The following is a 57671-nucleotide window of genomic DNA, read 5'->3' as shown; positions in this document are numbered from 1 at the left end:
GCAGTTGTCGAGGTTGTCGAGGGTCTGGCGTGCCTGTACTGCGAACGGCGCGTCCGCGATGGCCACACCCTGGGGGGTGACCGGGAGCTGACCCGACACGTACACCACCCCGGCGTGGGTGGCGGTGTGCGCATAGTGGCCGCGTGGCGGAACGAGGTCGGTGCTGTTTCGGAGCTGGATGCCGGTGGGCAAGGCGGAACTCCCCGGTGTGGTGGTGGTCATGACGGGTCGGCGGAGGTGCCGTCGAAGATTGCCGACATCCGCTCTGCGGACTTGAGTCCGGAGCCGGTCAGCACCACGACCGTGGTCTGCCCCGGCCGGATGGTCCCGTCGGCGATGAAGTGCTCCAGGGCGGCGGCGGCGACGGCACTCGTCGGCTCGGCGTACAACCCCTGCGCGACCAGGCGGCGCTGCGCTTCGGTGATCTCACGTTCCGGTACGGCGTAACCGGCGCCGCCGGAACGGGTGATGGCGGCGACCGTCTCCGGCAGGCGTACGGGGCGCGCGATCGAGGCACCTTCGGCGATGGTCGGGAGCCGCTCGCCTCTCGACTCCGGGTCGATCCCGTTGAGGGTGTCCACGATGGTGGCCCAGTGTTCCGGCTGTCCCACGAGCAGGCGTGGCCGGTGGCCGATCTGGCCGGCGGCCAGCAGTTCGGTGAAGGCCAGGTCGCAGCCGAGAACGATGCTCCCGGCTCCCGCTACGAGGACCACGTTGTCCGGTGCCCGGAAACCGAGCATCTCCCAGAGCTCGTACGCCAGTGTCTTGGTGCCCTGCAGGAACATCGGGTGCCAGTTGTGGCTGGCGTAGGGGATATCCGCGGACTGGCGGACGGCTTCGGCGGCGACCTCGTCCCGGGTTCCGGGCACCCTCTCGATCTCGGCGCCGAAGGCCCTGGCCTGGAGGACCTTCGCCTCCGATGTGGCAGCGGGGACAATGATCTTCGCCGGGATCCCGGCAGCCGCCGCGTAGGCGGCCACCGCCGAGCCCCCGTTGCCCGAGCTGTCCTCCAGGAGGCGTTCGGCGCCGGTGTCCCGCAGGTGGGAGACCATCACGCTCACGCCGCGGTCCTTGAAGCTCGACGTCGGGTTGAACCATTCGAGCTTGAAGTGCACGGAGTGCCCCGACCACTCGGATTCGATCAAGGGGGTCCATCCTTCGCCGAGACTCACCCGCGCTCCGGGGGTGATCGGCAGGGCTGCCTGATAGCGCCACAGGGACCGTTCCCCGGTGACGATCCGGTCAGCGGTGATGCCGGGAAGCGGGGTGATCATCAGGGGTGACCGGTCGTCGCCGCGCCATCGTGGATCGGTGAGTTCGTAGCGCGTGCCGGAGCGGTCGATGAGCTCAGGTGTCGTGGTGCGGTCCTCGGCTGCTGCCGAGGAGGACGGTGTGGCGGGCAAAGTGAGGGCTCCTTCGGGCGTGGGCCCGCCGGCGCCGGCCAGGAGGACGGTGGCGCCGGGGGGATTGCCGTGTGTCGTCAGGTATTCGTCCGCGTCCGCGCTGTGGGTGACCACGACGCCGATGCCGGCAAGGTCCCGGGGGGTCGCGGCGATCCCTGCACGCCTCTGGCCCATGAACCATGGCGCGGTGGGCGCGTACCTCCAGCGCGTCCGCCAGGCCGCACACCATCCCGACGGTGACCCGCCACGGCGGCGTGGAGTGGTGCTCTAGTCACGCCCGTGGCCGGCCTTGAGGGTCTTGTAGACAGCGGCGCGCGAGACGCCGAGCCGGGTGCTGATCCTGCGGACGGCCCCGCGCGCCTGCAGCAGCCCGCGCTCGTCGATCCGCCGCAGGACCTCGCCGCGTTCGGCCGTGGTCAGGTCGGTCAGCTCCTTGTCGCGGGACCGGGCCTCGTACAGCAGGATCTCGTCGAGCGCCGCGTCGAAGCTCGACGGGAAGTCGGTCGTCGGGACGGTTTCCGGCCCGGACCCGCCCAGCATCGTGTCGAGCTGGTCGCGCAGGGTGTGCAGGGCGGTGGTGTCCACGTTGATGCAGAGGCAGCCGATCACGCGTCCGCCGCTGTCCCGCAGGGGGATCGTCGAGCTCCTGATCATCCGGCCGTCGGGAGTGCGGTTGCGGTAGTTGATGTCCGGCTGTGCCGCGTCGCCGGCGGCGTGCATGCGGCGGCCGATCTCGCTCATCGGGTCCCCGGCGCGTCGCCCCGTGACCGACCCCCCGACCGCCACGACCGAGCTCTCGGGGCTCCGGTAGTCGTGTACCAGCACTTCACAGTGATCGCCGACCGTGGCGGCGATCCCGTCGACGCCGGCGGCGACGGCCGCGAGGATCGCGTCAGCCTCGGTCTCGTTCGGCTCCGATCCCTGCATGGGCTCCCCTTCAGCTCGCACTTGGTTGACATTTGGTCAAGCAAGTATAGACAGAATGAAACCCTGGTTTCTGCTTCCCGGAGTCGTCGAGCGCGCGTCCGGTGATTATGGCCAGAGCCCTACGGCGCCTGCTCCACGCGGGCGTACCACTCGGCCAGGGCGGGCCGGGGCGTTACGTCGACAGACACGACGGGAGCCCGCGACACAGAGCGTACGAACGTACACCTCTCATCAGCCGCTGATGCCCCCACCCACGGCGAGCAAGGGCACCGTTCGGCGCGCCCGGGGCGGTCCGCACCCTGGACGGCTGAGCGGTTTACGCCCGCCGCCCTCCCTGGCCCGGGGCGGATGCTGCCGCGGCCGGGCCCGCCTGCGTCGGTTCCCAGGCCGCCGCGCACAGGGATTCGGCCACGGCGGCCGTGTAACGGGCGGCGGTGAGCCAGTAGGTGGCGAAGCCGTCGGTGTCGGCCGGGAGGAGGCGGCCGAAGAGGTCGCGATCGCGTTGGGCCGCCGCGGTGCACAGGGCGGTGAGGAGTCCGGCGGCCGTGGGGAGGCCCGCGCGGCGGAGGCGGCGGGTCTCTGCGGTGACGTCGCCGAGCATGCCGAGGGCTGCGCGGCCTGCCGGGACCGTCTGTTCGACCCGGCGCTCCAGGAGGTACAGGGGCGAGTGCTCGCCGGACCCTCCGGGCTGCGGCGGGGCGACGTGTACGGAGGCGGCCGGGTCCGGGAGGTCGGCGCGGCGCAGACGGTCGAGGCCGAGGTCGATCGTGCCCTCGCCGGCGGGGTGCGAGCAGGCGAGGAGGGTGAGCCGGGGGTGGAGGGCCGGCACCAGGCGGCCGATGATCCTCAGCCGTGTCCCCGGCGCCGTGGCCAGCAGCATCAGGTTGTCGCGGTGGGCCAGCGCGGGGTCGTCGTCGGCGACGGTGAGCCGGACGGCAACGCCTCCCTCGCACAGCGCGAGCAGACAGGTGCCACCCGGCTCCCGTACGGCGCCGAGGAGTTCGACGTCCAGGAAGAGCAGGTCGCGGCCTCCGCCGTCCGGGTCCGCGTAGCGGGAGGTGGAGCGCAGGGCGCGGGCTGCCTGTTCGGACGGCGGCGTTTCCCACAGGGCGGCGAGCGGCGGCTCCGTCCACGCGGCACCCCGGGCGGTGACGGCCTTGACGCCCTTCCCGGCGCCCAGTCTGCCGTCCGGCGAGACCGTCGCACCCGAGACCGCCAGGCCGGCCCGGCCCAGCTCCCGGTGGGTGAGCGCGCTGTCCCCCAGGCGCACGGCCCGGTCGGCCACGCCCAGGGCGCGCCCGACGCCGCCAGGGGCCACGTCGCCGACCGTGCAGAGGCGGCCGTCGGTTCCGGCGACCCAGGTGCGGACGCCACCGTGCCCCGAGTCGGTGACCACGGGTTCGGTGAACAGGCCGTACAGGCGTAGCGAGCCGTCCGGGCTGTACGGGCGGCGCGCACTGCCTCTGACCGCGGCCAGTTCCGCCCCCGACGCCCTCCCCACCCGGTGTGCTGTGCCCAGGAGTTCGGCCAGGGCGGTGACGAGTTCGGCGGTGCGGTAGGACGGGTCGCCGGCGCGGGCCGCGCGCACCAGCGTGACGACGGACAGCGCGGCGCCCGCGGCGCGCGGCAGGTGCCGGAGCCGGGCGGTGTGCGCGGCGCGGAGGAGGGCCGACTGAGTGACGGCTCCGGCGCCGTCGACGCCGGCCTCCAGCACGGCGGCGCCCGCCCGCCACAGGGCGTCGGCCGCGGCACGCTGGGCCGGACTCGCCACCTCGGGCGAGGAGTCGGGGGCGGGTGAGGAGTCGGGGGCGGGGTCCGTCGCGGAGGCGGGTCCGGGGTCCGCCTGGGTGGGCCGGTCGACGAGTTCCATGTCCGCCGTAGGGGCGGCGCAGGCGGCTGCCGCGCGGTGGACGCAGGCGGGTGCGAGGAGGCAGCCGCAGGTGATGTCGTCCGCCGTCGCCACCACACCGCCCGGGGCGTGCAAACGCAACTCGGTCTCGTCGTCGACCGCGATCGTCACCGTGTCTCCGTCGCGGTGCGTCGGGCGGGCGCCGAGCTTGGTGACCATCGCGTCCAGCCGCTTGCGCAGCCGGGGCGAGAGGTCCTCCACCAGCGTGGCCGTGACCTCGGGCGCGACGGGTGGCAACCGGTCGGCGTTCATGCGGTCTTCTCCCCTATCCAGCGAGCCAGTTCGAGTGGGCTGAGGGCCGCCACGGGCATGCCGGCGGCCACGAGCTGCCCGGCGACGCCCGTCGAGTAGCGGGGCCTGCCGGCGTCGTCGAGGCTCGCGCACCCGAGGACGTGGCAGCCGGTGGTCACCAGGGCCCGCACCTCGGCCAGCAGTCCGCCGAGCGGCGCACCCTCCTCGAAGTCGCTGATGACGACGACGAGGGTGCGGGAGGGCACGGCGATCAGGCTGCGGGCGTGCCGCAGCCCGGCGGCGATGTGCGTGCCTCCGCCCACGCTCACCTCCAGCAGGAGGGAGAGGGGATCGTGCACATGGCCGGTGAGGTCGACGACCTCCGTGGAGAAGGCCAGGAAGTGCGTGCTCAGGGTCGGCACCCCGGCGAGCACGGAGGCGGTCAGCGCGGACCAGATCGTGGACGCCTCCATGGATCCGGAGACATCGGTGACCAGGATCAGCCGCCAGTCGGCCGACCGGCGGCCGCGACTGCGGAACACCGGCTTCTCGGGGATCACCCGGACCGTCCCGTCGGCCGTGCGGCGGGCGGTGGCGAGGTTGGCGCGCAGTGTGCGCGGCAGGTCCAGCCGGCCTCCGGGGCGGCGGGTGGGCCGGGCCAGCATCGTGCCGGTGAGGGCGGGGCGCAGCCGGGTGGCGAGCTGCCGGGTCAGTTCGTCGACCAGGCGGCGCACCAGCGGCCGGAGCGCCGCGAGGCGCGCTTCGGGGAGGCCGCCGGCGTACCGCAGGACCGTCCGGAGCAGTTCTACGGAGGGGGTGGCGGCCGCCGGATCGAGTTCGGCGAGGACGTCCTGCCGACCGGTCACCGCCGCGGCGGCGAGGACCTCCTCGCGGATGCCGGGGCCGAACAGCGCGGCCAGTTCCTCGGACCACTCGCGGACGCCGGGGAACGATGGTTCCCGGCCGCCTCCGTGACCGGAGGTGGGCAGGCCGCTGCGGGATCCCTCGCCGTGTCCCGCGCCGTAGAGCTCGTCCAGAGCGGTCGCCAGGCGGGCGGCGCCGGACGGCAGTCGGTCGGGGCGCCGGCCGAGCACGAGCCGCCACCGGTCGGCGGGCGCGAGGGTGCGCGAGGGGGTGACTTCGGTAGGGGGTGCGGTGGCGGGTGTGACGGTGGGGCGCGTCGCGACGGGGTGTCCGGTCGGCGGTGGGACCCGGTCGTCGTGTGCGGGCTGCGGGACGGGCAGACCGAGGCGGGTCAGGAGTGCGCGGGCCGCGAGGTCGGCGGCCGTCCGGCGGGCGAGCTCGGCCGGATCGTCCGCGTCGAGGGTGCCCACCCGTTCGCCCAGCCGCTCCTCGACGGTGTCCAGCAACCGGTCCCGGGCTGCCGGGCTCAGGGTGTCGAAGCCACCGCGCAGGGCGGGCAGCCGGGCCAGGAACGCGGTGTCGTCCAGCTCGACGACCCTCCGCAGCAACGGGTCCAAGGCACTGACGCCGACAGTCAGGAGCGGGCCCGCCACCGTCAGGACGCCGGTGAGGCGGGCCGTGAGCGCGGCCCGCGAGGTGCTGTCCACGGCTCCGTCCACCCAGGAGGCGACGCGCCTCCCGAAACTCTCGGCCTCTTCGTGGCCCGTGAGCACCCTGACTGCTCCGGCGGCCGCGGCGATCAACGGGGTGCCGTCGGCGGCCAGTCGGGCGAGGGCGTCGGTGAGCCGGATGCCACCGACCCGGTCGGCCCGCTGGGTCAGTTCGAGCAGAGCCCGGGCGTCCTCGGGCTTCTCGGAGCCGGTCAGGCCGTCGACCTGGCGGACCGCGGCCGAGGTCAGCAGTTCGGCCGCGCGCGCGGTGTGAGCGGCACGGGCGATGGTGGTGGCGTCCGGCGCCGGGGAGTCGTCGGGTGCGGCCAGGCCCGGCAGGTGACCGGCGTCGATGCGATCCAGCAGGTCGAGCCCGGCGAGGAGTTCGGGAAGGGTACCGCTCGCGGGGAGTACGGCGGCCAGCTCCGTGAGCCGTTCGTCGGCCAGGGCGGAGAGACCGCACTCGGCGGCCTCCGTGAGGCCTCGGACGACCTGGGCGGCTGTCGGTCCGCCCTCCGCGCCCTCGGCCGCGTGCCGTTGCCGCAGTACGCCCTCGGCCGCCTGGGCCGGGGTGACCCCGCGGGCTCCGGCCGCGGTGAGCATCGCGGCCGTCGCCGGGGTCCACCGCACCTGCCAGCGCGTCGTGAGCCCTTCCGTGCCCGCCGCGCCGGTCACCCCCTGCTCCTGCGCGTAGGGGATGCCGCACACCGTCAGCCTGCGCAGCAGCAGTTCGCGGCGCCGGTCCAGGGTGGAGCGCGCCGGGTCGAGCCGGAGGTCGCGCGGTGTCTTCTCGTGCGCGTCCCCCGGCCCGGGAAGAGAGAGCGCCGTGGTGGCGGCCTCGACGGCGGGGCCCAGTCCGCTGCGCGGAGCGGCGGGCGCGGGCCGTCCGGTGCGGGCTCCGACGAGTACGCGTTCGAGGGCCCTGGCGACGGCGCGGCCCGTGCCGTACGTCTCGCCGCGCCCCAGCACCGTCTGTACGGCTTCCAGGAGTTCACCGCGGCCGGGGGCGGGCAGATCGCGCAGGCGGGCCAGGTCACCGGCCACCCGGACGACCTCCTGGCCGTCCGCCGGGCCGTAGGGGTGGCCCTGTTCGCGCAGGGCGGCACAGACACGGACCGCGGTGCGGATCAGGGCCTCGTGCAGCGCGGCCGGGTCCCCGGCGGCGTCCAGGACGGTGTGCTGCCACTCCGGGTCCCGGATACCGGCCGGGTAGCCGGACCGGGAGTCGAGCAGCGGGTACGTGTACGGGACCAGGGAGACGGTGCACGCCGCGGTTCCGGAAGCGCCGTCCACCTGGCCGTCCACGCCCGGCCCCGGCACGGCGGTGGACGCGTCCGGCACGCCTGGTACGGCGGTGGACGCGTCCGGTGCGAGGCCCCCGGCGGCGGACGGCAGCAGCGCCGGGGCGTGGAAGGCGCCCACCACCACGGCGGGCCGTCGCCCGCTCGCCAAGGCCTCGGCGACATGTCCCCGCATGCACGCCTCGCGCACCAGGTCCGTACCCTGTACCCCGCCCCGCGCCTCGGTCTCGTGGCGCAGCGCCCAGCCGGTGAGCAGGGCCGCACGGCGGAGCGCCTCGGGTGTCGAACCGGGCGCGAGGGCCTCCACCAGTCTGTCCCACAGGTCGTCGCCGTCCCGGCCGGTGAGCCGGGTCCGGAGCGCGGCGGACAGCCCGCGCCCCTCCCCCGGCACGGGTGCGGAGCCGGCGTCCGGCACCGGGGCGGGGGTCTCCGGACCGCCGCCCGCCCACGCCCGGTCGGCCAGCGGCAGATCGCAGGCCACGGCCGGGACCCCGTTCCTCGCCGCCCAGCGCAGAGCGACCAGTTCGGGCGAGAAGTCCGCGAACGGGTAGAAGGCCGGACTCCGCTCGCCTGCCGAGCTGGTCCCTGGTCCGTCGGCGGGCACGGCGGCCAGCGCGACCGGGGCCTCGGTCTCCTCGTGGGCGAGCCAGCCCAGCCAGGGCTGGAACTCGGCGGGCAGTTCGACGAGGAGGACGTCGGGGGCCGACGCGTCCAGCAGCGCCGGGAGGGCGGCCGCCAACGAGGGCGCGTGGTGGCGCACCCCGATCAGGAACGGCAGCCCGGGGCCGGCCGCCGCGAGGGCGGCCACTGCGGCTTCCGGGGTGGCCGGTCCGGCCGCCGGACCGCCACCCTGTGCCGGGCCAGCGGTGGGCACACCGGCGGCGGACGGTGTCTCAGGGGTGGACCGCGTCTCGGCGGTGGATCGCGTTCCGGGGGTGGTCGACTTGGTCATCCGTCAGTTCTCCAGCACCGCGCGCAGGTCCCACAGGGCGCGCCAGGTGGCCGATCCCTGTTCCGCGCGCCTGCGCACCGGCCCGTCCCAGTACCCCAGCAGCCGTGCCGCGTCGGCGGGGTCGTCCTTCCGGACGACGCCGAGCAGATGGCCGGGCAGGAGGGAGAGCACGTCCCGGTCGCCGGGGAAGTAGGCGGCGGCCAGGCCCATGGAGCCCGCGACGGAGACCGCCTCCGCCGTGCTCATCACCGTGGAGGGCCGCTCCACCTCCCAGCCCTCCAGGGAACGGCCCTCGCGCAGGTCCCGGAAGGTGGTGACAAGGGCTTCGAGAACCGCGTCGTCCACCTGGTAGTCGGCGCCCACGCGTTCGACGGCCGCCCGCGACTGACGCCGGACGAGCGCGGTCTCGGCGTCCACGTCTCCGATGGGCCCCACCGTCTCGAAGTTGAAGCGCCGCTTCAGGGCGGCGGACATCTCCGAGACGCCCTTGTCCCGAAGGTTGGCGGTGGCGATGAGGGTGAACCCGGGGGCCGCGTGCACCTGGGCGCCCTCGCTGCCCGCGAGTTCGGGGACCGCGATGCGCCGCTCGGAGAGCAGGGACACGAGGGCGTCCTGGACCTCCGGCAGGCAGCGGGTGACCTCCTCGACGCGGGCGACGGCCCCCCGGGTCATGGCGGCGAGTACCGGGGAGGGCACCAGGGCCTGCTCGGTGGGGCCCTGGGCGAGCAGCAGCGCGTAGTTCCAGCCGTACTTGAGCTGGTCCTCGGTGGTGCCCGCGGTGCCCTGTACGGTGAGCGCGCTGGTCCCGCAGACGGCCGCCGACAGCAGCTCGGAGAGCATGGACTTGGCGGTGCCGGGTTCGCCCACGAGGAGGAGTCCGCGCTCTCCCGCAAGGGTGACCACGCACCGTTCGACCAGGGCGCGCTCGCCGACGAACTTCTGCTCGATCGTCAGGCGGGGCGGCACCCCGGCTCCGGGCAGGGCGCCCTTCGGCAGGCTCAGTGCCTCGCCCGCGCTGCCCATCACGAAGGTGACGACGGCGCGCGGGGTGAGCAGCCAGCCGGGCGGCCGGGGCCCGGAGTCGTGGGCGGCGAGGAAGGCCAGTTCGGTGGCGTACCGGTCCTCGGGTGGTGTGACCTGGCGGTGCTCCCGGACGGGTGCCTTCGCCTGGTCGGGGACGCGGCCCGTGGAGGTGCTGTCCGTGGTCGTGGTGTCGTTCGTCATCGGCGGCGGCCCTTCCGGGGTGCGCGGGTGTCCAGTTCTTCGAAGGCGGGGGCGTCGCCTTCGCGGACCCGTGCCCAGGCCGCTGCGAACAGGGCGGGCACGGGGAGGTGGGGCAGCGTCCGGGTGGACCCGGCCACGGGGTACAGGCGTTCCTTCCAGGTCTCCAGCGGCAGTCCGGGGGCGCCGCGTTCGAGCCAGCCGCAGGGGAGGAACAGGGTGCGGCCTGCGCGGGAGCGCTTCGCCTCCACGACGAGGTCCGTGGCGGCGAGTTCCGCCCGGGCCTTCTTGACCCGTGCGGGCTTCCACTCGGTCCAGCGGACGCAGTTGCGGTCCGTCGGGTCCGGCAGGGCGAGCAGCATCAGGTAGAGGGCGGCGGCGTCCGCGCTCAGACCGAGGGCGTCGACGGCGTCGGCCACCAGGTCCGGCACCGCACGCGTCGGGTCCTGGGCCGGGTGGTGCGGGGAGCCGTCGGGGGCGCCCGCGGAGGCCGGCTCGTCGGTCTCCTCGCCCAGCAGTGCGCGCAGGGCGAGCAGATCGGCGGTGCTGTGACCGCCGACGGTGCCCTCGACAAGGCCGAACGCCGGGTCGTCGGGGCCTGCCAGGCCGGCCGGGCGGATCAGCAGCTTCTCGTTGCTGCCGTGACCGGGGGCGAGGAGCAGCGCCGTGCCGGCCCTGACCAGGCCGTCGGCATCGGCGCCGCCGGACTCGGGGAGCCCGTGGGCGGCGCGGATCACGGGGCCGATCGAGCCGCCCGACTCGGTCCAGTCGAGACCGAGGTCCAGCACCAGGTCCGGATCGGCGAGACGGCCACGCAGGGCCGCGAGCCCGACGGGCAGGTGTGCCCGCAGGGGGTGACCGTACGGCAGTGTGTAGGCGAGGGTGTGCAGGGCGGTCAGGGCCGAGGAGACCGCACCGCGTGCGGCCACCCGGCGCAGGCCCGGGCGACCGGTGCCGTCCTGGACATCGGTGCCGTGGGCGAGCCATTTCCGGGATCCCGCGTTGAGGATCAGCTCGACGGCGCCCGGGGAGGTGCCCGACAGGTCGAGATCCAGTTCCTCGGGGACGCGGACGAGGGAGGCCAGGCGCTTGTGCCAGACCTCGGCGGCTGCCCCGGTGTCGGGGCCCGTGGACCACAGCTCGGCCGGGTCCGCGGGCAGCAGTGCTCCCAGCAGGGCGTGCCGGTCGTCGCGGGGCAGGGCGTCCAGCCCGGCCTGGGCCGCCTCAAAGGCACGTGTCTTCACTCCGAGCAGCGCGAGCGCCTCCGCGCCGGACTCCTCGACGGCTGCCGACAGCAGGGCGACGGACTGGAGGGGTCCGATGCCGGTGGCCGTGTGGAACGCCTCGGCGGCCTCCGGACGCCAGGGTGCCGGGCCCTTCTCCCGTACCAGGGCGGTGAGCCGGGTGAGCCGGTCACGGGCGATGCCCTGCCGGTGGACGTGCTCGTGGTCCAGGGTGAAGCCGGGGACGGGGCCGAAGGCGCCGGTCGGGTCGTGGTCCAGGGCGAGCCAGCATTCCGCGTCGTTCCGGGGGTTCCGGCCGCGGTTGGCGAGGATCACTACGGTGCGGGCGCCCCTGCGCAGCACCTGGCCGAGGCGGTGCACGGCCTCGGGTCGTCCCGGCCCGGTCGTACCTCCGGGGATCGGCTCGACGAGTTCCACCTGCCGGACCGTGCCCGCCGGGTCGGCCAGCGGGCCTGCGGCGAGGGTTTCCAGGAACACGAGCAGACCGGTGCGGTGCTCGGGCGAGGTGGCCGACGAGGCGGCCCGGTAGGCCAGTTCGGGCAGGTGGTCGAGGAGCGGGGCCCAGGTCAGGGAGTCACCGGGCACGGTGTACTCGTCCCGCTGCCAGCCGTCCACGGAGGTGAACGGGGCCTTGGACCATATGGGTGGGCCGAACGCCGGCTCGCCGCCGAGGACATGGTTGACGGCGAGGAGTTGCCGGATCACGGTCCACCGTCTCCCGCTGCCACACCAGCCGCGCATCCGGACTGAGTTCAGGGCGGAGGCGGTCTGCAGGGTCCTGTCGTCGCCGTGCTCGGGCTCGTGTTCGAAGAACATGCCCTGGGTGCGCGCGGTGTTCCGGGGGGTGGCCGGCTGCACGGGCTGGGGCGGTTCCAGGTACCGGGCAGCCGCCACGGCCCGGTCCACCGCGTTCCGCACGAGCGCGGTGACGCCCGCGAGGAGCCGTGCGTCGGACACCTCGGGCAGCACCCGCGCGACGGCCTCCTGGCTCAGCTCCCACGACGAGGGCCCGGTGTACTCCTTGACGGCCCGGAACGCCTCCAGGTGCCGGGCGACCGCGGCGGCGACCTCCTGGAACAGCTCCCCCGCCCGGGTGTCCGTCAGGTTCCGCAGGACGTCGGAGCCCCGCTCGTCCCTCGGGCGCAGGGCGTGCCAGTAGGCGAGGGGAGGCACGTAGGGGGTGCCTGCCGCGTCGTTCCCACCGGAGGAGTCGAGGGTGACGGACCACAGCGTGCCACCGGTGCCGTCCGTGTCCGCCGGGTGCGCCTCGACGGAGCGATGGCGCAGGGCCACGACCGGCCGCGACCCGCCGGGGAGGGTGAGGGCGCCGAACGGCACCGGGGAGCCGCCGCCGGGCAGCGGGTCCGGCAGGGTGACCGTGTGGCCGTCGGGGGTACCGGCGACGATCCGGTGCCCGTCGGCCGGGGTGGCCGTGCCGGGCTCGTCGACCGTGCGGCGGACCCAGCGGCCGAGGACCGTGCCGTCCGTGCCGAACGGGGTGGTCTCCAGACCGGGCTGGAGGGGCAGCACCTGGCAGTGCTCGGCGAGCAACCGGGTGCCGTCCCGCACCCCGGAGCGGAGGAAGGCGGGGAGGGATGCGCGGCCGTGCGTGCCGGCGGCCGGGTCGTACTCCAGCCACACCCGTTGTGTGCTCTGGTGGCCCTCCCGCCAGTGACCGGTGCCGTCGGAGATGACGGCGTGCTGAGGCGGGAGGGAGGTGTCACCCGCGTGCAGGGCCTTGCCGCCGGTGGCGCGGCCGCCGCCGGGCAGCGGCAGGCAGACCTCGTCCGAGGGGCCGGAGCCGCCCCAGCGGGGGATCTGCTCGCCGCCGACGGTGAACACCTCGGCGGGGCGGTGCGACCAGTAGCCGCGCTGCTTGCCGTCCTCCCACCAGATGACCAGCAACTCCCCGTCGACGTAACGGAAGGCGAGCGTCCGCCAGTGGTCGACAGTGGTGGGCACCCGCAGGGTGTGCCGCAGCAGTACGCCTTCGGGGCCGACGACGACGGCCCGTTCGAGCGTGTTCAGGATCAGCGCGGGCCAGGCGCCGGTGACACCGACGTTCTCCGACCGGTGGCGCCGCTGACGTGCGGCGGCCTCTGCGGCCAGTTCGGCGTAGGTCTCGTCGAGCGCGGGCCAGCCCAGTTCGTCGAGGACGCCGGTACGCAGGGTGGAGGCGAGCAGCGGCACGACGTCGTGGCCCTCGAGGAGTCGTACGGCCTCCGGGGCGACGTCCGCGATCACGGTGCGGAACAACGAGAGCCTGTTGAGAGCGGTCTGCAGCCCGGGGAGCCCTCGCGCGGCGGTGTACTCCTCGGCGCAGACGGTCAGCCACTCCCGCAGGATCCCGGAGAGCACCGGGTGCGCCGCCAGCATCGCCATGCCGGCGTCACTCAGCCGCTGGCCGTGTCCGTCGCCGAGGGCACCGACGCTTCGGCGCAGGAGGGCGCGGAAGACCGGCCGTTCGGCGACGGCGGTGAGATCCCGTGCGCCGGGGGTGGTGTCGGTGAGCCACGGGCCGAGCGGGGCACCGGAGGACCGTGCGGTGCCCGTGTCCTGATGGTCCGGCTCGGCGACGGGGACGCCGGAGGCCAGGCAGAGGTCGAGAAGGTCGAGGTCGGCGGTGCGCTGCCAGCGGCCCTGGAACAGCTCGACCGGGCGCCCGTCGGCGCGCAGCCGGTCCGCCATCCGGGTGGCCAGGTCGAGGGTCTGCGGGCTGCGGCCCGGGGTGACCCGGTTGCGCCGGCGGTACGCCTCCCAGCGGGCGAGCCAGTCCGCCGGGGAGACGGACGGGTCCGAGGGGGCGGTGGAGCCGGAGGGGGTGTCGTCGGAGCTGTCCGGGAGGGCGGTCAGCAGGTCCTCGGCGCCGGACTCGGCCAGCAACGCGAGCCAGCCGGGTTCGCCGTCCGTGTCCCTGCCGCTCTCGCTGAAGGTCTCCGGGAAGAAGCCGAGGAGCCGGGCCCGCACGGCCGTATCCCGTCGAGCGAGGGTGATGAGCGCGGAGCGGTAGGTCGCCCAGAAGGAGGAGGGGGCGCGGACGACTCCCGGGGAGCCGATCAGGTCGGCCACCAGCTCGCGTTCGGCGGCCTCGCGGTCCAGCCCGGCGGCCTTGACCAGCGCGCGCACGTCCTGCGGCAGAGCCGCGTAAGGCGGCATGCCGGCCGCGCAGCGCTCGACGAGCAGACGGCGGAACTGTGCCCAGGCATCCGCCGGTGCGAGCCGGGCCACCAGGTCCCGCACGTACTGCCGCAGCGCTTTGACGGTCAGTGCGCCGGCGAAGGCGAACTCCAGGAAGACGGCCCGCTGCCGGTCCTCGTCCACGACCAGCCCGTGCACCCGCTCGGCCTCGCGGGCCTTGCCGAAGAAGGAGGCGGCGTAGGTGGTGTTCTCGGCCTGGAGGAAGAGGCGTGCCACCTGCTCGTAGTAGGTGGGAAGGAAGTGGGGCACGGCCCGGCCGAGCCGCGTGCCGAGTGCGTCGAAGCCCTCCTTGGCCGCTCCGGCGCGGGTCCTGGCCTGCCGGCCCAGCCGCTCGATGTCCTTGACCAGGGCGAGGGCGTGGTGCCCGTTGGCCGGGTCGTTGACCAGCGCCCAGGCAGGGAAGCCCAGTGTCTCGCGGCGCACCTGGCCCACGACGGGGGCTGCTGCGGTCCGGGCCAGCCCGAGGAACTCCAGGGCCAGGTCCTCGGCTTCGCCGAGGGTGCCTGGCACGAGCCGGACCACGGGGCGGTCGCCGAGCGCGGTGTGCGTGTAGGTGCGGGCGGTCAGGGCGTCGGCGTCGTCCCGGTCGGTGGTGCCGACCGGGAGGATCGTGCCCGCGTCGAGCAGGGCCGCCGCGCGGGCCTCGGCTGCGGGGGTGGAGTTGCTCTCGCCGTCGGCCTGGGCAGGGAGGAAGGCCGCGCCCTCCGCCGTCGTGTTCGCGTCGGTGTTCGTCGTCGTGGTGCTCATGCCGCCTGCTCCTCGTCCGCCACGTCGCGGCCGGCGTAGAGCGCCGCCGCCATGCGCATGCCCTCGGACCACGCGACGGGGCCGACCTCGGCGGCCGTCAGCGTGCGCCCCGCGGGGTCGGTCCAGCCCAGAGAGCCCGTCTCGGTGCCGTACTCGTCGTATCCGTCGTGCTCGCCGATCCAGATGCGCGCCTCGGTGGTGGCGCCGTCCTCGACGACCGGGCAGACCGCGTATCCGCCGCGTGACCGGTACCCGAGTTGGGTGACGCGGCCGTGCAGGAAGCGCAGTTCCTTGAACACGCCGCCGGCGTAGGTGTCCACGGACGTGGTGTCCGGGGCGAGGCCCGGCGGGCGCCGCCACACCTCGCGGAACAACTGCTCCACGTTCTGGCGCACTTCCAGTTCGACCGCGAACTCGCGCAGCTCGTCGAGGTCGTCGAGGAGGACGGGGTGGGGCACGCTGACGACGTCCGGGGTGATGCGCACCGTGTCGCCGTCCAGGTCGACGAGGCCGAGACCACGGTCGGGGTCGACATCGCGCAGGAACCCGGCGACTCCACCGTCCACGCCGGTGACCACCACGTCCCGCAGGGCCGCCTGCCACGCCGGGTCGGGCCAGACCCGGGCGAGCACGGCCGTGGGGACGGGCAACGAACGCACCATCCACTGCTCGACGTCGGTCAGGCACCGGTGTTCGTGCCGTTCCAGCCACTCGGTCAACTGCCGGAGTCCGACGACCGCCGGGTCGTCCTTCAATCTGGCCGGGACGGACTTCAGCCGTCGGCCCTTCCCGTTGCGGCAGACCACCTTGCCCGCCTCCAGAGCGACTTCGTAGTCGCCTGCCGGAACCCACCCCATGCGCTGTTCTCCCCGTTGTTCCGGACGGCCGCCGACCCGGCGGCACGCTGATGAAACCCGCCGACGGCAACGCACCGTGACGAGTGGGAGAGACTCTAGGCGCCGCCAGTGACAATGAGGCCGGGCCCCCTCCGCTTCGCCGTCCGGGGCCGCACCCGGAAGGGATCGCCCGCCCGTACCCACCGTCCCGCCGAGGCGGGTGAGAGGGTGGCCGTGCACTACGCGGCCCACCGAGTCGACGGAATCACGACAGCACGGGCACCTCCGTCCGGGACAGCACAGCCGGGCAGGGCCCGCCCACAGGCTCCGACACGTGCGACCGCCGACCGCCCGAAGAACCGGCCCGCGTAGGCACCACCGCGTCCCCTCCCCCGCATCCCGTCACCGTGAGCGCACGCGTCGGGAAGCACGGAGGGAACATCGCCCGAGGCCCACGCACCCGGGCAGTCGTGCGGCAGACGGCGCCACGGGATGCCGGTCCGGTTCGCGTCGCGGACCGCGTCCAGCAGGCCGCGCAGGTCGTGATCCGCCGGCCGGCCGATGTCCGGCCCGCGGACTCGGTGCCCGGACCTCCAGGTGGCGAGGACCGGCCCGGCCAACTCCACCGGGCATCGGTTGGATCGCCGGGGCGACGACGACGGTCGGGCATGATGTGTTCCGGTGCGGCGTCGCCGGTTGAGATGGTGCCCTCGGTGAGGAAGGGTCTGTGGTCATGGAGTACTTCTGCTACCACCGAGACCGGCCGGGTTCCCTCGCGCTACGCGAGGAGTTGCTGGAGGAGCACCGGTCCTACATGGACCGGTACGCGAAGGAGCTGATCGCTCGCGGTCCGACCTTCGCCGATGACGGTGAAACGCCCACCGGGAGCGTGCATATCGTCGATCTGCCCGATCCCGCCGCTGCCCGTGCGTTCGCCTTCGACGAACCCAACTACCAGGCCGGTGCGTACCGGGACGTGCTGCTCCGCCGGTGGCGGAACGTGCTGGGGCGCACCATGTGGGATTTTCCCGGTGGCCGGAGCGGTGGCAACCGGTACCTGGTGCTCGGCTTCGGCGAGGGCCCGGCCGCAGACCTCGTCCTGCCGCCCGACCAGGACGAGCTGATCGCGTACGGTCCGCTGCTGTCCGACGAGGGCTACACATGGCTGGGTACGGCGGTGCTGCTCAGGGCCCCGGACCCGGATACGGCACGCGCCGTCCTGACTCCGGGCCGGTACGCGGACATCGAGGTCCACGACTGGGAGTTCGGCGGGCGTCGATGAACCACGAAGGCATCGGGCCGACGCCGTCTCCGGAGCCCATCGATCCGGGACAGGAGCGATGACGGCGGCGATGCGGGCCGTTCCCCTGGTGGGCGGGCCGGTGGAGGTACGGGGTGCGCTGGACCTGGAGACCACAGCGGCAGGGGTGTTGCCGCGCCGGTTGCCCGCGTGGACCAGAGAGCAGTACCAGGACCCGTCGGTCTACGGAGTGACCATGATGCCGTCGGGGGTGCGGCTGGTGTTCCGCACCGATGCGCGCGTGTTGGAGTTCGAGGTACTCACCTCCACCGGCCGGCTCGACTCCGACCCTCACCCCGGCCCGACCGGGATGCTGGAGTTGTTGGTGGACGGCGCCCTGGCCGGGCGTCGGCAGGCGCCGGTGGGCAACGTGATGCTGATGGCGGGCAGCGGGGCCGTACGGCAACTCATCCCGGGCAGGCCCGGGACCGTACGGTTCGCCGGGCTGCCGGCCGGTATGAAGAACGTCGAGCTGTGGCTTCCGCAGCAGACCCCCACGGAACTGGTGGCCCTGCGCGCTGACGGCGACGTGCTGGAGCCTCTGCCGGACGGGCGGCGCCGCTGGGTGCACCACGGCAGTTCCATCAGCCACTGCGTCGAGGCCGACGGCCCGACCGGGACCTGGCCGGTGGTGGCAGCCGCGCTGGGAGGGGTGGAGGTGATCAACCTCAGCCTGGCGGGCAACGCGCTGCTGGATCCCTACGTCGCCCGGACGATCCGCGACACTCCCGCCGACCTCATCAGCCTGAAGGTGGGCATCAACATCGTCAGCCTGTCCGCCTTCCGGCTGCGGACGTTCGGCCCGGCGGTACACGGGTTCCTGGACACGATCCGGGACGGTCACCCGGACACCCCGCTGCTGCTGATGTCCCCGGTGAGCTGTCCGGCCCTTGAGCACGTTCCCGGCCCTACCGAGACCGGACCGGACGGGAAGCTCGCTGCCCTGGGCGACCCGGCCGCTGTGGCCGGGGGCGCTCTGTCGCTGACGGTGGTCCGTGCCGAGCTGGCCCGGATCGCTGCGGCGCGACAGACGTCTGATCCCCACCTCCACCATCTCGACGGACGAGCCCTGCTCGGCCCGGACGAGGCAGACGATCTGCCCGACGGCCTTCACCCCACCGCCGCCGCGTACCGCCGAATGGGCAAGCGCTTCGCCGCCCACGCCTTCGCGACCGACGGCCCCTTCCGCTGTCGGCGGGACCGGACCACGGGCAGGGCGCCGTAGCGGCCGGTTACGGCGGGGGCCTCCACCATCAGGTCGGTCTCAAGACCCGTCCTGAACTCTCCGCACGCCCGTGCGCCGCTGCCCGGTGACCGGTGCGTCGATCAGGGCGGTGCCCCAGCGTGGTGCCGATGCGGGCAACTGCCGGCACCTTCCTCTTGCGCACACCAGGGCCGCCCAGGGGAAGACTCGACCCGCCGGGTCTCCTTTCACCTGCTGAGGGGAACACGTGGTTCATGACCACACCACATGAACTCCCCGGCATGGCCGAGTCCTATTGGATGGCCACATCCCCAGGCACTCGGTGGCCGACGCTGGACACCGACACGACGGCGGACGTCGTCGTGATCGGCGCGGGTATGGCCGGACTGAGCACCGCTTGGGAACTGACCCGGGCCGGGCGGAACGTGCTCGTGCTGGAAGCGGACCGCATTGTCGCCGGGGTTTCCGGCTACACGACGGCGAAGCTCACCGCGGCGCACTCCCTCGTCTACGAGCGGCTGCGCCGTACGCGCGGGAAGGACGGCGCGCGTTGGTACGCCCACTCCCAGCAGGCGGCGGTGGAGCGGGTCGCGTCAGTGGCGGCGGAACTGCGTATCGACTGCGACTTCGAGCGCTCATCGGCTCTGACTTTCACCACTGACCCGCGGCAAAGCGCCACATTCGAAGCCGAGGCCGACGCCGCCGCGGAAGCGGGTCTGGACGCCGACTTCGTGACGGAGACGGACCTGCCGTTTCCCGTACCCGCAGCGGTGCGCGTCGCACACCAGGCGCAGTTCCACCCGCGCAAGTACCTTCTGGGCCTGGCCCACGACATCACCGCACGCGGCGGTGTCATTCGCGAGCGAACCCGCGTGACGGGCCTTTCCGAGGGCAGTCCGTGCAAGGTGACAACCGAGCGGGGCGTGAAGATCACGGCGAAGGACGTAGTCATCGCCACGCATTACCCCGTCTTCGACCGGGCGCTCCACTTCGCCCGTCTGTCACCGCGCCGTGAACTGGTCGTCGCCGCCTCCCTTCCCGCCTCCGAGGCACCTGAGCACATGTACATCACGGACGACATGGGGAAGCGATCGGTCCGTACCGCACCGCTCGGCGAGGGCCGAAGGCTGCTGATCGTCACGGGCGAGAGTTTCACGCCGGGCTCGGGTGACAGCCGCGAGCGGTTCCTGCGGCTGGACGGATGGATGCGCGAACACTTCTCTGTCGGCGACACGGAGTACCGGTGGGCGGCCCAGGACAACGACGTGAGCGACGGCGTGCCGCTGGTCGGTCTCTTCCATCCGGGCGCACGACATGTGTACGTGGCGACCGGATTCGGCGGCTGGGGCATGAGTGGAGGCGCCATGGCCGGACAGCTGCTGGCGTCCACGCTCACCGGTGCCGAACCCGAGTGGGCAGGGCTGTACGACCCGCGCCGGCTGTGGAGCACCCTCCGTGAGGGCACGGCCTTGCTGAAGCAGCAGGCCGAGGTCGCCCGGCACTTCGTGGGTGACAGGTTGAAGACCACGCACGTCGACTCGGTCGCGGAGATCGCACCGGGCTCCGGAGCGGTCGTACGGGTCGGGGGCCGCCGCTGCGCCGTCTACCGCGACGAAAGCGGTTCAGCCCATGCGGTGTCGGCGCGCTGTACCCATCTCGGCTGCCTCGTCGCCTTCAACGAGGCGGAGACCGCTTGGGAGTGCCCCTGCCACGGTTCACGGTTCGGCATCGACGGCGAGGTACTGCACGGCCCGGCACTGCGCCCGCTGCCTCACCGCAGCATCTGACCACAGCCGGCGGACAGCGACACGGAGGACGCGATCCGGAGCGGCCGTGAGCTACGAAGGGTGAGGGCCTCTGCTCGTTCTCGCCAGGCGCGCGCCCATCTCTGCCGGCCTGCCCGGTCTACGGCCCGTCTGGGCCCGAGCAGCGGGCCCTCGTCCTCCGTCCTGTCCGCCGCCCCCGTGCCGAGGCACGCCGGCCCGCGCCAACTGTCGAACGCTGCTGCTACAAGAGGACGCCGAGCCGCCCGCAGCACCGTCCGACGCCAGCGGCGGACCGTGCTGCGGGCGGCTCGGCGACGACGACCATTCGGCCGGTACGCGTGAACGCACGCTCGCCACGATCGGAGACAGCTGTGTTCGACAGCACCTCGCCCCTCCTGCCGCAGGGAAACGACGGTGTTCCAAGGCCCCGAGGCGGGCGTACGCGCGCCATGAGGGCGCCGGTGCCACGCAGACGGCACCTTTAGCCGGTGTCCGGCAATACGCGGCTTGAAGCCTCCTGAATTCGTACGTCCTAGACGGGTTCCGGAACGAAGGGGAGAAACTCGTCCGCGCCCTGTTGCACGACGCCGTAGCTGCCTTCTGGCACCTCGTTCCAGACGCCCGGCAGGTCTCCCAGCGGCTCGGAGACCACGAGGCGGGTGTCGTCGGACACCCCTCTGAGGAAGTCGAGATCCGGGTGGAGGGCTCGCACCGTGTCTGCGCGGTTGCTGCAGAACAGCGATCTCGAAGCCCTGCGGCTCGAATAGCGGAACGACCACAGTCGCTCTCCGTCGGCCACTGCGACTGTCATCTGGAGCGGATACTCAACCCCCTCCTCATGCCCCAACCGCTCCACGAGCCCCGCCATTCTCGCCACCGCGACTGGAACGTCCTGATCGAGTCCGAAGGTGATCGCCAGATAGAACATCACCTCCGAGTCCGTCGACCCCTCCAACGCCGAGAAGAGCACTGGATCGATGGCCAGGGAGAGAGGGCGTCGCAGACGATGAAAGTCCGCGATCGCCCCGTTGTGCATCCACATCCACCGGCCGTGCCTGAAAGGATGGCAGTTGGTCTGTTGAATTGCAGCACCTGTCGACGCCCGCACGTGCGCGAAAAACAATGGCGAACGCACATGGTCCGCGATTTCCCGCAGGTTCCTGTTGTTCCACGCAGGCCCGGTTTCGCGAATAACTGCAGGAGTGGCACTGTCCTGGCTGTACCAGCCCACGCCGAAGCCGTCACCGTTCGTCGTCTCAACCCCCATACGCGAGTGGAGGCTCTGATCAATCAGCGAGTGCTCAGGTGTGTACAGCAGATCACTGAGCACCACGCTCGACCCGGAATAGGCAAGCCATCTGCACACGGAAATCGCTCCTTCCCAGAAGGTCACACGAGCCGACGGGCGCGTCGAAGCGTCACGGCCTCCCTCCGCCTGTCCTGACCACGCTACCGAGTCCTCGGCAGCGCCGCCCGGCCGCCGACCGAAGGAGCTTCGTCTCCGGGACCCCCGCACGACCCGCGCAAACCTGGCAAAGGAGAGCACGAGGTACTTTCTCGCGCCCACGGAAGGGATAGCAGAAGACCCCGGATAAACAGACCTCGGCACCTCATGTCGCACCGGGAGCGGCTACCGCACCAGGAATATCAAAGCCTCGGAAGATTTTTCGAAACTTACGCCTGCATGCCGCGCGGTTACTTCCGGAAATGGAATATTTCGGCGGCCTCGCGCCGACGACGCCTGACGGCCGAGACGGACCGGTCCCTGCGCCGCACTGCGCGGCAAAGTACCCTAAATAACCGCTTTGTCGACATTCACGACGTCAGTAGTCGTCCACTTCCCGCCTCCTGACGCAGAAGCCGGAATAAGAGAGGGAGAGCCGGGTAGCCGCTGCACCGGCAGACCTGAAACTCGGGGAAGGGAAAGATCGTGATGTCGACATCTCTGTCTGCGCAGGCGTCGGCTACCGACACCGGTCAGGCGGCGCTCCCGGACATCGCCGATCCGCTGGCCATCGCGCCGAAGGACGCGCGCGCGATCAGCAAGCTGTTCTTCGACCGACTGCGGACACTCGAAGAAGGCACTGCGGAATACCAGTACGCGCGCAACACCCTGATCGAGATGAACCTGTCGCTGGTACATTTCGTGGCTGCCCGGTACCGCAACCACGGCAACGGTGAACTGGAAGACATAGTCCAGGTGGGGACCGTTGGCCTGATCAAGGCCATCGACCGCTTCGAGCTCTCCCGTGAGGTCGAGTTCACCTCCTTCGCGATCCCGTACATCAGCGGTGAGATCAAGCGGTTCTTCCGGGACACCACCTGGTCCGTGCATGTTCCGAGGCGTCTGCAGGAGCTCCGGGTCACCCTCGCCAGGGCGAAGGAGGAACTGGCCACGACCTCGGCCCAAGAGGTCACGGTCGCCGATCTCGCCGATCACATACAGATCAGCGAAGGGGACGTCATCGAGGGCCTCATCGCGGCCAACGGCTACACCGCGGACTCCCTCGACGTGCCCGCCGACACGGCCGAGAGCAGCTCCGGCGCGGGGATCCGCACCTATGCCGATCTCACCGGTGACTGCGACCCGAGGATAGAACTCGTCGAGAACCTCCGCTCTCTCGCTCCTTTGATCGATGCCTTGGACGACCGCGAGCGGGCCATCGTTCAGATGCGCTTCGGGCAGGAGCTGACCCAGGCTCAGATCGGTGACCGGCTCGGTCTGTCCCAGATGCATGTCTCACGCCTGCTCAGCCGAATCCTCAGGAGGCTCCGCGAAGGCATCCTCGCCGAGGACTGACCCACACCCGCCCGTTCGGAGTCGCCGGCGCCCTCTTCGCGCCTGGCGCATGAACTTCTGCTCCATTGGCCTGGAAGGGATGAGAGGGCGGCGCCGGACGGCAGCCGGCACGACATAGGTTTACCGCGGAGGGCGGAGGACACGACTGAGCGTGCGTTCCTCCCGTCGCACACTGGTTATGGATCGATGCGAGGAGCCCGAGTGTCTGTGTCAGGTGCGGAGCAGGTGGTCCCGGTCGCGGGTATGCCGTGCTGGATCAACCTCATGGTCGACGACCTCGCCGCCGCGCGGGCCTTCTACACGGCGGTACTCGGCTGGGAGTTCCGCAGGAGTTCCCTGGGAAGTCAGTTCGTTGTCGCGTCGGCCGAGGGGCTGCCCGTCGCGGGCATGGGTGAGCGGCGGCCCGGACTCGCTCCGGCCTCGGAGTGGACGCCGTACTTCGCAGTGCGCGATGCCGATGTGACGGCGGCCCGGATCCGGGAGCGAGGTGCGACCCTCGCAGTGGGCCCCATCCCGCTGGGCCAGGGGCGTGCTGGACTCGCCGCCGACCCGGACGGGGCCGCATTCGGCTTCTGGGAAGGCCCCGCCCTGGCGTGGGTGCCGGGCGAGGAAGGCGCCCCCGCTCGCCTCGACCTGCAGACCCGTGACGTGTTCGACGCCGCGAAGTTCTACGGGGAAGTCTTCGGCTGGGCGACGGAAGCGAGGATCGACGTGACATATCGCCGTCACCACGTCGGTGTCGAAAAGGACGACCGCCCCGCCCTCTCCCTGCGTAGCGGCGGCTCACCGAGTGCTGAACAGGCGCAGCTCCGGCCCCGCTGGCTTGTGAACTTCCCCGTTGACGACGTCGAACGCGCCGTCGATGCCGCGATCAAGGCCGGAGGGACCAGACCCCGGCTGCCGGCGGCCTCCTGGGCACCGAAGGGGTTCTCGCGGACTCTGCAGAGCCCGGACGGCGGTCTGTTCACGCTCAGCTATCGCAACAGCTGAGGAACGGGGGACCGACCGGGTCCCGAGCGGATCGGACACGCATCGATCAGACCGGGTGCCGCGAGGCGGTGTCGTCGAAGTGTCGCAACCACGGCGTGGTTCCTGTCAGCCACGTGCTCAAGAGTGCGGCCACGGTGGTGGAGATCAAGGGCGGGATTCTCTCCGCCTCCTGCGTCCACGGACTGATCGACACTCCTGGCCGGCTCGAACAAGGCCGCGTGCTCGTGAAGCACAACCTCGGCGGTCACCGTGTGCGGGCCGTCGTGCCCAGGAAGTACACGCGCCTAAGGGTACGGAAGGCGTCCCACGGTTCGCTGCCCCCCGACTCGAAAGAGGATCGCGACTTCATCCGTCCGCTGCCGCCCAACCGTCGGTGGGGCGGCCCTGACTGGACGACCGCACGTTGCTCCACGGAGTCATGTGGAAGTAGCGAGCCGGGGCCGTCCGGCGGGGGCCCCGGAGCGACAGGTCACCGAGTTTCGTGGGAGAGAAGAGTGCCGAGGGGGCCGAGGTCCAGGTTGAGGTCCTCGCGGCGCAGACCGTGCAGCTCACAGAGTTGCGTCATCCGCTCGTCGAGGAGCATCAAGGTGGTCCCCACGCTCTCCTCCTGTTCCTCTGTCAGCTCTCCGCTGTCGAAGCGGCGGACCGCCTGGCGTTCCATGAGCTGCCTGAGAAGCTCCACGACCGTCAGCACCAGCGAGGCCAGATCACGGCCCACATTGTGCGGATCGATGTCCACTCGGGCGTCGTTCACAGGGGCCCGCTGTCGGCCCACGGTGCGGGTACGCGCTCGCTCACGGAGGCCAGCAGGGCGTGCAGTGAAAGCCGGACCAGTGGTACGTCCGCGATGGCGATCACGAGATCCCCGCTGATGACGACGCCCGTACCGAGCACCCTGTCGAGCAAGTCGACCAGAGGGACTCCGATGGGGGCCATGGCTTCCGGGCCCTGCCACGGAACGGGGCTACGGTTGCCGTGCAAGATCTTCTCCATCCGTGAACGAGTAGGGGGCCCAGGGCCCCGACACCTCGATCTCCATGCCATCGAAGTCCGGGGACGTACGGAGCCGTCCGATCGTGGCCGCCAGCTCCTCGCTCCTGTCCTCGGCGATCAGGCAGGCGAGGTTCATCACCTGAATGCGGTCCTTGCCTGTGACCTCGGGTCCGTGCGGACGGCGCCGGACCGTGCCGACCGCCAGCCCCCGTACCGCGCCGTCCACCTGATCGGCGGCTGCCAGAGCGCTTTCCCGGTGCGATTCGCGCAGCTTCTGTCGGCTGCGGAGGCTCTTCATATACGCACGGCCCGAAGCCTGTTGAGGCCCGGGTGGGGTATCCACGGGCGGCATACCGGGTGAGGTCGGCGCGGCGGCCCGCGCCAGAGTGTCGGAGTGCGTCATGTAGACCTTGACGGCCCACTCTGCCCGCCCGGCGACCTGGTCCAACACCTTGCGAAAGCGCTCCTGGTTTTCCCGGAGGGCGGCACCGGCCCGCTCGTCATCGAGATAGAGCGTGGCCAGCGGCAGCGGGACTGTGGGGCCGCCCGCGGCAGCGGCGGTGATGACGTCATGGTGGATCCGCGCGCAGTACTCGAGTTCGGCGGCGTCCGCGAGCCGGTCGCGCAGGGCCGCTTCGGAGAAATCCGCCGCCGGCACGTCCTGTACCACCGCGCACAGCCGGCCGACCGTCAGCAGTCGCACCGGCCCGCCTCCGGCATGCCCGGAGAAGACGGAGGCGAGATCGCCGGAGCGGTCAGCCAGGCAGACCGCGAAGGCGTAGGTGACGGTGGAGGCGATGCTGTCCGTCGAGCAGGGCGAGGGGTGGGGGGGCACGGTCATCGGCGAGGCCATTCCCTTCTGCTACCGATCTGCTGGGGACTCCCGCGGTGCTGAGTGGTGCCGACCTCCTGCGGGTCGTCGCCCTCCAGAGCCTCGATCCGCTCGCGCAGCCGCTGATTCTCCTCGGACAGGGCGTCGCGTGCGGCGCGTGAGGAGAGGGCCGGGTCGGTCTCCCACCAGTCGATGCCTGCTTTCTTCGCTGTCTCGACGGACGAGATGAACAGACGCAGACGAATGGTCAGCAGTTCGATGTCCAGAAGGTCGATCTTGATGTCACCGGCGATGACGATGCCTTTGTCCAGAACCCGTTCCAGGATCTCGGCCAGATTGGCCGTAGCGGGCGGGTGCGACCGGGGCTCTGAGCTCCAACTGTTCAGTTCCGTCATGGTGCGACTCCAGGTACCGGCGACTTCCTGTCGAGAATGTCAAGCAACCGCTCCTCCTCGCGTTCGAACCGTGGGAGGTCGATCTCGCCGTCGTCCAGGGCACGGTTCAGCTCGGCAAGCTGTGCGCGGATCACCGATGGGTCGTAGAGTTCCGCCTCCGCCGCGTCGATGAGCCGGTCGGAGATCCAGACCACTCCACGTACCGGTGCCAGGGGAAGGAGAAGGACACCGGAGAGCAGCCCCATGTCAGGCCCTGGCCGGGACGGGTTCGGGAACCACGAAGCTGTAACAGGGCAGAGGTCCGTTGACCCGCAGGTCGAGGCGGTCCGTATGGACCGCGGCGAACCGCTCGGCGACACCGCGGAAACGTCCTTCCTCACGGCGGGGCACGAGGAAGGACGCGTTCAGGACACATCCTTCCACCTCCGGCCCGGAGCACGTGTCGTCGGCGATTCCCGCGAATTCGGCCGGCAACCGGGCCGCCGCCACCGCGGCCCTCCGCCGCAGGCCTGCCGCCACGGCCTCGCCGAGGCGGACGTTGGCCTCGTAACCAGGGTGACGGCGTGCCTCCTCGCGAATCCCCCGGACGACCGGGTCCTCACGGATCAGCGCGGCCAGGTTGTCCTGCACCGGCGTGATCTTGATGTTCATCTCGATACGGGAGTCCAGCCGCTCCAGAACGGCGGCGTGCTCGCTTCCGTGGGTGGCCACGCCCGCCAGCAGCGTGGCCTCGTCCGGTGCCACCATGCCGAAACGCATCGGCAGCACGGGCCCGGTTTCGGCCAGCGCCATGAGCAGACCCTGATGCGCCATCAAGTCGCGTCGCCGGGCCCGGAGCCCCGGGTACGCGGCGCTGACCACGACGGCGAGATCCTCGACCGGCAGCAGCCGCACCGGTGCCGGCGGCTCGCCCACACCCACGGCACCTGGAGGAAGTCTGTGGGAGCCGCCCACGATGCCGTACACGTAGATGCCTGAAGCAGTCATGGGTCAGCGATCCTCTTCGTGACGGCGGGTTCGTCCGCTCGCGGTGCTCTTGGAGCGGGAGGACGTCTTGGACCTGCGGGGTCGTTCCTCCTCCTGCTCCTCCTGCTCGTCCTCGTCGTCCCCGCCGACACCTACGGCCTTCCTGACCTTGTCGCCCACGGAATGCGCGGCCTTCTTCGCCCCGGCCTTGTCGGCGCTTTTCGTCAGGCCGCCGCCGAACAGTTCGGGCACCGTCCTGCTCCCCGCGTCGTTCTCCAGATCCAGCCGGTTGCACGCTTCGGCGAACCGCAGGTAGGTGTCGACGCTGGCGACCACGATGCGTGCATCGATCTTCAGGATCTCGATGCCGACCAGGGACACCCGCACGAAGATGTCGATGACCATTCCGCGGTCGAGGATGAGCTCCAGGACGTCATAGAGGCTGCCGGCACGCGGAACGCGGACAACCTCCTCACTGTATGTACTCAAGGGATGACCGTCTCTCGGGATTGGCTCCGGTGCCGGGCGCTCACGTGTCCGCCTGACCACGGCGATAGCGACGCACTCTGCGGTACTGCAGCAGCGAGCCGTCCTCGTCGATGTCCACTTCGTACGTGGCGAGCAGGCTGGTGGTGTCAGGGATTCGCGGGAGCTCGAGCACGTCGACGTCGACGTGCCATCCCTCGTCGGTCCGCGAGACAGCGGAGACGCCTTCGGTCTTGTGTCTGATCAGCCTCGCCAGGCTCTGACACGCACGTTCGGCCGCCTCCTCCGCTCCTCTCAGGTGCTCCTTGCCCGCAGAGGTACGGGTGGTTCGAGAGGTCCGGGCACGCCCGGCATGCTGCTCTGGCATGTTCGCCAGTCTGCTGACCCTCCGACCGTGCCGCACCTGGTGAGCAGCCGAATGGGGTGCCACCGGAATCCGCACGAATGGCGGCTTGCCGGAGCCCGGAGGACATTGGGATGAGAGTGCGCACCGCAATGGCGGTCGGCGCTCGCCGCAGAACACAGCGCCTTGCCACTCGCGGACACTTCCCCTCTCTTTTCTGGAGGATCTCCGATGGCCAGCACCGACATCAGCGGCAACACCCCTCTCAGCCCGGGCGGCGCCGGTGCGGGACCCCGCGGCACGACCACCGTCGCCGACAACGTCGTCGCCGTCATCGCGGGCATCGCGGCCCGGGAGACCGACGGGATCTACGCGCTGGGCGGCGGCGCTTCGCGGAAGCCGGGATCGCTGCGGGGCAGGGTGTCGAGGTCGTCCGACCCGAGCAAGGGCGTCGAAGTCGAGGTCGGGGAGGCCCAAGCCGCAATCGACCTGGACGTCATCGTGGAATACGGCGAACCCGTCGGGGACGCCGCGAAGGAGATCCGAAGCCGTGTGACGGACGCGGTGGAGACGATGACAGGTCTGGAAGTCGTTGAAATCAACATCAACGTGCTCGACGTCCATCTTCTCGGATCGGATGACGAGGGCGACGACGAGGACAGCAGCACTCGCCGGAGTGAGCGAGTCCTCTAGGGACACTCCCGTCGTCCGAAGAGCACGTAGCCCCCATCCCCCAGCATTTCGAGGCACTCATGGAAAGCAATAGGAAAGTCGCTCTCGCCACCGCAGTGGCGGCTGGCTACGTCCTTGGCCGGACCAAGAAGGGGAAAGCAGCCCTCGGTGTCGCCTCCCTCGTCATGGGACAGCAACTGCCCATGAATCCACGGGAGCTCGTCACCCTGGGCGTCCGCAAGCTGGCCGAGAACCCTGCCGTAGCACCCCTGGTGGAGCAGGCGCGAGGTGAAGTACTGAATGCCGGTCGTACGGCGCTGTCGGCAACGGCGAACCGTCACCTCGAAGCCGTCGCCGGTGCCCTCCAGCAGCGGACCGATGCCCTGCTCGCAGGGCCGGACGAAGAGGACAACGAGGAAGAAGATTCTGAGGCAACCTCCGACCTTGAGGAGGGTGAGGACGAGACCGAGGAGGAGCCGGAGGAGGAAGAGCCGGAGGAGGAAGAGCCGGAGGAAGAGGAGCCGGAGGAAGAGCCGGAGGAGGAGGAGCCGGAGGAAGAGGAGCCGGAGGAAGAGGAGCCGGAGGAAGAGGAGGAGCCGGAAGAGGACGAGCCGGAGGAAGAGGAGCCGGAGGAGGACGAGGAGCCGGAGGAGGAGGAGGACGAAGAGCCGGAGGAGGAAGAGGAAGTCGAGGAGGAGGAACCTCCTCGCCGTCGACCGGCGAAACGTCAGGCGGCAAAGAAGACGCCCGCGAAGAGGGCCGCTGCCAAGAAGCCGCCGCCGAAGAGGGCCGCTGCCAAGAAGCCGCCGCCGAAGAAGGCCGCAGCCAAGAAGCCGCCGCCGAAGAAGGCCGCAGCCAAAAAGCCGCCGCCCAAGAAGGCCGCAGCCAAAAAGCCGCCGCCCAAGAAGGCCGCAGCCAAAAAGCCGCCGCCCAAGAAGGCCGCAGCCAAGAAGGCCGCGAACCGTAACAGCCGGAAGAGGTAGCTCTTATGGCCAAGCAGCAGGATGACCCCAAGAGCGCGTCCGGCCTGGATCAGGTCAAGGAGCAGTTGTCCGCCTACGTCGGGGCCAAGGGACAGCGGCTGCTCGACTCCGTCGGCGACAAACTCACGGATCTCACGCAAGGCGTTGGGGACGGCGACGACGGAGGCGGGGACGGAGGGCTCCTGAATGTCGGAAAGCGAGTTCTCGGCGGCGAAAGCCCGGTCAAGGCCTTTGTAGGCGAGAAGGCCGGCGCGTTGAAGGACAAGGCCGTGGATTCGGTCAAGAACGCCTTCGGTGGCGGGGGTGGGAAGTCCGGCAGCGCCAAGGTGATCAACATCGTGGAGGCCATCGACGTCGGAAAGCCCCTGCGCGCGGTCTATGACCGCTGGACGGAGATAGAGGAATTCAACTCCTTCACCAAGGGCGTCACCAGTGTGTCCAAGTCGGATGAGATCGAAAGCGACTGGAAGTTGAAAGTGGCTTTCTCCAACCGCAGTTGGAAGGCCACGGTGCAGGAGCAGGTTCCCGACGACCGCATCGTCTGGTCATCCGAAGGCGCCAAGGGGACGACGCACGGTGCCATCACGTTCCACGAACTGGCCTCGAACCTGACCCGGGTCGTCGCCGTAGTCGAGTACACCCCGTCCGGGTTCTTCGAGAAGACCGGCAACGTCTGGCGTGCGCAAGGACGCCGACTGCGCCTGGACCTCAAGCACTTCCAGCGGTACGCCACGCTGACGGACGACGAGGACGTCGAAGGATGGCGCGGCGAGATCCGTGACGGTGAAGTTGTCAGAAGCCACGAGGAAGGGCTCGAGGACGACGAACCGGAAGACGAAGGGCCCGAAGAGGACGACGAGGAACCTGAGGAAGAGGCCTCCGACGACGACTACGACGAGGACGACGAGGACGTAGAAGACCCGGATGCGGAGGAGGACGACGACTACGACGAGGACGAGGACGAGGAAGCGGACGAGGACGAGGACGAGGAAGCGGACGAGGAAGCGGAGGAGGAAGCGGACGAGGACGAGGACGAGGAAGCGGAGGAGGAAGAGGAGGAGGAAGAGGCACGGTGAGCGACATCCGGCCGATGCACTGATGAGGCGTCGGCCACCGGTGCGCCGCGAATCACCGGTCCGGACCGGTAACCCGGCCGCCCTCCGGCACGCAGGTGTGACCCTCCCCCACGTGACCGGTTTCCCATGCCTCCGAGGACTCGCCACCAGCAGGCATCGTGCCTGTGACCGCCGCCCGGCTTGTCAGCCGGGCGGCGGTCCTTGTTCTCTGCGGCCTTGGCCTCAGGGGCGCAGCAGGGTCCTGATCATTCCGTCCCGCTTCGCCTGGAAGGCGGCGTACGCCCGGGGCGCTTCCTCCAGTGGCAGGTGCTGGGTGGCGAAGCCGTCCACGCCGAGGACGTCATCGTCGGTGAGCGACGGCAGGATGTCCGGTACCCAACGCCACACGTTCGCCTGGCCCATCCGGAACTGGAGCTGCTTGTCGAATATGCGCAGCAGCGGCAGTGGGTCCATGGCTCCGCCGTACACGCCGGAGAGCGAGACGGTGCCGCCGCGCCGTACGATGCCGATCGCCGCGTAGAGCGCGCCGAGCCTGTCCAGGCTCGCCTTACGTGCGTTCTGTCCCGCATGGGGTGGAGGGGGCTCGGCTCACCACTCGACATCAGCGACCAGGGTGATGTCCGCGCCCATGTTCCGGCGCATCATGGTCAGCGCGGCTTCCGCGAGTTCCGGGTGTATGGCGGCCACAGCATCCGTGGGCACGGTCACTCCGACCTGACGGATGTGCGCGTCGAGCGCGGAGTAGAGCACACACTGTTCGGTCACCTGGCCGGTCAGGACCAACCGGTCCACTCCGAGTTCGGCCAGCAGAAGTTTCAAAGGCGTCTCGTAGAAGATGGAGTGTCTGGCCTTCACGATGAACAGGGACTCCGCGTCAGGACGCAGCGGCTCCACGAGGGCGGCATGCGGTTTCGACAGGGCGTGGTCGAGCAGCTCGCCGTGGTGGGAGCGCCACTGACCCCAGTTGTCGTTGGCGTAGATCACCGGAACCCCTTCCCCGCGGGCCCGGTCGAGCAACGACACGATCCCCGGCAACGCCACCTTCGCGGCGGGCAGCAGGAGTTCGGCGTCCTTGTGCTCATAGGTATTGATCATGTCGATCACGATCAGTGCCGATCCGGTCATGCCACCATCTCCTGTGGGTTGCGTCCCGGCGCCCGGCCGACGCGGCGGCAGCCGCCTTTCAGCCTCCGTCGCGCGGCGGATACCCGTCAGCGGGCCTGTTCACCGCTGCCTCGCCACCCGGGCCCAGGGGCCCGGTCGATGCGACGCCCTCGCCCCGCTCCAGGCGCCGCATCATCCGCCGGGAGCGGAGCGTGACCAGCGGCGGCAGCCAAGGACGCGCAAGCCGTACCCCGCGTACCCAGGGCTGGGCGTAGACCACGGCGGAGCGGCGTTCGACACCGCGTATCAGATGTTCCGCGGCCTCCGGCGCCGGATAGGTCCGCGACGCCGGCCACGGCAGCGCCGACCGGACGGCACGCATGGCGCGGGAGGTGTCGCCGGCCCGAATCATCTCCGTGTCCGCCCAGCTCAGATAGGCCACACCCACACCCATGCCCCGGTGTGCCACTTCGGCCCGCAGCACCTGCGCGAAGGACTCGGCGCCCGATTTGGAGGCGCAGTAGGCGCTCATGAGCGGGGCCGGAGCGAGCGCCGCAAGGGAGGAAACCTGCAGGTAGTAGCCCCGGGTGCGAAGCAGGTCCGGCAGGAAGGCCCGTGCCGTCACCGCGCTGCCCACCACGTTCACCTCGATGATCCGCTGCCACAAGCGCGGATCGGAATCCAGGAACGGGCCGGCCGCAGCTATGCCCGCGTTACCGATCAGCACCGAAGGCGAGCCGAACCGGGACCGCACACGCGCGGCTGTCTGCTCCATCGCGGCCGCATCGCTCACGTCGACCACCCATCCCTGAGCAGCACCTTCGGGCAGCTCGGCCGCCGTCCGCGCCAGCTCTCCCTCCTCCAGCCCCAGCAGCGCCACCCGGGCACCGCGCCGCACCAGCGCCCGGGCCATGTGGGCACCGAGGCCCCGGGCGGCACCGGTCACGACCGCCGTCCGGCCGGCGAGGGGGCTGGATACGGACATGGCACCTCACCTCGGTCCAGCAAAACGGACCCGCGTCCATCCAGGATGCCCCGGACCCCGGCGGGTTGCGATCCAGCGGCCCGCTCCCCCGCGCGCGGGTACGTTCCCAGGCCTAGCGTGGGAACCGCAGAAAGGTTCGAAACTTCTGGCGAGGGAGGCACGTATGGCCGTGCGACACCGGTTGATCAGGAAACCTCCCGCGGACGTCTGGGCGGTACTGTCCGACGTCGAGCGGTACGGGGACTGGGTCGTCGGGACGTCCCGGGCCGAGCCGGACGAGGGACGATGGCCGGAGCTGGGGGCGGCTCTGCGGTACGAGGTCAGGATCGGGCCGCTCACCCTTCGGAACCGGACCGTCGTGCGCCGGAGCGAGCCGGTCAGCGTGCTGGAACTGGAGGCGGACAGCGGGCCGCTGGGGACAGCGAGGATCGCGATCGAGTTGCGGCCCTGGGGCGAGCACACACTGATCATCCTCGACGAACACCCACTGCGCGGCGCCGGGGGCGCTCTGCACAACGGCTTGCTGGACCTGGCGCAACAAGTGCGGCACCGGGCGATGCTGAGGCGCCTCGCTCTGCTGTGCCAGGGGGAGGAAGGCGCGGTCCGCACGTCTGCGCGGTGACTTCGCCCGAAGGGGGCCTGAACCGGTAGCGACCTGGACGCGGCGGGCGCTCTGCCGGGCGGGGCGCCGCCCCCATCGAGGACGGAGCAAGCCATGCCGGACGCCGTAGTGGTCGGGGCGGACCCCAATGGGCTGGTCGCGGCGAACCTCCTGGCCGACCGCGGGCTGGAGCGTGGAGGTACTGGAGGCCCGGGACGAGCCCGGAGGAGTGGTCCGCCACGACCGAGGGCTCGACCCTGAGTTCAACGCGACCTCTTCAGCGCCTCCATCCCTTTGCCGCCGCCTCCCCGGTCCTGGCCGGCATGTGTCTGGAAGAGGAGGGACTGAGCTGGAGCCACGCCCCCAAGGTGCTCGCCCACCCCTGAGGGACGTCGCTGCGCCGTCCTGAGCCCTGATCTGGAGGAGACAGCCGCGAGCCTGGGAGGCGTTCGCCCCCGGGGACGGTGCGGCCTGGAAGGACCTGCGCGAGGTCTGGGAGGCGCTGCGGCCCCGGCGTCCTCGACGCCCTCTTCACCCCGTTCCCCCGATCCGCGCAGGAGCCCGGCTGGCGCTGCGGCTGCGTGCGGCGGGCGAGGGGCTGCGACTTGCCAGGACGACGGTGCTGCCGGTGCGGCGGGGCTGTGGCTGTTCCTCTCACTTCTTGAGGAACTCCAGGAGGTCCTCGTTGAACCTCTCCTTGTCGCCCGGTACCAGTGCGATGCCGTGCGAGCCGCCCTCGTAGACCTTCAGTTCCGCGTCGGCGACGAGCTCGGCCGTCTTGCGGCCGGTCGCGTCGATCGGCACGACCTGGTCGTCGTCACCGTGCACGACGAGGGTGGGAATGTCGAACTTCTCGAGGTCCTCGTGGAAGTCCGTGGCCGCGAAGGCGTCGACGCAGTCGACCCCGCCTTCGATGGTCTGCGCCATCGCCATGTACCAGAAGGCGTCCTTGTTGCCCTGCGTGGCCTTGTTGTCCTCGCGGTTCGCCGAGAAGAAGCCGACGGCCGTGTCCTGCCAGAACTGGGAGCGCTCCTTGAGGATGCCACTCTTGATGTCGTCGAAGACGCTCTGCGGTACGCCTTCGGGGTTGTCCGCGGTCTGCAGCATCAGCGGCGGGATCGCGGAGAGCAGGACGGCGGACTTGATGCGGTCGGTGCCGTGCCGGCCGATGTAGCGGGCCAGCTCGCCGCCGCCCATCGAGTGGGCGACCAGGGTCACGTCGCGCAGGTCGAGATGGGTGATCAGGTCGTGGAGGTCGTCGGCGAAGGTGTCGAAGTCGTAGCCGTCGTACACCGGGGTGGAGCGGCCGTGACCGCGGCGGTCGTGGGCGATGCCCCGGTAGCCCGCGTCGGCGACGGCCTTGAGCTGGTCCTGCCAGGCGTCGCCGTTGAGCGGCCAGCCGTGGATGAAGAGGACGGGGCGTCCTCGGCCCCAGTCCTTGTAGAAGATGTCGACACCGTCGCGGGTGGTGCAGATCGGCATGGCGTACCTCTCAGGTCTGTCGGTACCCGACCACGATGTGGCCGACTTCGATGAAGAGGCTCCCCGCTCGAGGACGCCTCTCGTATGTGCCCCCGCTCCATTTTTCACACGGTCGGGCCACCCGCACCCTGTCGCCGCGCGACGCCCCGGCCCGGGCGTCGGAGAGCGGCGCGACCCCGTGGGCCACGCGAGGGGGTTGTCCCTGGTGCGGTACACCATCGGGGGTGGCTGTGCCGCGCCCCGGGCCGTGCTGTCGAGGGGGCCGTGCACGTTTCCTTCGTGTCGGCAGAAGGAGCGCCAGGTCGTTGCCTCGCCGCGCTCACACGTCGGGCAACGAAATGGCATGCGCGCCTGCTCGGGAGCACCCGGGTGAGCCCGCCAACGGAGTCCTGGGCGGCGCGTGCTCACCGCACACGGCCGTTCTGCCCCCAGCCGGACAGCTCCGATGCGCGTCACTCCGCGGAACCCGGCACGCCAGGCTGAGGAACGGCGTGTCCCGCGAGGTGGACCTTGCTCCCTCATCAGCTGTGTCGGACGGCGGAGGCTGTGCGGGCCCCGGACCTCCAGCTCACAGGCGATCCGGTAGCCGCCCGGACAGCGGACACGGACGTCGTCCGCGTCTGCGGATCACGCCACTGGAAGAAGGTGGCCAGGGCCGCCCGGTGGTCGGCTCCGGAAGGCCTTCGGGGGTGACTCCGGAGGTGGGGGGTCGAGTCTGTGTCGGATTCTTGCCGGAAGGCGGGCGGCGGTCGGTGTTTGATTGCGCCCATGACCATCACACGGCCGGACAACGCCCACGTCTTCCGCTCCCTGCACACCGCATCCGCACCCCTGGCTCTCGCCAACGCCTGGGATGTCGCGAGTGCCCGCGTCATCGAGGCCGCGGGCGCCCCGGCGATCGCCACGACCAGTGCCGGTGTCGCCTGGTCGCTGGGTTCCCCGGACGGCGACTTCCTTACCCGCGACCGGGCGCTCGAACTGGTCGGCCGAATCGTCGCCGCCGTCGCGGTTCCGGTCACCGCGGACATCGAGGGCGGGTACGGGACGGATGCCGCCGGCGTCGCCGAGACAGTGACCGGGGTGCTCGCGGCCGGCGCCGTCGGCGTCAACATCGAGGACGGCACCCGGCCCCCGGCAGAACTCGCGACGCGGCTGGCCGCGGCCCGGCAGACCGCCGACCGGGCAGGCGCGGACCTGTTCCTCAACGCCCGCATCGACACCTTCCTGTTCGGGCTCGGCGACCCGGACACCCGGCTGAAGGAAACCCTGGCCCGGGCACACATGTACGTCGATGCGGGCGCGGACGGCATCTTCGTCCCCGGCGTCACCGACACCGCCACCATCGCGGCGCTGGCCAGGGACATCTCCGTACCGCTGAACGTCATGGCCGGCCCCGGCGCCCCGACCGTTGCCGAGCTCGGCGCCCTGGGCGTGGCTCGCGTCAGTCTCGGCTCGGGTGTGGCGCAGGTCGCCTACGCTGCCGCCCGCCGCGCCGCGCAGGAGCTCCTCGGCACCGGCGACTACGACTCCCTCGCCGAAGGCATGGCCTTCCCGGAAATCGACGCGCTGTTCTCCGAACCCCACTGACCTCGGTCGGGGCGAGAGGCGCGGCCACGGCGGCCATCCTGCCCGAGCCACGTGGCCTCGTCGTGCCAGCCCTTGTCGGCGTGGAGCTCGGCGGGCCCGCGGCGGCGAGGTCCTCGGCGGGACCGCATCGGAGATGTGCCTTTCCCGAACGGGATCAGGGCCTGGCGCACCTCGACCGGTCCCGGTCGCCGCGGGATCCGAATTCCCCGAGGAGCAGGCGGTGGAGCTCGGCCCGTACCCTGGCCTCGTGCACTCGGTGAACCGGCGGTGGGCCGTCGCCCCGGACGGCCCGATGGACACCGAGGACAGCTGCTGCCCCGAACACGCGCCTACACCTCGCGGTCACCGCGGCGACGACGGCCGCCGCCCTGCGGCCGCGACGGCGCTCGCGGAACGACCGCAAGGGGAAGGGCCGTAGTCAGTGGCCCATTCGGCGCTGCTCGTCGAACCGAAGCAGCGCCCGTACCAGACGCCACACTCCGGCTACCGCCCCGAGCAGTGCGCCCCCTGCCCATACGCCTTTCTCTGCCGGGCCGGAGGGTTCAAGGGTCAGGACGAGCGTCCAGGTGACGGCAAGGATCACCCCAGCCAGCACGGCGGCAGTCACCAGGGCGAAAACGATCTCCACCGTCATTGCGTCCTTCTCCCACCGCGACTCACGCCCCATGTCCATGCTGCAAGTTTCACATCGCGGTCAAGTCACAGCGCCCGCGCCGACCGTTGACTCTCACGGGCGGCTCGGCCACCCGTTGAGGTGACCGCTCGTTGCCCGCACCCTCGGGGCATCGCGTGGACCACGACGGGATCCCTGCGGCCTGGCCCGCGCTGCCCGCCGCGGGTGCACCCTCCGGTCGGTCACCTGTGGGGGTGGTCCTGTGCGGTTCCCACCCCGTAGGGCTCCGGCCCCGTGCCAGCGTGGTGATCAATGACCGGATGACGGGCGCGGTAGGGCTGTGACGACGACATCTTTCCGGCGGGCACGCATGATGCGCCGGGCCGGGCTGGCGGTGGCGTGTGGCGCGCTGGTGACGCTGGCTGTCGTGCTCGTACGCGAGGGAGGTGACGAGGACGCCGCGGGGCCCGCCTGGTACCTCAACGGCTGCTGCTTCGGCCTGATCCTGTCCATGATGTTCGCGGTCGCGGGCCTTTCCCGTCGCCCCGGTCCACTCAGCCTGCCGTGGGTCGGCAGCCCCATCGGTCCGCAGGCCGTACGCGCGCTGGGCGCGGTGGCCGTCTTCGCCGGGCTGGCGATCTACGGCTACACCGGCGAACAGGTCACGGCGGTGACCTGCCTCGTCGCGGGCCTAGTGCTGCTCCTCGCCGGGCGCCCCGACCGCCCGACCGGGGTGTACGTCCCGCCGGCCACGGCATTGCGGGGCTTCGCCCGGGGACTGCTGCGGGGCTTCGTCGCCTGCACTCTCATCGGAGTCTGCGCCGGGGCCGTCGTCGGGGTGATCAGCGGCACCTTCGCCGCCGTGCGGATCCACTCGGTCCCTGACGTGAGCCCCGGCAAGGTGGTCGAGGACTGGCGGCTGATGAGGACGGCGGACGGGAGGCGCGCCGTCCACTCGACAGCACGGCAGGACGTCCTGCTCGTCGAACGGGCGGCGCTGGAAACGCCGTTCGTCGTGGCGCGGGGCGCACGGATCAGCTGGGACAACGAAGCAGGAGCGTTCAACGGCCGGCTGACGATCCGGAACTCCTCCGACGGCGGCTGGGTGACGGACTGGCCCGGCGCACCCACCGCCTGGCAGGGCAAGCGGGTGGACGCCCACAACCTGGTCCTGGCCCTGCCCCACCAGGTCAGGCTGTGGCTGGTGCGCCGCGACGCCTCGTCGCGGAGTTCGAGTTGACCCTCGCCCTGTCCGGCTTCACCCGGCCCTCGGAACTAGGCCCCCACTGTCTCGTACGACACCCGGGGGCCGGGCCCGCTTTGTGGTCGTGAGAAGCGGGAAGCAGGTGCGGGTGTCACGCGGGAGGGGCCGCGAGAAGGGCCCTCATCTGAAAATGATTATCATCATGCTACGGTCGTCACACGCTCGACTTCTGGCCTGCCTTTTACTCGGAGTGACACCGTGTACGTCCCGTCCCGTCCCCTGCTCCTCCCCGCGGTCCTCGCCGCCTCCGCCCTGCTCACCGGCTGTTTCGCGTCTACGGAGGCCACCGGCGCCGGCGCGGGCGAGCGCCTCCGCGTCGCGATGATGCAGCCGCCGCGCTCGGGCCTGTCCCCGCTCTCCGACGACGCGTTCAAGCTGTCCCGTTGGTCCACGGCGGAGACGCTCGTGAGACTGAACGCGGACGGCGACGCCGAGCCCGCGCTGGCCACCGGGTGGAAGCAGTCCGGCCGGAACTGGACCTTCACCCTCCGCGAGGACGTCACTTTCCATGACGGCACCGGGCTGACCGCCGAGGCCGTCGTCCGTTCCCTCACCGAGGCCGCCGGCGCCTCCCCCAAGCCCCGGATACTCGACGGCGTCGAACTGACCGTGAAGGAAGGGGAACCCGGCACCGTACTCGTCACGACCGCCGACGAGGATCCGCTGGTCCCGCAGCGGCTCAGCTCCCCGCAGTTGTCGATCCTCGCGGCGAAGGCGTACAGGGGGAAGACGGTGAATCCGGTCGGTGCCGGCACCGGTCCCTTCGAACTGACCGAGGTCGACGGCACCTCCTCCGCGGCCCTCGACCGCTACGACCACTACTGGGGCGGCACGGCCAAGGCTCCCGGCATCGACGTGACGTTCGTGCCCGACGGCACCGCCCGCGCCGCCGCCCTGCGCAGTGGCGAGGCCGACATCGTCGAGGCGGTGCCCGTCTCGCAGGCCGCGCTGCTGGACAGGGACCTGATCACCGAGGTCCCGATGCCGCGCACCAACACGCTGTACCTCAACACGGAGAGGGGCGCCTTCAAGGACCCGGCGTTGCGGGCGGCGGCCCGGGAGGCGATCGACGCCGAGTCGATCGTGAAGGGCGTGTACGAGGGGAGGGCCGACGTGGCGGAGGGGCTGCTCGGGCCCGCGCTGCCGTGGGCGGCCGGCCTGCGCGAGCCGGCGCGCCCCGCGAAGTCCGGTGATCCGGCCGGGAAGAGCATCACCATCGGTACGTTCACCGACCGGGCCGAACTTCCGGAGGTGGCCGCCGCGCTGCAACAGCAGCTGCAGAAGGCCGGGTTCAAGGTGAAGCTGGAGGTCCGCGAGTACGCCAATATCGAGTCCGACGCCCTGACCGGCGCGTTCGACGCGTTCATCCTCTCCCGGGCCACCGTCCTCGATTCCGGCGACCCGGCCGCGTACCTGTACAGCGACTTCGCCTCCGACGGTTCGTTCAACATTCCGCAGCTCGCCGATCCGGCCGTGGACAAGGCCCTGAGCAGGGCGGGCGCGACGCCGACCGGTGACGCCCGCCGGCGAGCCGTCGTCGACGCCGAGGCCGCGGTGCTCGCCACCGACGCGGCCGTGCCGATGCTCCACGAGCGCGTGATCCAGGGCGACGCCGCCGACGTGGCCGGCGCGGCCCACGACCCGCGCGAGCGGGAACTGGTCACGCTTGACACCCACCTCAAGTGAGGCCGACCGCAGCGGGGGTGACCCGCGCCCTCTCCCTCGCCGCCGCGCTGGCCGCTGTCGGCCTGCTGCCCTGGCTCTCCGGTCGGGACCCGGCCCTGACCGTGCTGCGCGCCAGGTCCGCCGAACAGGAGCCGACCGAGGAGGCCCTGTCCGCGATCCGCCAGGACCTCGGCCTGGACGCGGGCCCGCTCTCCCTGCTGGGCGACTGGGCCACCGGGCTCCTGGGCGGTGACTTCGGCACCTCCTGGGTGTCGGGCACGGACATCCTCCCGTCCGTCGTCTCCGGACTCCAGGTGTCGCTGGGCCTGATGGCCGCCGCTCTCACCGTGGCACTGCTGCTGACCGTGGCCCTGGTAGCACCCGTACTGGTGCGGGGGCGGGGGTCGGCAGGAGCGTTCGCCGCCATGGCCGCCGCCGTGCCGGAGTTCCTCCTGGCCACCGTGGCGCTGCTGGTGTGCGGAGTGTGGCTGGGGTGGCTGCCGACGTCCGGCTGGCAGGGTCCCGAGTACCTGGTCCTGCCCGCCCTCGCGCTCGGCGTTCCCGCGGGCGGCCTGCTCGGGCGGCTCGTCGCGGACGCGCTGCCCGCCGTACTGGACGAACGGTGGGTGGAGCTGTGGCGGGGAGCGGGGGTGAGCCGCACCCGCGTCGCCTTCGCCGCGCTCCGTCGCGTACTGCCTCCGCTGGTACCGCAGTTCGGGATGGTCGCCGTCGGCCTGACGGGTGGCGCGGTCGCCGTGGAGACCGTCTTCGCGGTGCCCGGCATCGGACGTACCGCGCTGGGCGCGGCCAAGTCCCAGGATCTACCGCTGCTCCAGGGAGCCGTCCTCGCCCTGCTCGCCCTGGGCCTGATCACCGGGGCGCTGGCCGTCCTCGTACGACGCCGGCTGCTGGGTCCCGCCCTGCGTGACGCCGGTCTCTCGCTGCCGCCGGCCCGTCCTGTCCGGGCTCACCCGGCGATCCCGGCCGCCCTCGGCGCTCTCCTGCTGACCGCGATCGGCTGGGGCCTGCTCCGCGACCCGTACGCGGTCGACACCACGGCTCGGCTGGCCCCGCCCTCCTGGTCGAACCCGATGGGCACCGACGGGCTCGGCCGCGACGTACTGGCCCGGCTCGGTCACGGGGCCGCGTCGACGGTCGGCACGGCGGCGGCCGTGTGCCTGCTGAGTCTGGCCCTCGCCCTGGCCCTCGGGTTCCTGCCGGGCATCGCGGCGGGCGCGGCGGACATCGCCAACGCGCTGCCGCCGGTGATCGTCGGGATCCTGGTCGCGGCGGCAGCCGGTCCCGGCACCGGCGGAGCGGCCCTCGCGGTCGCGCTGATCTCCTGGCCGCCCCTGGCAGCGCATGCGGCGGCGCTGGTGCAGGAGATACGGGCGTCGGCGTTCCTGACCGCCCAACGCGCCATAGGCGCACCACCGTGGTGGATCCTCACCCGGCACGTCCTCCCGTCCGTCGCCGCCCCGGTCGCCCGGCACGCCCTGCTGCGGCTGCCCGGTATCGCCCTGGCCCTGGCGTCCCTGGGATTCCTCGGCCTCGGCGCCCAGCCGCCCACCCCCGAGTGGGGCCTGCTCCTCGACGAATCCCGCGCCTACGTGGAACGCGCCCCCTGGGCAGCCCTCGCCCCGGCCGCCGCACTGGCCCTGCTGGCGGGACTGGCCGTGTCGGGCGCGGCATACGCGCAGGACCGGGGAAGCCGGCGCACGACCGGCCGTACGGTACGAAAGGAGTCCGCCCATGCAGTCCGAAGCACTGCTGTCGGTCCGTGACCTGCGGATCTCGTTCGGCGAGGTCGAGGCGGTACGCGGACTGACCTTCGATGTCCGCCCGCGCGAGGTTTTCGCTCTCGTCGGGGAGTCGGGCGCGGGCAAGTCGCTCACCGCCCGGGCACTGCTCGGCATGGTGCCGCGGGGCGCGACCGTCGGCGGCAGCGTGCGCTTGCGGGACTCCACGGATGCGGTCGCCGAACGCGGGCGCCGGATCACCCTCGTCCCCCAGGACGCCCTGTCCGCCCTCTCCCCCGTCCACCCTGTCGGCGACCAGCTCGCCGCCGCCGTACGGTCGGTCCGGCGCGTGTCCCGCAGGGAGGCGCGGGCCCGGGCCGTGGCGGCACTGGACCGGGTCGGTATACCGGACGCCGCGCGCCGGGCACGGGCCTACCCCCATGAGTTCTCGGGCGGAATGCGACAACGTGCGGTGATCGCCATGGCCACGGTCAACGAGCCCGATGTCGTCGTCGCGGACGAGCCGACCACCGCGCTGGACGAGGAGCGCCGCGAGCAGGTCCTGCGGGTGCTCGCCGAGCAGCGGGAAGCGATCGGCGCCGCGCTGGTACTCGTCACCCACGACCTGGACGTCGTACGGGAGCACGCGGACCGCGTGCTGGTGATGTACGCGGGCCGGACGGCTGAACTCGGCCCGGCCCGACAGGTCCTCGGCCGCCCCCGCGCCCCGTACACGGCGGGCCTGCTGGCCTCGCTCCCGCAGGACGGCCCCCGGCGCCGCCGGCTGCCGGTCCTCCGCGGCACCCCGCCCGCGCCGGACGCCCTGGGGCCGGGCTGCGCCTTCGCGCCGCGCTGCCCGCAGGCTACGGACCCGTGCCACAGCCGCGAACCCGACCTGCGCGCTGTGGACGGACGCCTGGTCGCCTGCCACCACGCCGCCGACGTGCCCGACCCCCTCCGGAGGTCCGTATGAACCACCCCCTGCTGGACGTCCGCGATCTCGTCGTCCGCTACGGACCCGTCACCGCCGTGGACCATGTCTCCTTCGCGCTGGACGCCGGCGAGACACTCGCCCTCAACGGCCCCTCCGGGTGCGGCAAGTCCTCCACGGCCCTCGCGGTGCTCCAGCTACGCCGTCCCGACGCCGGGCAGGTCCGCTTCGAGGGACGGGAGCTGACCCCCCTGACGGAACGCGAACTACGCCCGCTGCGCCCACGGATGCAACCGGTCTTCCAGGACCCCTACGGCTCCCTCAGCCCCCGCCACCGCATCCGCGACGCGGTGGCCGAACCGCTGAAGGTGCACGGCAGATGGAACCCGGCCGACGGACCCGCCCGCGTGGCCGAACTGCTCGACCGGGTCGGCCTCGACCCGTCGTACGGGGACCGGCGCCCGCACGAACTCTCCGGCGGCCAGTGCCAGCGGGCCGGAATCGCCCGCGCCCTCGCCTCCGGACCGCGGCTGCTCGTCCTCGACGAACCGGTTTCGGCACTCGACGCGTCCGTGCGGGCCGGCGTGCTGAACCTGCTCGCCGATCTCCAGGACGAGCTGGGCCTCGGCTACCTGTTCATCTGCCACGACCGGGCGGTTGTACGGCACTTCGCGGACCGGGTGATCGAGATGCGGGACGGGCGCACCGTCCCCACCTGACGACTCCACTCCCGAACGAGCCGCGGCCGGGTGAAACGAACTGGTCGCGCGGCCGCCCGAGCGCATGGCGCTGCCTGCTCAACCCTCCGCAAGCACACGAACCGCTCTCGCCGGCTCCTGGTCCGGCTCCCTGCGGGTACGACCTGCTCTCGGGAGCCCTCGGCCGACGACATAGCCTCACGAAGCCGTTCGGGCTCCCCCAGCTCGTCACCCTGTGCGCGCTGGGGGGGCGGTAGCCTCGGCCGCGTACAAGGAAAACCTGCGGTGCGCAAGCGCAACGATGCCCGGATCCGAGCTTGAACTGTGCCTGCACCCTCTCCGAACAGCGGAGGTCGGTCGACCAGCTGTCGTGCGGCAGCGCCCTACCCACGGGGCGCAAGCGACCGCTGAGAGGGCAAGTGTGCAGCGGCGCCCCACCGCACAGCGTCTGACGGGTCAACTCATAGCGAATCCTTCCACCCATGTGTTCCGCCGGCTCCACCGCCAGGGAAGCACCACCCCACTCGGCGGGCCGGTCCCGAAGGTGCACCAGCCGTCCGCCTTCGACCGGTCAGGTTCGGTCGGGGTCGATCGCCTCGGGATCGTCGCCGCTCAGCTCCGGTTCCAGGCCCTCGGCCACGCCGGTCCGGCCGAGGCCCGCGTCCGCGCGCCACGCCTCGAAGGACCATCCGGTCAGCGCCACCACAGCCAGCCCGAGCATCCAGCCGCCGACCACATCACTGAACCAGTGGACGCCCAGCGCGATGCGGGTGAAGCCGACGCCCAGTACCGAGACCGCCGCCACGGCCCACAACACGGGGCGCAGCCCGCGACGCACCAGCGGTAGCAGGACGAGCAGAAGGATCGCGAGCGAGGTCGTGGCCGTCATCGCGTGGCCGGAGGGGAAGGAGAACCCCGGGGCGTGCGCCACCGGGTCCGGCAGAGCCGGTCTCGCCCGCTCGACGACGATCTTCGCCAGCAGCCCCGTCAGCCCGCCGGCCACCGCTGTGACCGCCGACCATGCGGCCAGACGCCAGGCACGGCGGTACAGCAGCCACAGGGTGAGCACGGCGACCGCCGCACGCAGGGTCACTGGGTCCCACACCACGTCGGAGAAGAAGCGCAGGGTGCCGGTCCACGCCGGATGGTCGAGGGCGGTCCGGTTCAGCCACCGGGCCGCGCCAGCGTCGAGGCGCCGCAGTGGGTGCCACCCGCTCTCCACCAGGACGAGCAGGAGGCCGAAGAGGACGGCGGCGACCGCCGCGACGGCTGCGGATCCGAACAGCCGGATCCCGAATCTGCGGTCGGCTTCCCGTCGCCGTCGCAGAAACGGGGCAGTGGGTCGGGCAGTCATTCAGGCTCCTGGATCGGGTTGTACGGGTCCTGGCCGCCTGGCCCGCACCGCTTCCAGCTGGGCGGCGAAGGAGAGGCCGAGGAAGAGCGCGATGGAGGTGAGGTAGGCCCACAGCAGCAGGGACATGAAGGCGGTGAGCGGGCCGTAGACGGTGTCGAACGAACCGCTGATCTCGAGATAGAGGCTGAGCAGCCACGTCAGCCCGGTCCAGAGCACCAGATACACGGCGGCCCCGAAGGCCAGCCAGGTGTAGCCCGGTTGCCGGCGTCTCGGCGAGCGGCGGAAGATCGCGCTCGCCGAGATGAGTACGAGGACCACGCCTGCGGGCCAGCGCAGCAGGTCCCACGCCGACCGGGCACCCGCACCGAGGTCGTACACCTCGACCACGGCCGCCACCATGTCGCCTCCGGCCACCATCGCTACGAAGCCGACGCCGAGCGGGATGCCGGCGGTCAGCGACATCACCAGCCCCCGCAGGTACTTCAGGTGGAAGACCCTGTCGCGCTCGACCCCGTAGATTCGATTGGCCCCGCGCTCTATCTGGCACATCGCCGTCGTGGTGTTGGTCAGGGAGAAGACCAGTCCGAACCACAGGGCGACCTGTGCCCCGTCGTCGGCGTTGCGCCGGCTGCGGTCCAGGGCGTCGTCGACCACCTCGGCGCTCGGCCCCGCCGTGATCCGTTGGATCGTCAGTTCGGCCACTCTGCCCAGCTCCTCCGTGTGCAGGGCCGTCGACAGCCCGACGAAGGCGATGACCAGCGGCACCACGGCCAGTACGGTCTGCAGGGCGAGCGCCCGGGAGTGGCTGAAGCCGTCGGCGTACCGGAAGCGGACGAATGAGTCGCGCAGCAGCGGCCAGCGGCCGTAGCGCCTCAGGGTGACCAGTGCCTCGTCGCCGGAGAGTTCGCTGCCGGCCATGTCCCGGGTCTGGGGGACCCTGGTGGCTGTGCCCATCTCACTCTCCTCGCTCGGGCATGAGTACGGTCAGCGCGCCGGGCCTGACCTGGACGGTGAGACGCCGGCCCGGGGCCACCGGGTCGCCGTCCATCTCGCGTGGCTGCGGGGTTTCGAAACGGACGTCCGCACGGCGAAAGGTGAAGTACTCCACGGAAGGGGACCTCCCGGCGTGGCCGGTCATGCCCGCCGGCCGACGGCGCACCACCGAGGCTACGGCGCTCAGCCATCCCGCGGGTCCGCGCGGGTCGAGGATCATGAGGTCGAGCAGGCCGTCGTCAGGGCGGGCGGCCGGGACCAGGACGGCGCCACCCTGTACCGTGCCGGTGTTCGCGACGAGCACCATCCTGGCGGTGCGTCGCAGGGGCCGTGCTCCGTCGATGCCGACCGTCAGGCGCATCCGGGGCGCGCGCAGCTCCCTCAGGCCGGCCATCGCGTAGGCTGGCCAGCCGATCAGGGCCTTCGCACGGTCACTGGTCCTCTCCAGCATCACGGCGTCGAGCCCGGCGCCCGACATCACCGTGAAGTGCGCGGTCGCCATGCCGTCACCCTCGATCCGCCCGAGGTCGATCCGGTGCGGAGCACCGCGCAGGGCGACGGCCAGCGCCTCCGTCGGCTTCACCGGCAGACCGAGGTTGCGGGCAAGGAGGTTGCCCGTGCCGCAGGGCACCACCGCGAGGGGGACACCTGTGCCGGACAGGGCCTCCGCGGCTGCCCGGATCGTCCCGTCGCCGCCGCAGACCACGACGAGCGAAGCCCCTCCCCGTATCGCGTGCGCCGTCTGCCCCTCCCCCGGGTCCTCGGCCGTGGTCGGCACGAAGACCGTTCCGTGGTGACCGTGGTCCTCGAGGATCTGACGCAGGCCGGCGCAGACCGCCTCGTCGGTGACAGTGGGGTTGAAGACCACCGCGACGCTTCCGGTGGCCCGCCGGGCCGGCACGCCGTGGGCCGTTTCTTCGTGCGTAGCTGCGGCGGCAGGTGCGGCGCCGGGCACATGTGGTCCGGTCAGCAGAGCGCGGCCGACGATCATCAGGGACACCCCGCCGTTGAGCAGACCCCCTACGACATCCGTCGGGTGGTGCATCCCCCGGTAGATCCTGGCGATGCCCACCAGCAGGGGCAGGAGCAGCAGCAGGGCCGCTGCAACTCTGCGCCACGGCCCCTTCATCCGGTGCAGGACCAGGATTGCGAGGCCGGCGTAGAGGGCTGTCGCCGCCCCGGTGTGTCCGGAGGTGTAACTGGACGTGGGGGGCGAGGCGTCGAGCCGTTCGACATCGGGCCGGTTACGGTCCACCGCTTCGGTGATGACCAGGAAGACCAGGGACTGAAGTGAGACGGCGACGGCCAGGAAGATCGCATCCCGCCACCGGGGAAGCCGCGGGACCAGGAGCAGGACGAGACAGGAAATGAGGGTACCGACGACGACCGTGGCCGTGTTGCCCGCCTCGGACACGACGAGGGACACCGTGTCGAGCGTGCTGGTGCGGGCCCCCTCCAGCGTGTCGACGATCTCGTCCTCGGACGTCAGTGGCCAGACGCCGGTCGCGGGCCCGGTGATCAGGAGCCCGACCCCCACCATCAGGGCCGCCTGGCAGACCGCCGCCGAGCCGATGATGCCTGCGGCCCGGCCCATACCTCCGCCGTTCTTCGCGGCGCCGCTCTGCAACTCCGCTCCGGACCGGGGGGGAAGCGACGGAGTGCGCGCCCCGGGATGGGGCGGCGTGGCGGAGACACGCTCCCCCGAGACGGCTGTGGGTCTTTCCGGTGTGTCGGTCGGCATGGGTGTCCCGTCGTCTCAATGACCCTCGGCTGCGCGTGGGACCGGGCTTACCCCGGCGTCTCGCCGTCTGCCCTCTCCGAGCCCGTCCAGACCTACTACCTCGCCCCGTCTGCCCTCTGCTCCGGCACGGCCCGGCGGCCATCTGGTCGCAGCGTCCAACGACGGTCGGGCCGGGCCGTGGTGGGAAAGGTCCGCGAGGTACGGGAGCTGAACCGGCCGGACGGGGGCTGGTGACGTCGGCGGCCGTTGGGTGAGGTGCGGGCCGAGCCGGCCGCCCGGCTCCCCGAGATCTTCGCCCTGCTTCTGGTCGACCCTCTGCAGGCCGCCGAGCCACTTCCGCCGGAGCGGTTCCTGCGGGCGACCACGGCGTGGATCGAGGGAGCGACTGAGCAGACCGACGCCTGGGACGTCAGCGCCGTGCTGAGCGTGGCCGCCGATGCGGCAGGCGACGAACTCAGCCGGCGAGCACACGGTCGTGTCCCCGCCTCGATGTCAGTTCAGGCATCGCCCATGACGAGCCCCTCGATGGTGTGCTTCTGAGTGATCGGCACCAGCTGGTCGACGACCGGGCAGTCGAGATGGCGCCGGACGCGCTCGGGCAGCGCCTCCCAGTAGGTACGGGTCACAGCAGCGTCATGCCGATCGCCGTTGGTGGCCTCGGGACCGTCCACACCCAGAACCAGCACAGGCCGGGACTTCGGGGAGTCGTTCCTCGTACCGCGGTGGATGGTAAGGGCGCTACGTGCTGAGATGTCGCCGCGCTGCGGGTACTTGCGCACGGCCCGTTCCTCATAGCGCGGGTAGTGGGACCGGGGCGGGAACATGCCGTGTCCGAACTCCGGACTGTCATCCCACTGGGTTCCCGGCGCGATCTCGAAAGGACCCATGTCCTCCTCCGTGTCGACGGCGGTGACGTTGAAGGCCAAGGAGGTCAGCCGCCGCTCCGCGCGGGTCTCCTCGGGAAGGGGGAAGTCCCGATGCCAGGGCTGGTTGACGGCACCTTCGAGCGGCACGTCGAAGCCGAGCTCCACGATGCGATAGCCGGGGCTGAGCACCGCCTCACAGACCGAGCGCACCCACGGGTGGTCGACGAGATCGACGAAGCCGCGCAACTGCTCGGGATGGATCTCCACGTAGTAGCGGTGTGGGCCGCGTCCGACGGTGCCGCCGGGCCGGGTCAGGGCTTCCTGGAAGGCGGACTCGATGTCCTCACGCAACCGGTCGGCCCACTCCGGGCCGAACGCTCCCTTGCGCGCCGTGATACCGAGCGAGTACAGAGCCTCGACCTCGGTGGTCACGTCCACGTCGAGATCGGCCAGGGAAATTGCGGGGTGGGTGGGGTGGGTGTGCGGGCTCATGCGCGGCTCCTTGCAGCAGACTGTCCCCGACATACTGCAGCGATGAATGCAACGTTGCAATAGTGGTGTTCGAGAATCTTGATTCCTGCCGGCGGCATGCCAGGATGGCGTGGTGAGCAGCAGCCTGAAAGATGTAGCCGCCCGCGCCGGGGTCTCGGCACGCACCGTTTCGAACGTGGTCAGCGGTTCCGCGCGGGTCGCGGAGGACACTCGTCGGCGTGTCCAGGAAGCGATCGACGAACTGGGCTACCGGCCGAACCTCGCCGCACGCAGCCTCCGGGCCGGTCGCACCGGCATCATCGGCCTGGCCATTCCGGAGCTGCACTCCCCCTATTTCGCGGAGCTCGCGGGTCTCGTGGTGGAGGAGGCGCGGAAACGCTCATGGACCGTGATCATCGATCAGACACTGGGCGACGCCGAGGCGGAACGCCGGTTGCTCACCGGCAGCGGCGGACGCGTGATGGACGGGTTGATCATCAGTCCGTGGGCGCTGACCGCTCAGGAACTGGCGTCCACCGCGAGGTCTCTGCCGATCGTACTGCTCGGCGAGCGCAGCCCTCAGGGCTTGGCCGACCACGTGGCCGTCGACAACATTCGCGCTGCGGACGAGGCCACCACACACCTGCTGATGCTGGGGCGCCGACGTGTAGCGGCCATCGGCCTGCAGCCACACCTGCACAACGGGACCTCAGCCCTACGCGCCGAGGGCTACCGCAGGGCACTGCGGCGGGCCGGCGTCAGTGCCCGGCCGGAATGGGAAGCCGCCGTGGACACTCTGCACCGCAAGGACGGCGCCCTGGCTCTGGCCGACCTGCTCGACAGGGATGGTGAGGTCCCGGACGCGGTATTCGCCTTCAGTGACGAACTTGCCCTGGGAGTAGTACACATGGCACACCAGAGGGGTGTACGGGTTCCGGAGGATCTCGCGGTTGTCGGGTTCGACGACATCGAAGACGGCCAGTACGGGCACCCGACGCTGTCCACGGTCTCCCCCGACAAACGGCAGATCGCTCAGCTCGCCCTGCAATGCCTGGCGGACCGGATCTACAGCCCGGACAACGAAGTTCCTCCTTCGGACCTCACGGCCCCGCATCGCCTGGTGATACGCGCCAGTACAACTTTGCGGCCCCGGCCTCCCGGCCATTGACCTCGCGATCCGAGATGCCCGGCCTCCCCCCTCCGCCTCGCGAGAGGACACTGCGGCCCGGATCGCAGGGGCGGGGTCTCATGGAACGGGCAGCACCAGGTCACGCGGCGGGGCGCAGGCTCATCGCCCGCAGGGCCAGCTGCATCTCGAACTGCGCCGCCGGGTTGTGCAGTCGGTCGCCGAACACCTCGTCCAACTGCCGCAGACGGTAGCGCACCGTCTGCGGATGCACAGCCAGCTGCTCGGCGACCTCGCTGGCGTTGTGACCGCACTGGAGCCAGCAGAGCAGCGTTTCCGCCAGACGTTCGCGCTGTGGAGAACGCACCTGATCGAGCGGCCATAGGCGGCGGCGCGCGATCGCGTCGACCAGCGCTTCGTCGCGGAACAGCAACAGGGTGGCCAGATGGTCCGTGCACCGAATCACTCCGGTGCCGGGCAGGACGCCGCGCTGGGAGAGCGACAGGGCGTCCAGAGCCCATCGCAGCGAGCGGGCCCCCTCGTCGAGTGCGACGGTCGGGCCGACGGCGGCGCGCAATCCGTTCAGCACCGCGCCGATGGCCCGGACCCTGCCGGGCCGGTCGGGGTCGGGGAGGACCATGACGCCGGGCTGCGCGTCGAAGCATGCGAGGAATTCCGGTGGGAGGATGGGGCGAGCCGAGTCCGGTATGCGTGCGTGATCGACGACCACGACCGCGAGTTCACGCGGGACGGGCCACTGGGCGATGTGGGCGAGGTCGGTGATCGCTTCGACTGATGCCGCCGGCTCGCCCGTCAGTAAGTCGATGAGCCGTGTCCGGCGCAGTTGGAGCTCGCCCGCCGCGTGCAGCCTGGCCTCGGTGTAACCGATGGTCGTCGCAGCGGCCATTTCGTCGAGATGCAGGAACAGTGCTTCACCGAAGGTGGCTAACACATGGCGGGGCAGCACCTCGGCGTCGACGAGTGCGTTGATCCTGCGCCAGGTGACTCGTGCGCCGAGTCGCAGCGCGGCCTGGAACGAGTCCAGGCTGCGGCCCTCGTCCGCCTCGCCCCTGCCGATGCGGTGGTAGGTGGCCTTGACCTTTTCCCAGTCCGTATCGGGTTCGGCCATTCTGGCCAGGAACCCGCCGAGTGCTTGCTCCACGCCTCGGTGGACAACGTGGCTGTAGGTGTCGTCGCGTGGCCGGTGGTACTCGTGGATCTCCTTGCGGATCGCCTGGACGACTTCGTTGGCGATCTCTCTGAAGAACGGCCTCAGATGGTCGTGAAGCCCTGCCGGGAGCGACCGGAAGGTCGCCAATGCCTCGGGGGACGCCGTGTCCGCCGTCTCGTCGGCCGGTTGCCGCGAACCGTTCACCATGAGTGGGATCCTCTGCGCGTGGGGGACACAGCTCCGGTGAAGATACCGCCACGGCGGGGGCGGAAGCTCGTAGTCGTGGGACAGAACCGGGGCCCGCCTCTTGTCATCTCGGTGACAAGGGGGGCCCCGGTCGTGCCGTCCGGTGTGTGGTTCGCAACGTCTCTCAGGGCAGGAGGCAGTTGCCGTACTCGGGCCTGCCGTCGAACCGGGCGCCGAGCCAGGACACGACATCCCTGACGGCGAGCTGATCGGTGGTCAGGTGCTCGCCGGGGTAGAGAGCCCACCGCGTGGTGACGCCTGCGGAGCAGTACGCCCTGCGGGTCGCGTCTTGTGTCTCGGTGGGGATCACCTCTTCGAGCACGCCTCGGTACTGCAGGATCGGGAAGCCCACTTCGTACGTGGCGCCGGAGCCCTTGCGGCCGATCTGCGTGCCGAGCTTCTGCGCGTCGAGAACCTGGCCCCAGCTCCGGCCGTCGCTGTCCTTGAGCGCGTAGATCTGATCGAGGCTCAGGCCGTTCTTCGTGTTGTCCTGCACCTTCTGGAAAGCGAGCGAGGTGATGGTGCCCACCAGACAGTTGGAGGTGGCCTTCTCCACACTTTTCCTGCCCTGTTCGTTCAGCAGCTCGGTAAAGGGCATGGCCGGGTGGGCGGCTGCGAGTCCCACCACCGCGTCCATCAGGAAGCCGGCGAAGGGACCGCCGTCGAGTCCCTTCGCGACCACCTTGAGGTCCCCGGGAACTCCGCCGGACGCGTCGCCGACGACATTCAGGCGGGGGGCGTAGGACGCGGCGAGCTGGGCGGCCCAGAGACTGGCCGCGCCGCCTTCGGAGTATCCCCACAGGCCGACCTTCGTCCCCGCGTCCAGGCCGCTTCCCGGTACGACGGGTGCGGTGCGGGCGATGTCGAGGAGGGCGTGTCCGGCGTCGAGGCCCGATACGTAGGGGTGGGTCTGCCCGTCGAGGTAGCCCGCGCCGTCGGTGGCGGCCACCGCGTACCCCGCTTTCAGGAGCGCCGCGACGTTCTCGCCCTCGTACTCGTCCTGGAAGGCTCCGGCGAGCTGCTTGGAGAACGCGCACTGCGGACCGAGGCCCAGTGTGCCGGGGTTGAAGGCGACGATCGGGCGGCTGCCGCTGCCCGTCCACTGTGCCGTGGGCACGATCACCGTGCCGGAGACGGCTGCCGGCCTGCCCTCGTTGTCCGTGGAGCTGTACTGCACCTTCCAGGCGCGTTGCGGGATGTTGCCGGGGACGTGGGGCAGGGTGACCGGCCGGCAGGCGATCACCTGGCCGGGTTCGGCGGGGACCTCGGCCGACGGCCGGTAGATCTGGCTGTCCGCGGCGTCGCACGTGACCTGTGCGGGTACCCGGCCGGCAGGCTCGGCCGCCCCTGCGGCCTGTGCCGGCACCACCGCGACCACGGCCGCGAGTGCTGTCGTCATCACCACGACGGCCGGTGCCCTGTTGCGTTTCGCCCCGGTTCTACGCACGGCATACTCCTTCGTCTGTCCGACCGGCTACCACGAGCCGTTGTTGACAGTCAGCCAAGTTACGGAGCGGTAAGGAGGGCTGGTAGTCAGCGGCGGACAGCCGCGTGCCTCGCTCTTGTCGCCCGGGTGACAGGGAGCCGCCGCGTCGCCGCTATCTGGCACGGACCACGTGCGCCTTGCGCGCACGTGCGGCACGACGGTGCCCCGGAAGCCGGTGGCGGCCGGGCCGACGCAGGGTGACAGCCGTGATCACAGCTCCGAGCAGGACGCAGCCCGCGGCCAGTCGCAGCCCGGCGTCGTAACCGTCGACAAACGCACCGACCGGGTCGGCACCGCCGCGCAGGGCGGAGCGCTCGGTGCGGGTCAGGACGACTCCGACCAGAACCACACCGAACACCCCGGAGACCTCACGGGCCGCGCTGATCAGTCCCGAAGCCATGCCCGTCCGGGCCGTGGGCACATCGGCGACGGACCGTACCGTCAGCGGGGCGGTCAGGGCCGATCCGGCTCCGATGACCAGCAGCCCCGGCTGCAGGTCCCAGTAGTCCGCCTGCGGGCCGGTGCCTGATACACACCAGAGCCCGGCCGCCACCAGGGCAAGGCCCGCGGCGATGGACAGGTGCGCACCGACGGCCCGCGCGGCGGGCTCGGCGAACGGGGTGACCAGGAGCAGGGCGAGCGCGAGTGGAAGGAAGGCCAGCCCCGCCCCGGTCGGTGAGAAGTCCAGCACGCGCTGGAGGTAGAGCGCGGTGAAGAAGAAGACCCCGTTGACGCCGATCCCCCACAGCACCTGGGCGGCGGCTCCGCCGGAGAGCGTGCGGCTGCGCAGCAGGCGCAGATCGAACAGTGGCACCGGGGTGCGGGCCTCCACGACGAGGAAGGCGCAGGCCGTAGCTCCCGCCAGCCAGAGACAGAGCGGTGCCGGCGAGGTCCCGAAGCCGTGCTCGCCGCCCTTCACCAGTCCGTAGGTCAGCAGGAACAGCGCGAGACTCGACAGGACGACGCCCGGCAGGTCGAGGAGTCGGAGCAGGCCCGCGCCGGTGCGGGCACGGGCGGCGGGAACGGCGGGGACGAGGGCCAGGGCGAGTACGCCGAAGGGCACGTTGAGCAGGAACACCCAGCTCCAGCCCCACCGTTCGGTGACGAATCCGCCGATGACCGGCCCGAGCGCCAGAGCCGTGGCCAGTGCGGCCGTCCACAGTCCGACCGCCGTGGTCCGCCGCCGGGCGGGCAGGTCGGCGGCCACCACCGCGAGGGAGGCGGGGATGACCAGTGCGGCGCCCACGCCTTGGACGGTGCGGGCGAGGATGAGTGTGGTTCCGTCGTCGGCCAGGGCCGCTGCGGCGGACGCGAGGGTGAACACGACGATGCCTGCGGCGAGGACGGGGCGGCGCCCGAGCAGGTCGGTGAGCCTGCCGCCGGTGAGCAGGAGTGCGCCGAAGGTCAGGACGTAGCTGGTGGCGACCCATTCGAGGTCGGTGACGGTCAGTCCGAGGTCTCGCTGGACGGTCGGCAGCGCCACATTGATCACGGTGTTGTCGAGTGTGGTGATGAACCCGGTGAGGGCCGCCATCCCCAGCAGCGCGCACAGTCTTCCCCGGCCCACCGCTCCACCTCCTCATGCGGCATCGTCGCCGTCATTCCCGGATTCTGCGCGCCGGGTGACGGTGCCCGCTGCTGTCCCCGGCGCCTAATCCCCGGTGCGGCGTTGTCACCGAAGTGACAGACACGGGCCGTCGTTCTGTCAGCGATCCGTCTTACTCGTGGGTCACATCGCGGCGGAACCTGGTGCACCGTCCAGGGATCCGATTCCGCTTTCCCCTCGCGTTCCCGAGTCCGCTACTGCCCCCCGACCTCGAGCAGTTGGAGCTGTCATGCCCCCCTTTCAGCCCCCCACCGGACCTCTGCTGACCGACCATCTGCGGCACTGGGCCGCCCGGCGTCCAAACCAGCGCGCCTTCACCTACGTGGACTTCCCCGACACCTCGTCCGTCGGGCTGCACCACACGCTGGGCTGGCGGGCGCTCGACACCCGCGCCCGCACGATGGCCGGCCGGCTCGCGACGGTGGCACGCCCGGGAGAGCGTGCCGCGCTGCTGCTGCCGCAGGGCATCGACTACACGGCGGCGTTCCTCGGCTGCCTGTACGCGGGGGTGATCGCCGTACCGATGTTCAGTCCGGACCTCCCCGGCCACGAAGGGCGGCTGGCGGCCGTCCTGGAGGACTGTGAGCCCGTCTGCGCGCTCTCCGATGCCGCGACCGCCCCACGGATCTCGGCCTTCACCGAGGCCCAGGGCCTGCCACGGTTACCGGTCCTACGCGTGGACGAACCGGATGACCGGAGCGTTCCGACCGTCGTCTCCGCGATCCGTCCCGCTCCGGACGACATCGCGTATCTGCAGTACACCTCCGGTTCGACCCGGAACCCGGCCGGCGTCATGATCAGCCACGCCAATGTCGTGGCCAACGCCCGGCAGGCGATCGCCGCCTTCGGGGCGGATTCCGCGTCCAGCACGACGGTCGGCTGGCTCCCCCTGTTCCACGACATGGGCCTCGTGCTGAGCGTCGCGGCCCCGGTGGTGGGCGGCTTACCGTCCGTGCTCATGGACCCCGTGGCGTTCCTGGAGGACCCGGTCCGCTGGCTGCGGCTGCTCGGTGCGTATCCGGGAACGATCAGCGCCGCACCCAACTTCGCGTACGACTACTGCGTGGCGCGGGCCTCGGAGGAACAGATCGCCGAGCTACGGCTGGACCGTGTAGGTGTGCTCATCAACGGCAGTGAACCGGTACGGAGCACGACCATCGAACGGTTCGAGCGGGCGTTCGCCCCGGCCGGTCTGTCGCCGGGTGCGCACTGCCCCGCGTACGGGCTGGCGGAAGCGACCGTATTCGTCACGACGGACACGTACGAGCGGGCGCCGACCACGGTGACATGCGACCCGCCGGCGCTCGCCGACGGGCGCATCGAGCTGCGGGAGCCTGGTGGTGAGCCGGTGACGCGGCTCATCTCGTGCGGTACACCGGCCGGCCAGGAGCTCCGCATCGCCGATCCGTCGGGCGGCGCGGTGCTCGGACCCGACCGGGTCGGCGAGATCCTTCTGCGCGGGCCGAACATAGGTCTCGGCTACTGGAAGCGCGCCGGCCTGTCCGCCGAGACCTTCGGCACGGGCGCGGGGCAGGACGGCGGGGGCTGGCTGCGCACCGGTGATCTGGGTGCGCTGCACGACGGCCGGCTGCTCGTCACCGGACGGCTCAAGGACCTGATCGTGGTGGACGGCCGTAACCACTATCCGCAGGACATCGAGGAGTCGGTGCAGTCCGCCGTCGACGCGGTGCGCCGGGACCGGCTGGCCGCGTTCTGTGTCCCGCGTGCGGACGGTACGGCCGACGAACTCGTCGTCGTGGCGGAGCACCGCCGGAACGCCGAACCGTCGGCCTCGGAGACGCGTGCCGCCGAGCGGGCGGCACGCGCCGCCGTCTCCGCGGGTCACGGGCTGCGGCTGGGCAGGCTGGTGCTCGTGCCGCCGGGCTCCGTGCCCCGTACGACCAGCGGAAAGGTGGCACGGGCGGCGAGCCGTGCGCGCTTCGTCGACGGGGGCTTCGGCGGAGAGGGGGACGCGCGCTCCGGGACGGGCTCGGGGACGGAATCCGGAGCGGGTTCCAGGACGGAATCCGCCACCGGCGAAGGCGGCGGCCGATGAGCGGGACCGACGGTCTCCGCAGCGCGATCGTGGAGCAGCTGTGCCGCTCGTACGACTGCCGGCCCGACGAGATCACCGACGACCGTCCCCTGGCCGAACTCGGACTGACCTCGCGGGACGCCGTCGCGCTCACCGCACTGCTCAGCGACCGGGTGGGCACACGGCTGCCCCCCACGCTCCTCTGGGAGACACCGACGATCGGAACGCTGCTGGAGCGGCTGGCGCACGGGGAGCAGGACTCCGCTCCCCGCCCCGCGGGGGCCACACCCCTGCCCGGCGACGAACCGGTCGCCGTGATCGGAGTCGGGTGCAGGTTTCCCGGCGGCGCCGACTCCCCGGCCGCCTACTGGCACTTGCTGACGGAGGGCCGCGACGCGGTCACAACGGTGCCGGAGGGACGCTGGGATCCCTTCGTGGGCGACGGTTGCACCCTGCCTCGGGACATCAGCAGGCACGGCGCCTTCCTGAACGGCCCGCCCGTCGACGGTGCACCGGCCACCGGTACGGAAGGGATCGCGGGCTTCGACGCGGAGTTCTTCGGAATCGGCTCCCACGAGGCCGCGGCCATGGACCCGCAGCAGCGGATGCTCCTGGAGGTGGCCCGGGAAGCCCTGGACCACGCGGCGCTGCCCGTCGCCTCACTCACGGGGACCCGTACCGGGGTCTTCGTCGGGATCAGTGGCAACGAGTACGCCCATCTCACCACCGCGGATCTGGCCTCGGTGGACGCCTGGACCGCTCCGGGGTCGGCTCTCGGTGTCACCTCCGGCCGGCTGTCCTACCTGCTGGACCTGCGCGGGCCGAGCATGTCCGTCGACACCGCCTGCTCGTCCTCGCTGGTCGCCGTGCACCATGCGGTGCGGAGCCTGGCGCACGGCGAGAGCGACACGGCACTGGCGGCAGGCGTCAACCTGCTGCTCTCGCCCGCCGTCACGCTGGGCTTCCAGCGTGCGGGAGCTCTGGCGGCCGACGGCCGCTGCAAGGCGTTCGACGCCGGGGCGGACGGGATCGTACGGGGTGAGGGCTGCGGCGTCGTCGTCCTCAAGCGGCTCTTCGACGCGGAGCGCGACGGGGACCGTGTACTGGCGGTGATCCGGTCCACCGGGGTCAACTCCGACGGGCGTTCCAACGGGCTCACCGCGCCCAACGCGCGGGCGCAGCGCGCTCTCCTGGCCGGGACGCACACCACGCCCGCGACGGTGGACTACGTGGAGGCGCACGGGACCGGCACGGCGCTGGGTGATCCCATCGAAGCGGGTGCGCTGGGCCACGCGCTCGGGGCGGGGTCCGGGCGGCCTGCCGATCAGCCGCTGCTCATCGGATCGGCCAAGACCAATCTGGGACACCTGGAGGCGGCCGCGGGGATCGCGGGTCTGATCAAGACCGTACTGGCCCTGCACCACGGTGAGATCCCCGGCCAGCTGCACTTCTCGAAGCCCGGGCCGCATGCCGATCTGGACGCGCTGGGACTGCGGGTGGTGACCGGGACCGAACCGTGGCCCCGCTACTCGGGTACGGCCACCGCAGGTGTCTCCGC

At 71.4% G+C, this 57671-nt stretch carries 46 protein-coding genes and 2 pseudogenes (2 of these 48 only partly in view); 19 read left to right on the top strand and 29 right to left on the bottom strand.

Annotated features, from left to right (window positions below):
- The 8 genes from ACFWVP_RS02785 to ACFWVP_RS02750 form a co-directional block, all read right to left on the bottom strand.
- Nucleotides 1–222, bottom strand: partial view of a RidA family protein gene (locus ACFWVP_RS02785; RefSeq protein WP_384493134.1) — the 5' portion only. The gene continues 201 nt to the left of window position 1, outside the view; only the first 222 of its 423 coding nucleotides appear in the window; its start codon is at nt 220–222; its stop codon lies off the left edge, out of view.
- Nucleotides 219–1577, bottom strand: coding sequence for a pyridoxal-phosphate dependent enzyme (locus ACFWVP_RS02780; protein ID WP_384493133.1), 1359 nt, complete (start codon nt 1575–1577; stop codon nt 219–221). The genes ACFWVP_RS02785 and ACFWVP_RS02780 overlap by 4 nt, the downstream gene beginning before the upstream one ends.
- 93 nt (nt 1578–1670) lie before the next feature.
- Nucleotides 1671–2330 (bottom strand): transcriptional regulator, encoded by a 660-nt coding sequence (locus ACFWVP_RS02775; RefSeq protein ID WP_384493132.1) that lies wholly within the window; start codon nt 2328–2330, stop codon nt 1671–1673.
- A gap of 316 nt (nt 2331–2646) precedes the next feature.
- The gene (locus ACFWVP_RS02770; protein WP_384493131.1) at nt 2647–4491 is read right to left on the bottom strand and encodes a hypothetical protein; all 1845 of its coding nucleotides are present in this window, start codon (nt 4489–4491) and stop codon (nt 2647–2649) included.
- Nucleotides 4488–8297 (bottom strand): DUF5682 family protein, encoded by a 3810-nt coding sequence (locus ACFWVP_RS02765; protein WP_384493130.1) that lies wholly within the window; start codon nt 8295–8297, stop codon nt 4488–4490. The genes ACFWVP_RS02770 and ACFWVP_RS02765 overlap by 4 nt, the downstream gene beginning before the upstream one ends.
- A gap of 3 nt (nt 8298–8300) precedes the next feature.
- Complete coding sequence (locus ACFWVP_RS02760; protein ID WP_384493129.1) at nt 8301–9521, bottom strand: AAA family ATPase; 1221 nt, start codon at nt 9519–9521, stop codon at nt 8301–8303.
- Nucleotides 9518–14707, bottom strand: a complete 5190-nt coding sequence (locus ACFWVP_RS02755; RefSeq protein WP_384493128.1) for a hypothetical protein — start codon at nt 14705–14707, stop codon at nt 9518–9520. Before ACFWVP_RS02755 ends, ACFWVP_RS02760 begins: the two co-directional genes overlap by 4 nt.
- Nucleotides 14704–15564: a DUF4132 domain-containing protein gene (locus ACFWVP_RS02750; protein WP_384493127.1), complete on the bottom strand. Its 861-nt coding sequence runs from the start codon at nt 15562–15564 to the stop codon at nt 14704–14706. Before ACFWVP_RS02750 ends, ACFWVP_RS02755 begins: the two co-directional genes overlap by 4 nt.
- Nucleotides 15565–16276: 712 nt before the next feature.
- Here ACFWVP_RS02750 and ACFWVP_RS02745 point away from each other — a divergent pair.
- The 3 genes from ACFWVP_RS02745 (at nt 16277) to ACFWVP_RS02735 (ending at nt 19834) form a co-directional block, all read left to right on the top strand.
- Nucleotides 16277–16825: a YciI family protein gene (locus ACFWVP_RS02745; protein ID WP_384493126.1), complete on the top strand. Its 549-nt coding sequence runs from the start codon at nt 16277–16279 to the stop codon at nt 16823–16825.
- Nucleotides 16826–16883: 58 nt separating this feature from the next.
- Complete coding sequence (locus ACFWVP_RS02740) at nt 16884–18068, top strand: GDSL-type esterase/lipase family protein (RefSeq protein ID WP_384493125.1); 1185 nt, start codon at nt 16884–16886, stop codon at nt 18066–18068.
- Nucleotides 18069–18301: 233 nt separating this feature from the next.
- The gene (locus ACFWVP_RS02735) at nt 18302–19834 is read left to right on the top strand and encodes an FAD-dependent oxidoreductase (RefSeq protein WP_384493124.1); all 1533 of its coding nucleotides are present in this window, start codon (nt 18302–18304) and stop codon (nt 19832–19834) included.
- 511 nt (nt 19835–20345) lie between these two features.
- Here the strand turns inward: ACFWVP_RS02735 and ACFWVP_RS02730 are convergent.
- The gene (locus ACFWVP_RS02730) at nt 20346–21179 is read right to left on the bottom strand and encodes a class II glutamine amidotransferase (RefSeq protein WP_384493123.1); all 834 of its coding nucleotides are present in this window, start codon (nt 21177–21179) and stop codon (nt 20346–20348) included.
- Nucleotides 21180–21746: 567 nt separating this feature from the next.
- On the opposite strand from ACFWVP_RS02730, the gene ACFWVP_RS02725 reads away from it, so the two are divergent.
- Entirely contained in the window at nt 21747–22613 is an 867-nt protein-coding gene (locus ACFWVP_RS02725; RefSeq protein WP_384493122.1) for a SigB/SigF/SigG family RNA polymerase sigma factor, read from the top strand.
- 207 nt (nt 22614–22820) lie between these two features.
- Nucleotides 22821–23603 (top strand): VOC family protein, encoded by a 783-nt coding sequence (locus tag ACFWVP_RS02720; protein ID WP_384493297.1) that lies wholly within the window; start codon nt 22821–22823, stop codon nt 23601–23603.
- Nucleotides 23604–24072: 469 nt separating this feature from the next.
- On the opposite strand, the gene ACFWVP_RS02715 is transcribed toward ACFWVP_RS02720, so the two are convergent.
- The 8 genes from ACFWVP_RS02715 to ACFWVP_RS02680 are packed head-to-tail and all read right to left on the bottom strand — an operon-like array spanning nt 24073 to nt 27642.
- A complete protein-coding gene (locus ACFWVP_RS02715) occupies nt 24073–24357 on the bottom strand; it encodes a gas vesicle protein K (protein WP_384493121.1) in 285 nt (94 codons plus the stop codon).
- Nucleotides 24354–24596: a gas vesicle protein gene (locus tag ACFWVP_RS02710; protein ID WP_384493120.1), complete on the bottom strand. Its 243-nt coding sequence runs from the start codon at nt 24594–24596 to the stop codon at nt 24354–24356. The genes ACFWVP_RS02715 and ACFWVP_RS02710 overlap by 4 nt, the downstream gene beginning before the upstream one ends.
- On the bottom strand, nt 24568–25437 hold the full coding sequence (locus tag ACFWVP_RS02705) for a GvpL/GvpF family gas vesicle protein (protein ID WP_384493119.1): 870 nt from the start codon (nt 25435–25437) through the stop codon (nt 24568–24570). The genes ACFWVP_RS02710 and ACFWVP_RS02705 overlap by 29 nt, the downstream gene beginning before the upstream one ends.
- Nucleotides 25434–25823 (bottom strand): gas vesicle protein, encoded by a 390-nt coding sequence (locus ACFWVP_RS02700; protein WP_384493118.1) that lies wholly within the window; start codon nt 25821–25823, stop codon nt 25434–25436. Before ACFWVP_RS02700 ends, ACFWVP_RS02705 begins: the two co-directional genes overlap by 4 nt.
- The gene (locus tag ACFWVP_RS02695) at nt 25820–26068 is read right to left on the bottom strand and encodes a gas vesicle protein GvpG (RefSeq protein ID WP_384493117.1); all 249 of its coding nucleotides are present in this window, start codon (nt 26066–26068) and stop codon (nt 25820–25822) included. The genes ACFWVP_RS02700 and ACFWVP_RS02695 overlap by 4 nt, the downstream gene beginning before the upstream one ends.
- Before the next feature lies 1 nt (nt 26069).
- Nucleotides 26070–26810 carry a GvpL/GvpF family gas vesicle protein gene (locus tag ACFWVP_RS02690; RefSeq protein WP_384493116.1) on the bottom strand — a complete coding sequence of 247 codons (741 nt, stop codon included), beginning with the start codon at nt 26808–26810 and terminating at the stop codon, nt 26070–26072.
- Nucleotides 26811–26813: 3 nt separating this feature from the next.
- The gene (gene gvpJ, locus ACFWVP_RS02685; RefSeq protein ID WP_384493115.1) at nt 26814–27278 is read right to left on the bottom strand and encodes a gas vesicle protein GvpJ; all 465 of its coding nucleotides are present in this window, start codon (nt 27276–27278) and stop codon (nt 26814–26816) included.
- Nucleotides 27279–27318: 40 nt separating this feature from the next.
- A complete protein-coding gene (locus ACFWVP_RS02680; protein ID WP_384493114.1) occupies nt 27319–27642 on the bottom strand; it encodes a gas vesicle protein in 324 nt (107 codons plus the stop codon).
- A 207-nt stretch (nt 27643–27849) separates the two neighbouring features.
- Between ACFWVP_RS02680 and ACFWVP_RS02675 the strand changes: the two genes are divergently transcribed.
- From ACFWVP_RS02675 to ACFWVP_RS02665, 3 genes are read left to right on the top strand one after another with little or no spacing between them, the layout of a single operon-like run.
- Nucleotides 27850–28311, top strand: a complete 462-nt coding sequence (locus tag ACFWVP_RS02675; protein WP_384493113.1) for an Asp23/Gls24 family envelope stress response protein — start codon at nt 27850–27852, stop codon at nt 28309–28311.
- Nucleotides 28312–28370: 59 nt separating this feature from the next.
- Nucleotides 28371–29273: a histone protein gene (locus ACFWVP_RS02670; protein ID WP_384493112.1), complete on the top strand. Its 903-nt coding sequence runs from the start codon at nt 28371–28373 to the stop codon at nt 29271–29273.
- A 5-nt stretch (nt 29274–29278) separates the two neighbouring features.
- Entirely contained in the window at nt 29279–30349 is a 1071-nt protein-coding gene (locus tag ACFWVP_RS02665) for an SRPBCC family protein (RefSeq protein ID WP_384493111.1), read from the top strand.
- A 222-nt stretch (nt 30350–30571) separates the two neighbouring features.
- Here the strand turns inward: ACFWVP_RS02665 and ACFWVP_RS02660 are convergent.
- From ACFWVP_RS02660 to ACFWVP_RS02650, 3 genes and pseudogenes are all read right to left on the bottom strand, one after another.
- Nucleotides 30572–30895, bottom strand: a pseudogene (locus ACFWVP_RS02660) (glutathione-dependent formaldehyde dehydrogenase); the annotation flags it as partial.
- A 42-nt stretch (nt 30896–30937) separates the two neighbouring features.
- Entirely contained in the window at nt 30938–31474 is a 537-nt protein-coding gene (locus ACFWVP_RS02655) for a cysteine hydrolase family protein (protein ID WP_384493110.1), read from the bottom strand.
- A gap of 58 nt (nt 31475–31532) precedes the next feature.
- Entirely contained in the window at nt 31533–32438 is a 906-nt protein-coding gene (locus ACFWVP_RS02650) for an SDR family oxidoreductase (RefSeq protein WP_384493109.1), read from the bottom strand.
- A gap of 163 nt (nt 32439–32601) precedes the next feature.
- Here ACFWVP_RS02650 and ACFWVP_RS02645 point away from each other — a divergent pair, with 163 nt between their 5' ends.
- Nucleotides 32602–33060 carry an SRPBCC family protein gene (locus tag ACFWVP_RS02645; protein ID WP_384493108.1) on the top strand — a complete coding sequence of 153 codons (459 nt, stop codon included), beginning with the start codon at nt 32602–32604 and terminating at the stop codon, nt 33058–33060.
- Nucleotides 33061–33693: 633 nt separating this feature from the next.
- Here ACFWVP_RS02645 and ACFWVP_RS02640 read toward each other — a convergent pair.
- Complete coding sequence (locus ACFWVP_RS02640; protein WP_384493107.1) at nt 33694–34521, bottom strand: alpha/beta fold hydrolase; 828 nt, start codon at nt 34519–34521, stop codon at nt 33694–33696.
- Nucleotides 34522–35289: 768 nt separating this feature from the next.
- Here ACFWVP_RS02640 and ACFWVP_RS02635 point away from each other — a divergent pair.
- Nucleotides 35290–36108: an isocitrate lyase/phosphoenolpyruvate mutase family protein gene (locus ACFWVP_RS02635; protein WP_384493106.1), complete on the top strand. Its 819-nt coding sequence runs from the start codon at nt 35290–35292 to the stop codon at nt 36106–36108.
- Between the two features lie 418 nt (nt 36109–36526).
- Here ACFWVP_RS02635 and ACFWVP_RS02630 read toward each other — a convergent pair whose 3' ends face one another.
- Complete coding sequence (locus ACFWVP_RS02630; protein ID WP_384493105.1) at nt 36527–36781, bottom strand: DUF6332 family protein; 255 nt, start codon at nt 36779–36781, stop codon at nt 36527–36529.
- 280 nt (nt 36782–37061) lie between these two features.
- Here ACFWVP_RS02630 and ACFWVP_RS02625 point away from each other — a divergent pair, with 280 nt between their 5' ends.
- From ACFWVP_RS02625 to ACFWVP_RS02605, 5 genes are all read left to right on the top strand, one after another.
- Complete coding sequence (locus tag ACFWVP_RS02625; protein ID WP_384493104.1) at nt 37062–37961, top strand: hypothetical protein; 900 nt, start codon at nt 37062–37064, stop codon at nt 37959–37961.
- 222 nt (nt 37962–38183) lie between these two features.
- A complete protein-coding gene (locus ACFWVP_RS02620) occupies nt 38184–39671 on the top strand; it encodes an ABC transporter substrate-binding protein (protein WP_384493103.1) in 1488 nt (495 codons plus the stop codon).
- A complete protein-coding gene (locus ACFWVP_RS02615) occupies nt 39668–41434 on the top strand; it encodes an ABC transporter permease subunit (protein ID WP_384493102.1) in 1767 nt (588 codons plus the stop codon). Before ACFWVP_RS02620 ends, ACFWVP_RS02615 begins: the two co-directional genes overlap by 4 nt.
- The gene (locus tag ACFWVP_RS02610; RefSeq protein ID WP_384493101.1) at nt 41403–42362 is read left to right on the top strand and encodes an ABC transporter ATP-binding protein; all 960 of its coding nucleotides are present in this window, start codon (nt 41403–41405) and stop codon (nt 42360–42362) included. The genes ACFWVP_RS02615 and ACFWVP_RS02610 overlap by 32 nt, the downstream gene beginning before the upstream one ends.
- Complete coding sequence (locus tag ACFWVP_RS02605) at nt 42359–43039, top strand: ATP-binding cassette domain-containing protein (RefSeq protein WP_384493100.1); 681 nt, start codon at nt 42359–42361, stop codon at nt 43037–43039. Before ACFWVP_RS02610 ends, ACFWVP_RS02605 begins: the two co-directional genes overlap by 4 nt.
- 550 nt (nt 43040–43589) lie before the next feature.
- On the opposite strand, the gene ACFWVP_RS02600 is transcribed toward ACFWVP_RS02605, so the two are convergent.
- Genes ACFWVP_RS02600 through ACFWVP_RS02590 form a run of 3 tightly spaced genes read right to left on the bottom strand, consistent with a single transcriptional unit; the run spans nt 43590 to nt 47106 of the window.
- Nucleotides 43590–44372, bottom strand: coding sequence for a phosphatase PAP2 family protein (locus tag ACFWVP_RS02600; RefSeq protein ID WP_384493099.1), 783 nt, complete (start codon nt 44370–44372; stop codon nt 43590–43592).
- Nucleotides 44373–45326: a YihY/virulence factor BrkB family protein gene (locus tag ACFWVP_RS02595; RefSeq protein WP_384493098.1), complete on the bottom strand. Its 954-nt coding sequence runs from the start codon at nt 45324–45326 to the stop codon at nt 44373–44375.
- A 1-nt stretch (nt 45327) separates the two neighbouring features.
- A complete protein-coding gene (locus ACFWVP_RS02590) occupies nt 45328–47106 on the bottom strand; it encodes a diacylglycerol kinase family protein (protein WP_384493097.1) in 1779 nt (592 codons plus the stop codon).
- A 246-nt stretch (nt 47107–47352) separates the two neighbouring features.
- Here ACFWVP_RS02590 and ACFWVP_RS02585 point away from each other — a divergent pair.
- Nucleotides 47353–47646, top strand: a pseudogene (locus ACFWVP_RS02585) (DUF2267 domain-containing protein); the annotation flags it as partial.
- Here the strand turns inward: ACFWVP_RS02585 and ACFWVP_RS02580 are convergent.
- Entirely contained in the window at nt 47604–48464 is an 861-nt protein-coding gene (locus tag ACFWVP_RS02580; protein WP_384493096.1) for a phytanoyl-CoA dioxygenase family protein, read from the bottom strand. The pseudogene ACFWVP_RS02585 and the gene ACFWVP_RS02580 sit on opposite strands and share 43 nt — an antisense overlap.
- A 112-nt stretch (nt 48465–48576) precedes the next feature.
- On the opposite strand from ACFWVP_RS02580, the gene ACFWVP_RS02575 reads away from it, so the two are divergent.
- Complete coding sequence (locus ACFWVP_RS02575; RefSeq protein WP_384493095.1) at nt 48577–49611, top strand: LacI family DNA-binding transcriptional regulator; 1035 nt, start codon at nt 48577–48579, stop codon at nt 49609–49611.
- A 100-nt stretch (nt 49612–49711) separates the two neighbouring features.
- Here ACFWVP_RS02575 and ACFWVP_RS02570 read toward each other — a convergent pair whose 3' ends face one another.
- The 3 genes from ACFWVP_RS02570 to ACFWVP_RS02560 all read right to left on the bottom strand — a co-directional run bounded on the left by ACFWVP_RS02570 (nt 49712) and on the right by ACFWVP_RS02560 (nt 54039).
- Nucleotides 49712–50947, bottom strand: coding sequence for a PucR family transcriptional regulator (locus ACFWVP_RS02570; protein ID WP_384493094.1), 1236 nt, complete (start codon nt 50945–50947; stop codon nt 49712–49714).
- Nucleotides 50948–51110: 163 nt separating this feature from the next.
- On the bottom strand, nt 51111–52433 hold the full coding sequence (locus ACFWVP_RS02565; RefSeq protein WP_384493093.1) for a lipase family protein: 1323 nt from the start codon (nt 52431–52433) through the stop codon (nt 51111–51113).
- Between the two features lie 151 nt (nt 52434–52584).
- The gene (locus ACFWVP_RS02560) at nt 52585–54039 is read right to left on the bottom strand and encodes an MFS transporter (protein WP_384493092.1); all 1455 of its coding nucleotides are present in this window, start codon (nt 54037–54039) and stop codon (nt 52585–52587) included.
- A gap of 268 nt (nt 54040–54307) precedes the next feature.
- Here ACFWVP_RS02560 and ACFWVP_RS02555 point away from each other — a divergent pair, with 268 nt between their 5' ends.
- Nucleotides 54308–56134: a fatty acyl-AMP ligase gene (locus ACFWVP_RS02555; protein ID WP_384493091.1), complete on the top strand. Its 1827-nt coding sequence runs from the start codon at nt 54308–54310 to the stop codon at nt 56132–56134.
- Nucleotides 56131–57671: the beginning of a beta-ketoacyl synthase N-terminal-like domain-containing protein gene (locus ACFWVP_RS02550; protein WP_384493090.1), read on the top strand. It continues 2566 nt past the right edge of the window; 1541 of the gene's 4107 nt are visible here — the first part of the coding sequence; the start codon lies at nt 56131–56133; its stop codon lies off the right edge, out of view. The genes ACFWVP_RS02555 and ACFWVP_RS02550 overlap by 4 nt, the downstream gene beginning before the upstream one ends.

The sequence above is a fragment of the Streptomyces sp. NPDC058637 genome (genome assembly GCF_042717325.1).
GTDB lineage: Bacteria > Actinomycetota > Actinomycetes > Streptomycetales > Streptomycetaceae > Streptomyces.
The sequence above is the reverse complement of the archived record's forward strand: the minus strand, read 5'-3'. Positions and strand labels throughout refer to the sequence as shown.

Coding starts and splice junctions, on each gene's coding strand:
- ACFWVP_RS02555 (WP_384493091.1), top strand. CDS start 54,308: ATGCCCCCCTTTCAGCCCCCCACCGGACCTCTGCTGACCGACCATCTG.
- ACFWVP_RS02670 (WP_384493112.1), top strand. CDS start 28,371: ATGGAAAGCAATAGGAAAGTCGCTCTCGCCACCGCAGTGGCGGCTGGC.
- ACFWVP_RS02645 (WP_384493108.1), top strand. CDS start 32,602: ATGGCCGTGCGACACCGGTTGATCAGGAAACCTCCCGCGGACGTCTGG.
- ACFWVP_RS02690 (WP_384493116.1), bottom strand. CDS start 26,810: ATGACTGCTTCAGGCATCTACGTGTACGGCATCGTGGGCGGCTCCCAC.
- ACFWVP_RS02760 (WP_384493129.1), bottom strand. CDS start 9,521: ATGACGAACGACACCACGACCACGGACAGCACCTCCACGGGCCGCGTC.
- ACFWVP_RS02570 (WP_384493094.1), bottom strand. CDS start 50,947: ATGGTGAACGGTTCGCGGCAACCGGCCGACGAGACGGCGGACACGGCG.
- ACFWVP_RS02655 (WP_384493110.1), bottom strand. CDS start 31,474: ATGACCGGATCGGCACTGATCGTGATCGACATGATCAATACCTATGAG.
- ACFWVP_RS02640 (WP_384493107.1), bottom strand. CDS start 34,521: ATGCCGATCTGCACCACCCGCGACGGTGTCGACATCTTCTACAAGGAC.
- ACFWVP_RS02590 (WP_384493097.1), bottom strand. CDS start 47,106: ATGCCGACCGACACACCGGAAAGACCCACAGCCGTCTCGGGGGAGCGT.
- ACFWVP_RS02745 (WP_384493126.1), top strand. CDS start 16,277: ATGGAGTACTTCTGCTACCACCGAGACCGGCCGGGTTCCCTCGCGCTA.
- ACFWVP_RS02710 (WP_384493120.1), bottom strand. CDS start 24,596: ATGGAGAAGATCTTGCACGGCAACCGTAGCCCCGTTCCGTGGCAGGGC.
- ACFWVP_RS02675 (WP_384493113.1), top strand. CDS start 27,850: ATGGCCAGCACCGACATCAGCGGCAACACCCCTCTCAGCCCGGGCGGC.
- ACFWVP_RS02740 (WP_384493125.1), top strand. CDS start 16,884: ATGACGGCGGCGATGCGGGCCGTTCCCCTGGTGGGCGGGCCGGTGGAG.
- ACFWVP_RS02770 (WP_384493131.1), bottom strand. CDS start 4,491: ATGAACGCCGACCGGTTGCCACCCGTCGCGCCCGAGGTCACGGCCACG.
- ACFWVP_RS02695 (WP_384493117.1), bottom strand. CDS start 26,068: ATGGGGCTGCTCTCCGGTGTCCTTCTCCTTCCCCTGGCACCGGTACGT.
- ACFWVP_RS02755 (WP_384493128.1), bottom strand. CDS start 14,707: ATGAGCACCACGACGACGAACACCGACGCGAACACGACGGCGGAGGGC.
- ACFWVP_RS02635 (WP_384493106.1), top strand. CDS start 35,290: ATGACCATCACACGGCCGGACAACGCCCACGTCTTCCGCTCCCTGCAC.
- ACFWVP_RS02775 (WP_384493132.1), bottom strand. CDS start 2,330: ATGCAGGGATCGGAGCCGAACGAGACCGAGGCTGACGCGATCCTCGCG.
- ACFWVP_RS02605 (WP_384493100.1), top strand. CDS start 42,359: ATGAACCACCCCCTGCTGGACGTCCGCGATCTCGTCGTCCGCTACGGA.
- ACFWVP_RS02665 (WP_384493111.1), top strand. CDS start 29,279: ATGGCCAAGCAGCAGGATGACCCCAAGAGCGCGTCCGGCCTGGATCAG.
- ACFWVP_RS02765 (WP_384493130.1), bottom strand. CDS start 8,297: ATGACCAAGTCGACCACCCCCGGAACGCGATCCACCGCCGAGACGCGG.
- ACFWVP_RS02595 (WP_384493098.1), bottom strand. CDS start 45,326: ATGGGCACAGCCACCAGGGTCCCCCAGACCCGGGACATGGCCGGCAGC.
- ACFWVP_RS02705 (WP_384493119.1), bottom strand. CDS start 25,437: ATGACCGTGCCCCCCCACCCCTCGCCCTGCTCGACGGACAGCATCGCC.
- ACFWVP_RS02700 (WP_384493118.1), bottom strand. CDS start 25,823: ATGACGGAACTGAACAGTTGGAGCTCAGAGCCCCGGTCGCACCCGCCC.
- ACFWVP_RS02630 (WP_384493105.1), bottom strand. CDS start 36,781: ATGGACATGGGGCGTGAGTCGCGGTGGGAGAAGGACGCAATGACGGTG.
- ACFWVP_RS02680 (WP_384493114.1), bottom strand. CDS start 27,642: ATGCCAGAGCAGCATGCCGGGCGTGCCCGGACCTCTCGAACCACCCGT.
- ACFWVP_RS02780 (WP_384493133.1), bottom strand. CDS start 1,577: ATGGGCCAGAGGCGTGCAGGGATCGCCGCGACCCCCCGGGACCTTGCC.
- ACFWVP_RS02735 (WP_384493124.1), top strand. CDS start 18,302: ATGACCACACCACATGAACTCCCCGGCATGGCCGAGTCCTATTGGATG.
- ACFWVP_RS02750 (WP_384493127.1), bottom strand. CDS start 15,564: ATGGGGTGGGTTCCGGCAGGCGACTACGAAGTCGCTCTGGAGGCGGGC.
- ACFWVP_RS02580 (WP_384493096.1), bottom strand. CDS start 48,464: ATGAGCCCGCACACCCACCCCACCCACCCCGCAATTTCCCTGGCCGAT.
- ACFWVP_RS02610 (WP_384493101.1), top strand. CDS start 41,403: ATGCAGTCCGAAGCACTGCTGTCGGTCCGTGACCTGCGGATCTCGTTC.
- ACFWVP_RS02725 (WP_384493122.1), top strand. CDS start 21,747: ATGTCGACATCTCTGTCTGCGCAGGCGTCGGCTACCGACACCGGTCAG.
- ACFWVP_RS02650 (WP_384493109.1), bottom strand. CDS start 32,438: ATGTCCGTATCCAGCCCCCTCGCCGGCCGGACGGCGGTCGTGACCGGT.
- ACFWVP_RS02600 (WP_384493099.1), bottom strand. CDS start 44,372: ATGACTGCCCGACCCACTGCCCCGTTTCTGCGACGGCGACGGGAAGCC.